Annotated in this window: 57 protein-coding genes (1 of these 57 running past the window's edge); 3 read left to right on the forward strand and 54 right to left on the reverse strand. The window is 30.0% G+C overall.

Going from position 1 to position 57,671, the window contains the following annotated elements:
• Window positions 1–56 precede the first annotated feature (56 nt).
• The 34 genes from ABF633_RS10745 to ABF633_RS10910 form a co-directional block, all read right to left on the reverse strand.
• Window positions 57–929, reverse strand: coding sequence for a decaprenyl-phosphate phosphoribosyltransferase (locus ABF633_RS10745; protein WP_415523709.1), 873 nt, complete (start codon window positions 927–929; stop codon window positions 57–59).
• Window positions 930–1,127: 198 nt separating this feature from the next.
• Complete coding sequence (locus tag ABF633_RS10750) at window positions 1,128–1,388, reverse strand: stage V sporulation protein S (RefSeq protein WP_003442288.1); 261 nt, start codon at window positions 1,386–1,388, stop codon at window positions 1,128–1,130.
• A gap of 170 nt (window positions 1,389–1,558) precedes the next feature.
• A complete protein-coding gene (gene rny, locus ABF633_RS10755) occupies window positions 1,559–3,103 on the reverse strand; it encodes a ribonuclease Y (protein WP_415523710.1) in 1,545 nt (514 codons plus the stop codon).
• A 294-nt stretch (window positions 3,104–3,397) separates the two neighbouring features.
• Window positions 3,398–4,462 carry a recombinase RecA gene (recA, locus tag ABF633_RS10760; RefSeq protein WP_415523712.1) on the reverse strand — a complete coding sequence of 355 codons (1,065 nt, stop codon included), beginning with the start codon at window positions 4,460–4,462 and terminating at the stop codon, window positions 3,398–3,400.
• Between the two features lie 163 nt (window positions 4,463–4,625).
• Window positions 4,626–5,210, reverse strand: coding sequence for a CDP-diacylglycerol--glycerol-3-phosphate 3-phosphatidyltransferase (gene pgsA, locus ABF633_RS10765; RefSeq protein ID WP_415523713.1), 585 nt, complete (start codon window positions 5,208–5,210; stop codon window positions 4,626–4,628).
• The gene (gene rimO, locus ABF633_RS10770; RefSeq protein WP_415523714.1) at window positions 5,197–6,537 is read right to left on the reverse strand and encodes a 30S ribosomal protein S12 methylthiotransferase RimO; all 1,341 of its coding nucleotides are present in this window, start codon (window positions 6,535–6,537) and stop codon (window positions 5,197–5,199) included. Before rimO ends, pgsA begins: the two co-directional genes overlap by 14 nt.
• Window positions 6,538–6,635: 98 nt before the next feature.
• Window positions 6,636–8,873 carry a DNA translocase FtsK gene (locus tag ABF633_RS10775; RefSeq protein ID WP_415523715.1) on the reverse strand — a complete coding sequence of 746 codons (2,238 nt, stop codon included), beginning with the start codon at window positions 8,871–8,873 and terminating at the stop codon, window positions 6,636–6,638.
• A 101-nt stretch (window positions 8,874–8,974) separates the two neighbouring features.
• Window positions 8,975–9,670 (reverse strand): ClpP family protease, encoded by a 696-nt coding sequence (locus ABF633_RS10780; RefSeq protein ID WP_415523716.1) that lies wholly within the window; start codon window positions 9,668–9,670, stop codon window positions 8,975–8,977.
• Window positions 9,671–9,739: 69 nt separating this feature from the next.
• The gene (locus ABF633_RS10785) at window positions 9,740–10,024 is read right to left on the reverse strand and encodes a YlmC/YmxH family sporulation protein (RefSeq protein ID WP_415523717.1); all 285 of its coding nucleotides are present in this window, start codon (window positions 10,022–10,024) and stop codon (window positions 9,740–9,742) included.
• A 278-nt stretch (window positions 10,025–10,302) separates the two neighbouring features.
• Window positions 10,303–12,417: a polyribonucleotide nucleotidyltransferase gene (locus tag ABF633_RS10790; RefSeq protein ID WP_415523718.1), complete on the reverse strand. Its 2,115-nt coding sequence runs from the start codon at window positions 12,415–12,417 to the stop codon at window positions 10,303–10,305.
• A gap of 271 nt (window positions 12,418–12,688) precedes the next feature.
• Window positions 12,689–12,952 carry a 30S ribosomal protein S15 gene (rpsO, locus tag ABF633_RS10795; RefSeq protein ID WP_415523719.1) on the reverse strand — a complete coding sequence of 88 codons (264 nt, stop codon included), beginning with the start codon at window positions 12,950–12,952 and terminating at the stop codon, window positions 12,689–12,691.
• Between the two features lie 119 nt (window positions 12,953–13,071).
• Window positions 13,072–14,004 carry a bifunctional riboflavin kinase/FAD synthetase gene (locus ABF633_RS10800; RefSeq protein WP_415523720.1) on the reverse strand — a complete coding sequence of 311 codons (933 nt, stop codon included), beginning with the start codon at window positions 14,002–14,004 and terminating at the stop codon, window positions 13,072–13,074.
• A 12-nt stretch (window positions 14,005–14,016) separates the two neighbouring features.
• On the reverse strand, window positions 14,017–14,886 hold the full coding sequence (truB, locus tag ABF633_RS10805) for a tRNA pseudouridine(55) synthase TruB (protein ID WP_415523721.1): 870 nt from the start codon (window positions 14,884–14,886) through the stop codon (window positions 14,017–14,019).
• Complete coding sequence (locus ABF633_RS10810) at window positions 14,886–15,848, reverse strand: DHH family phosphoesterase (protein WP_415523722.1); 963 nt, start codon at window positions 15,846–15,848, stop codon at window positions 14,886–14,888. Before ABF633_RS10810 ends, truB begins: the two co-directional genes overlap by 1 nt.
• Entirely contained in the window at window positions 15,838–16,200 is a 363-nt protein-coding gene (gene rbfA / locus ABF633_RS10815) for a 30S ribosome-binding factor RbfA (RefSeq protein ID WP_415523723.1), read from the reverse strand. Before rbfA ends, ABF633_RS10810 begins: the two co-directional genes overlap by 11 nt.
• 18 nt (window positions 16,201–16,218) lie before the next feature.
• Window positions 16,219–18,309, reverse strand: coding sequence for a translation initiation factor IF-2 (infB, locus tag ABF633_RS10820; RefSeq protein WP_415523724.1), 2,091 nt, complete (start codon window positions 18,307–18,309; stop codon window positions 16,219–16,221).
• Between the two features lie 15 nt (window positions 18,310–18,324).
• Complete coding sequence (locus tag ABF633_RS10825; RefSeq protein ID WP_415523726.1) at window positions 18,325–18,636, reverse strand: ribosomal L7Ae/L30e/S12e/Gadd45 family protein; 312 nt, start codon at window positions 18,634–18,636, stop codon at window positions 18,325–18,327.
• Complete coding sequence (gene rnpM, locus ABF633_RS10830; protein ID WP_415523727.1) at window positions 18,623–18,895, reverse strand: RNase P modulator RnpM; 273 nt, start codon at window positions 18,893–18,895, stop codon at window positions 18,623–18,625. The genes ABF633_RS10825 and rnpM overlap by 14 nt, the downstream gene beginning before the upstream one ends.
• 11 nt (window positions 18,896–18,906) lie before the next feature.
• Complete coding sequence (gene nusA, locus ABF633_RS10835) at window positions 18,907–19,977, reverse strand: transcription termination factor NusA (RefSeq protein ID WP_415523728.1); 1,071 nt, start codon at window positions 19,975–19,977, stop codon at window positions 18,907–18,909.
• A 6-nt stretch (window positions 19,978–19,983) separates the two neighbouring features.
• Entirely contained in the window at window positions 19,984–20,454 is a 471-nt protein-coding gene (rimP, locus tag ABF633_RS10840) for a ribosome maturation factor RimP (RefSeq protein WP_415523729.1), read from the reverse strand.
• Between the two features lie 280 nt (window positions 20,455–20,734).
• Window positions 20,735–21,787 carry a flavodoxin-dependent (E)-4-hydroxy-3-methylbut-2-enyl-diphosphate synthase gene (gene ispG, locus ABF633_RS10845; RefSeq protein ID WP_415523730.1) on the reverse strand — a complete coding sequence of 351 codons (1,053 nt, stop codon included), beginning with the start codon at window positions 21,785–21,787 and terminating at the stop codon, window positions 20,735–20,737.
• Between the two features lie 12 nt (window positions 21,788–21,799).
• Window positions 21,800–22,810: a M50 family metallopeptidase gene (locus ABF633_RS10850; RefSeq protein ID WP_415523731.1), complete on the reverse strand. Its 1,011-nt coding sequence runs from the start codon at window positions 22,808–22,810 to the stop codon at window positions 21,800–21,802.
• An 11-nt stretch (window positions 22,811–22,821) separates the two neighbouring features.
• Window positions 22,822–23,979, reverse strand: coding sequence for a 1-deoxy-D-xylulose-5-phosphate reductoisomerase (locus tag ABF633_RS10855; protein ID WP_415523732.1), 1,158 nt, complete (start codon window positions 23,977–23,979; stop codon window positions 22,822–22,824).
• A gap of 16 nt (window positions 23,980–23,995) precedes the next feature.
• Entirely contained in the window at window positions 23,996–24,970 is a 975-nt protein-coding gene (locus ABF633_RS10860) for an AI-2E family transporter (RefSeq protein ID WP_415523733.1), read from the reverse strand.
• A gap of 335 nt (window positions 24,971–25,305) precedes the next feature.
• Window positions 25,306–26,145: a phosphatidate cytidylyltransferase gene (locus tag ABF633_RS10865; RefSeq protein ID WP_415523734.1), complete on the reverse strand. Its 840-nt coding sequence runs from the start codon at window positions 26,143–26,145 to the stop codon at window positions 25,306–25,308.
• 11 nt (window positions 26,146–26,156) lie between these two features.
• On the reverse strand, window positions 26,157–26,945 hold the full coding sequence (locus tag ABF633_RS10870) for an isoprenyl transferase (RefSeq protein WP_415523736.1): 789 nt from the start codon (window positions 26,943–26,945) through the stop codon (window positions 26,157–26,159).
• A gap of 121 nt (window positions 26,946–27,066) precedes the next feature.
• Window positions 27,067–27,624 (reverse strand): ribosome recycling factor, encoded by a 558-nt coding sequence (gene frr, locus ABF633_RS10875; RefSeq protein WP_415523738.1) that lies wholly within the window; start codon window positions 27,622–27,624, stop codon window positions 27,067–27,069.
• 16 nt (window positions 27,625–27,640) lie between these two features.
• Complete coding sequence (gene pyrH, locus ABF633_RS10880; protein WP_415523739.1) at window positions 27,641–28,351, reverse strand: UMP kinase; 711 nt, start codon at window positions 28,349–28,351, stop codon at window positions 27,641–27,643.
• 236 nt (window positions 28,352–28,587) lie between these two features.
• The gene (gene tsf, locus ABF633_RS10885) at window positions 28,588–29,511 is read right to left on the reverse strand and encodes a translation elongation factor Ts (RefSeq protein ID WP_415523740.1); all 924 of its coding nucleotides are present in this window, start codon (window positions 29,509–29,511) and stop codon (window positions 28,588–28,590) included.
• Between the two features lie 76 nt (window positions 29,512–29,587).
• Entirely contained in the window at window positions 29,588–30,289 is a 702-nt protein-coding gene (gene rpsB, locus ABF633_RS10890) for a 30S ribosomal protein S2 (RefSeq protein ID WP_415523741.1), read from the reverse strand.
• 172 nt (window positions 30,290–30,461) lie between these two features.
• Entirely contained in the window at window positions 30,462–31,238 is a 777-nt protein-coding gene (codY, locus tag ABF633_RS10895; RefSeq protein ID WP_415523742.1) for a GTP-sensing pleiotropic transcriptional regulator CodY, read from the reverse strand.
• Between the two features lie 245 nt (window positions 31,239–31,483).
• Entirely contained in the window at window positions 31,484–33,568 is a 2,085-nt protein-coding gene (gene topA / locus ABF633_RS10900) for a type I DNA topoisomerase (protein WP_415523743.1), read from the reverse strand.
• Between the two features lie 54 nt (window positions 33,569–33,622).
• Window positions 33,623–34,693: a DNA-processing protein DprA gene (gene dprA / locus ABF633_RS10905; protein ID WP_415523744.1), complete on the reverse strand. Its 1,071-nt coding sequence runs from the start codon at window positions 34,691–34,693 to the stop codon at window positions 33,623–33,625.
• A gap of 213 nt (window positions 34,694–34,906) precedes the next feature.
• Entirely contained in the window at window positions 34,907–35,275 is a 369-nt protein-coding gene (locus tag ABF633_RS10910) for a YraN family protein (protein ID WP_415523745.1), read from the reverse strand.
• 190 nt (window positions 35,276–35,465) lie between these two features.
• On the opposite strand from ABF633_RS10910, the gene ABF633_RS10915 reads away from it, so the two are divergent.
• Window positions 35,466–36,980, forward strand: coding sequence for a YifB family Mg chelatase-like AAA ATPase (locus ABF633_RS10915; RefSeq protein ID WP_415523746.1), 1,515 nt, complete (start codon window positions 35,466–35,468; stop codon window positions 36,978–36,980).
• A gap of 42 nt (window positions 36,981–37,022) precedes the next feature.
• Here the strand turns inward: ABF633_RS10915 and ABF633_RS10920 are convergent, their stop codons facing one another.
• The 20 genes from ABF633_RS10920 to pta all read right to left on the reverse strand — a co-directional run bounded on the left by ABF633_RS10920 (window position 37,023) and on the right by pta (window position 55,434).
• Complete coding sequence (locus ABF633_RS10920; RefSeq protein ID WP_415523747.1) at window positions 37,023–37,787, reverse strand: ribonuclease HII; 765 nt, start codon at window positions 37,785–37,787, stop codon at window positions 37,023–37,025.
• 23 nt (window positions 37,788–37,810) lie between these two features.
• Window positions 37,811–38,665, reverse strand: coding sequence for a ribosome biogenesis GTPase YlqF (gene ylqF / locus ABF633_RS10925; protein WP_415523748.1), 855 nt, complete (start codon window positions 38,663–38,665; stop codon window positions 37,811–37,813).
• A 9-nt stretch (window positions 38,666–38,674) separates the two neighbouring features.
• Complete coding sequence (lepB, locus tag ABF633_RS10930) at window positions 38,675–39,205, reverse strand: signal peptidase I (RefSeq protein ID WP_415523749.1); 531 nt, start codon at window positions 39,203–39,205, stop codon at window positions 38,675–38,677.
• Window positions 39,206–39,354: 149 nt separating this feature from the next.
• A complete protein-coding gene (rplS, locus tag ABF633_RS10935; RefSeq protein WP_415523751.1) occupies window positions 39,355–39,699 on the reverse strand; it encodes a 50S ribosomal protein L19 in 345 nt (114 codons plus the stop codon).
• Between the two features lie 121 nt (window positions 39,700–39,820).
• Window positions 39,821–40,537 (reverse strand): tRNA (guanosine(37)-N1)-methyltransferase TrmD, encoded by a 717-nt coding sequence (gene trmD, locus ABF633_RS10940; protein WP_415523752.1) that lies wholly within the window; start codon window positions 40,535–40,537, stop codon window positions 39,821–39,823.
• On the reverse strand, window positions 40,528–41,019 hold the full coding sequence (gene rimM, locus ABF633_RS10945; RefSeq protein ID WP_415523753.1) for a ribosome maturation factor RimM: 492 nt from the start codon (window positions 41,017–41,019) through the stop codon (window positions 40,528–40,530). The genes trmD and rimM overlap by 10 nt, the downstream gene beginning before the upstream one ends.
• A gap of 52 nt (window positions 41,020–41,071) precedes the next feature.
• On the reverse strand, window positions 41,072–41,299 hold the full coding sequence (locus ABF633_RS10950; RefSeq protein ID WP_415523754.1) for a KH domain-containing protein: 228 nt from the start codon (window positions 41,297–41,299) through the stop codon (window positions 41,072–41,074).
• Window positions 41,300–41,317: 18 nt separating this feature from the next.
• Window positions 41,318–41,563 (reverse strand): 30S ribosomal protein S16, encoded by a 246-nt coding sequence (gene rpsP / locus ABF633_RS10955; protein ID WP_415523755.1) that lies wholly within the window; start codon window positions 41,561–41,563, stop codon window positions 41,318–41,320.
• Window positions 41,564–41,595: 32 nt separating this feature from the next.
• Complete coding sequence (ffh, locus tag ABF633_RS10960; RefSeq protein ID WP_415523756.1) at window positions 41,596–42,945, reverse strand: signal recognition particle protein; 1,350 nt, start codon at window positions 42,943–42,945, stop codon at window positions 41,596–41,598.
• A 30-nt stretch (window positions 42,946–42,975) separates the two neighbouring features.
• Window positions 42,976–43,320, reverse strand: coding sequence for a putative DNA-binding protein (locus ABF633_RS10965; RefSeq protein ID WP_415523757.1), 345 nt, complete (start codon window positions 43,318–43,320; stop codon window positions 42,976–42,978).
• 82 nt (window positions 43,321–43,402) lie between these two features.
• The gene (ftsY, locus tag ABF633_RS10970; RefSeq protein WP_415523758.1) at window positions 43,403–44,314 is read right to left on the reverse strand and encodes a signal recognition particle-docking protein FtsY; all 912 of its coding nucleotides are present in this window, start codon (window positions 44,312–44,314) and stop codon (window positions 43,403–43,405) included.
• A 42-nt stretch (window positions 44,315–44,356) separates the two neighbouring features.
• Window positions 44,357–47,914: a chromosome segregation protein SMC gene (gene smc, locus ABF633_RS10975; RefSeq protein ID WP_415523759.1), complete on the reverse strand. Its 3,558-nt coding sequence runs from the start codon at window positions 47,912–47,914 to the stop codon at window positions 44,357–44,359.
• A gap of 468 nt (window positions 47,915–48,382) precedes the next feature.
• Complete coding sequence (locus ABF633_RS10980) at window positions 48,383–49,471, reverse strand: elongator complex protein 3 (RefSeq protein ID WP_415523761.1); 1,089 nt, start codon at window positions 49,469–49,471, stop codon at window positions 48,383–48,385.
• Window positions 49,464–50,159 carry a ribonuclease III gene (rnc, locus tag ABF633_RS10985; RefSeq protein ID WP_415523773.1) on the reverse strand — a complete coding sequence of 232 codons (696 nt, stop codon included), beginning with the start codon at window positions 50,157–50,159 and terminating at the stop codon, window positions 49,464–49,466. The genes ABF633_RS10980 and rnc overlap by 8 nt, the downstream gene beginning before the upstream one ends.
• Window positions 50,160–50,281: 122 nt before the next feature.
• Entirely contained in the window at window positions 50,282–50,512 is a 231-nt protein-coding gene (acpP, locus tag ABF633_RS10990) for an acyl carrier protein (RefSeq protein ID WP_415523762.1), read from the reverse strand.
• Between the two features lie 337 nt (window positions 50,513–50,849).
• Window positions 50,850–51,875, reverse strand: coding sequence for a phosphate acyltransferase PlsX (plsX, locus tag ABF633_RS10995; protein WP_415523763.1), 1,026 nt, complete (start codon window positions 51,873–51,875; stop codon window positions 50,850–50,852).
• A 233-nt stretch (window positions 51,876–52,108) separates the two neighbouring features.
• Window positions 52,109–52,291, reverse strand: a complete 183-nt coding sequence (rpmF, locus tag ABF633_RS11000; protein WP_003442137.1) for a 50S ribosomal protein L32 — start codon at window positions 52,289–52,291, stop codon at window positions 52,109–52,111.
• Between the two features lie 13 nt (window positions 52,292–52,304).
• Window positions 52,305–52,805 carry a YceD family protein gene (locus ABF633_RS11005; RefSeq protein ID WP_415523765.1) on the reverse strand — a complete coding sequence of 167 codons (501 nt, stop codon included), beginning with the start codon at window positions 52,803–52,805 and terminating at the stop codon, window positions 52,305–52,307.
• A gap of 326 nt (window positions 52,806–53,131) precedes the next feature.
• Complete coding sequence (locus tag ABF633_RS11010) at window positions 53,132–54,331, reverse strand: acetate kinase (protein WP_415523766.1); 1,200 nt, start codon at window positions 54,329–54,331, stop codon at window positions 53,132–53,134.
• 101 nt (window positions 54,332–54,432) lie between these two features.
• Window positions 54,433–55,434 (reverse strand): phosphate acetyltransferase, encoded by a 1,002-nt coding sequence (gene pta / locus ABF633_RS11015; protein ID WP_415523767.1) that lies wholly within the window; start codon window positions 55,432–55,434, stop codon window positions 54,433–54,435.
• A 312-nt stretch (window positions 55,435–55,746) separates the two neighbouring features.
• Here pta and ABF633_RS11020 point away from each other — a divergent pair, with 312 nt between their 5' ends.
• Both ABF633_RS11020 and ylbJ read left to right on the forward strand, forming a co-directional pair.
• Complete coding sequence (locus tag ABF633_RS11020) at window positions 55,747–56,979, forward strand: nucleotidyltransferase (RefSeq protein ID WP_415523774.1); 1,233 nt, start codon at window positions 55,747–55,749, stop codon at window positions 56,977–56,979.
• A gap of 77 nt (window positions 56,980–57,056) precedes the next feature.
• Window positions 57,057–57,671: the 5' portion of a sporulation integral membrane protein YlbJ gene (gene ylbJ, locus ABF633_RS11025; protein WP_415523768.1), read on the forward strand. It continues 540 nt past the right edge of the window; the window shows 615 of its 1,155 coding nt (coding positions 1–615); the start codon lies at window positions 57,057–57,059; the stop codon falls past the right edge of the window.

The raw sequence follows: 57,671 nt of genomic DNA on the forward strand, positions 1-57,671 counted from the left end.
GAATCGCTTTCGCTGTGTGCGATGGGAGTATTACGGATGGTAGTCATCGGATAAACTTATAATTTAAAATATATAATTGATATAACGGTAATTCCCCACAATATTACATTAAGCAGAAATGGTATATCCTTTTGAAAAACATCTTCTGGCTTTCCTCCTATATTGCGTTTCATCATCAAATATTGATATCTAAATATTCCATAGAGTACAAATGGAATTGTAAGCATCATTGTTCTACTTTGTATAGAACTGAAGGTATAAAGACAATAGGCAATGAGAATACTTGGAGTTACTATAGTGAGCATATTTTCTATGAGATCCACTGAATATTCATCTAATATCTTTCGATGATCACCGCTTTTATCTTTTAATGTTATAATTTCACTTTTCCTTTTGTTAAGTGCCATAAACAAGGAAATCAAAATTGTACATAAAATCATCCATGGAGATAACTGTACATTAGTTGCAACACTGCCGCTTTCAACTCTAAGTACAAATCCAAAAGTTATTATCATAACATCTATTATAACTATATTTTTTAATTTAAAAGAATATAATATATTAATGATAAAATAAAGTGAAAATACGATTAATAATTTTGAATCTATTTTATAGCATATAGTAAAGACCAAAATAAGCAGAATAATCTCTACTATTAGTGCCTGTAATTTCGTCACTTTTCCACTGGCAATAGGCCTATTTTTCTTTTCAGGATGTTGTTTATCTTTATTTACATCCACCAAATCGTTTAATATATATACACAGGAAGATACTAAACAAAACATTGCAAAAACAAAAATATTTATTATAAATATATGTGTATTGATAAATTTGCCAGAAAATATCATTGCTGCAAAGACAAAAAAGTTCTTTATCCATTGTTTAGGTCGCATAAGTTTGAATATCTGCTGAAAATTTAAGTTAATCATTGGTTACCTCCAAGAATTATTAGGCATATAAAAATGAATAAGCAGAAAATACGCCAGCATATTGGCTAGTTATTTTTTGAAGCTGCCTCAAATACATGCAATTTATAATTTAACATATTTAATAAATAAATAAAAGGACTTGAAGAATAATACCAAGCCCTTTTGTTAAAATATTCAATAAAAAAACTTAAACTTCCCCTATCTAGGTTGCACAATAAGCTTTATGGCTGTTCTTTCTTCACCATCTATTTCAATATCCGTGAAGGCTGGTATACATACTAAATCTATTCCACTGGGAGCTACGAAACCTCTTGCAATAGCTATGGCTTTGATAGCTTGATTTATTGCACCAGCTCCGATAGCTTGTATTTCTGCAGCTCCTCTTTCTCTTAGTACCCCTGCTAGAGCGCCTGCTACTGAATTTGGACTTGATTTTGCTGAAACTTTTAATACTTCCATAATAACCCTCCTAAAGTTCAATTAAAAATAGTAATTTTAGATATTCAAACCTATAGGTATATTATTCTACATGGTATAAAAAATTCCTTTAATTTTTACAAAAATTAAAGGAATTTTTATTACAGCCAAAATTTTCCTCTATAAATATAGAGGAAAATAATAATATATATTTATTTTGCATATTCTACTGCTCGAGTTTCTCTTATTACATTAATTTTAATTTGACCAGGATACTCTAATTCACTTTCTATTCTCTTAACAATATTCCTTGCCATTTCTGATGCTCCTGCATCATCAACACTTTCTGGTTTAACCATTATTCTAATTTCTCTTCCAGCCTGAATGGCATATGACTTTTCTACACCTTCGTATGAGTTTGAAATTTCTTCTAACTTCTCCAAACGTTTTATATATGCTTCTAAAGTTTCTCGTCTTGCACCAGGCCTTGCAGCAGATATAGCATCTGCTGCTTGAACAAGTATAGCTTCAAGTGATTGAGGATCTATATCACCATGGTGAGCCCCAATTGCATTTACTATAACAGAAGATTCATGATGCTTCTTTGCTATTTCAGAGCCAATTAAAGCGTGAGGCCCTTCTATTTCATGATCTACTGCTTTTCCTATGTCATGTAGTAAACCTGCTCTTTTTGCAAGGGTTGGATCTATACCAAGTTCAGATGCCATAAATCCAGCTAAGTACGATACTTCTACAGAATGCTTTAAAACATTCTGGCCATAACTTGTTCTGTACTTTAATCTTCCTAAAAGTCTTATAAGTTCTGCATGTAAACCGTGAACACCAGTTTCGAAAGTGGCTTGCTCGCCTTCTTCTTTTATATTGCTCTCTACTTCTTTTTTAGCTTTTTCAACCATTTCTTCAATCCTAGCAGGATGAATTCTACCATCCAATATTAATTTTTCTAAGGCTATCCTTGCAACTTCTCTTCTTATAGGATCAAAGCCAGAAAGTATGACTGCTTCTGGTGTATCATCGATTATTAAATCAATTCCTGTAAGGGTTTCCAAGGCCCTAATATTTCGACCTTCTCTTCCAATTATTCGACCTTTCATCTCATCATTAGGTAAAGACACAACATAAACTGTTGACTCTGCTACATGATCTGCAGCACATCTCTGTATTGCACAAGTTATAATTTCTCTAGCCTTTTTATCGGCTTCTTCTTTAGCTCTTGTTTCCATTTCCTTAATCATAACTGCTGATTCATGTTTTATTTCTTTACGAACTTCTTCAAGTAACAATTCCTTTGCTTCTTCAGAACTTAGATTTGAAAGTCTCTCAATTTCTTTCCTTTGGTTTTGATATAATTCTTCAATGCTCTTTTCCTTTTCTTCCATTGCACTTTCACGTGCGTTTAAATTATCTTCTTTTTTCTCAATTAGTTCACTCTTTTTATCTAGAGCTTCTTCTCTTTGAATATTTCTTCTTTCTAATCTCTGGATTTCAGATCTTCGCTCTCGTGATTCTTTTTCAAAATCAACTCTGAGCTTGTGAACTTCATCCTTTGCTTCTAAAATGGACTCTTTTTTCATCGATTCAGCTTCTCTGCTAGCCTCATCCCTTATATTTTTTGCATCTTCTTCAGCTTTAGATATTTTAGCCCAAGAATATTTTTTTCTAATATAAAGTTCAATTATAACCACCAGAATTACCAGTACAACGACAATTATCATCCAATAATTAATAAGTCCCATTGCCGTAAAACACCTCCTTTGCTTATATAGCTTCATAAAATTGTAAGAATGAAAGCTTTGAAAAGGTGTCATATTTATTCAATTGGCAATCATTTGAATATGCTAAACCAGTATTTGTATTTAAATTAATTGTATATTAATTTAAGATTGCTGTCAAGTTTATAAAATTCAACTATGTTAATTTTAAATAAAATTAAATTATTGCTTAAAATTAGCACTATAAAAATTATTTTAATAATTTTTATAGTGCTTTTATTATATTTAATATGAATAAAAATTATACACTTTATAGTGTTAAGCTTTAGATAATTTTTTATCCTTTTCCAGCTTTTCATCTGTATCATCATCAGTAACAGACTTTGATTTTTTTATAGGCAGCTCATTTTTTTCTCTTATTTTAGTTTCTATTTCAATTTCTATATCTGGATTTTCTTTTAAATACTGTTTAGCATTTTCTCTACCTTGACCAAGTCTTACCTCTCCATAGGAGAACCAAGCACCACTTTTTTGAATTATTTCTTCTTTAACTCCAACATCAACGATATTTCCTTCTTTTGAAATTCCCTCATTATACATTATATCAAATTCAGCCTGCTTAAATGGAGGCGCTATTTTATTTTTTATTACTTTTACTCTAGTTCTATTACCAATTATTTCATCACCCTGCTTTATAGAATCTATTCTTCTAATGTCCATTCTCACTGAAGCATAGAATTTTAAAGCTCTTCCACCGGGAGTTGTCTCTGGATTTCCAAACATAATTCCAACTTTTTCTCTTAATTGATTTATAAATACAACTACACATTTTGATTTGTTTATAGCTCCTGCAAGCTTTCTAAGGGCTTGAGACATAAGTCTTGCCTGAAGACCAACATGTGAATCTCCCATTTCACCTTCTATTTCAGCTTTAGGAACTAAAGCTGCAACAGAATCTACTACTATTACATCTATTGCATTAGACCTTACAAGGGCTTCAGCTATTTCTAGAGCTTGCTCTCCAGTATCTGGCTGTGAAACTATTAAATTTTCCGTATCCACACCAAGTCTTCTTGCATAAGCAGGATCTAAAGCATGTTCAGCATCAATAAAAGCAGCAGTACCTTCTGATCTTTGAGCTTCTGCTATAATATGAAGGGCTACTGTAGTTTTACCAGAGGATTCAGGGCCATATATTTCTATAATTCTACCTCTTGGTACTCCGCCTATTCCCAATGCTATATCTAAAGATAAACAACCCGTTGATATTGAATCTACATCCAACACACTATGTTCTCCAAGTTTCATAATAGAGCCTTTACCAAATTGTTTTTCAATTTGTCCTAAGGCAGCTTCTAGTGCTTTAAATTTTTCATTATCCATATAAATCCCCTAAGGGGTTCACCAACCTTTCATTCGCATCGAACATTTGTTCTGATTCAATTATATAATAAATTTTACACAAGGTCAATACTATAAATAAAGTTCCTGTAAAAAACAGGAACTTTATTTATAGTAAAATTATGGACACAATCAATTTTTTTATTCATTTATCTGATCTTATAATTTCTCGATTTTTTACAAAATAGTCTATACCAGAAATTATAGTAATTATAACAGCTAAAAACATAGTTATATTAGTTAGGTGCTCAAATAATGATACCAAATCCACAGGGAAATAATTATGTAGAAAACTAATATGGCGTATATTTAAATTTATCAGCGCACATACAATAGCAACAATTTGTATAACAGTTTTTATTTTTCCCCACCAACTAGCAGCTAATACAACGCCTTCTGCAGCAGCAATTGATCTAAGTCCAGTAACTGCAAACTCCCTTGCAATTATTATAATAGCAATAAAGCTGCTTAGTATATGAAATTCTACTAGAGATACTAAAGCAGCAGATACTAAGAGCTTATCTGCTAAAGGATCCATTAATTTTCCAAAACGTGTTATTTGATTTCTGCTTCGAGCTATATAGCCATCTAATTTATCTGTAAGAGCAGCTATAATAAAAATAGTAGTGGCAATACTTCTACCATAAGGAATGCCTCTCACAGCAATAAAAATCAAAAAAACAGGAACTAAGATTATTCTTATTACAGTTAGTTTATTAGCAAGATTCATCACATACAACCCCTATTAAATCATATTCTAGACTGTCTATAATTTTTACGTTAATAAAATTACCTATATTTAATATTTTATCACATTTGAAAAAAATTTCACCATCTATTTCCGGAGCCATTTCATAATTTCTTCCATACCAAAAGTCATTATCATTTTTTCCCTCTATAATGGCCTTATATACTCTACCAATTTTTGCCTTATTTAAATTCTTTGATATTTGCTGTTGAATTAGCATTAATTCTTCCTGTCTCTGTTTCTTTACATCTTCATCTATTTGATTTGCCATATAAAAAGCTTCCGTTTCTTCTTCTCTTGAGTACATGAAAACTCCTAATTTATCAAATTTAATGTATTTAATAAATTCCTTTAATTCCTCAAAGTCTTCCTCTGTTTCCCCTGGAAAGCCTACAATTATTGATGTTCTTAGGCATATATTTTTTATTCTATTTTTTAAATTTAATATTGACTTAGTTATCTCTTCTTTTTTTGTATGTCTTTTCATTTTTGTAAGTACATTATTGCTAATATGCTGTATTGGTATATCTATATATTTACATACTTTGTCGTTGGTAGAAATTTCAGCTACTAATTCATCTGTTATTTCTTCAGGATAGCAATAGAGTATTCTTATCCATTGAATAGATTTAATTTCACCAATTTTTCTAAGAAGTTCAGGAAGCATTTTTCTATTGTAAATATCCAATCCATATCTTGTAGTATCCTGAGCTACAAGTATTATTTCTTTAATACCCTGTGCACCCAGTTCAATACATTCCTCAATAATATCTTCCATAGTTCTGCTTCTATATTTTCCTCTAATTTTAGGAATTATACAATAGGAGCAGGAATTATTACAACCTTCAGATATTCGTACATAAGCACTAAATGATCCAGTAGTTACAATTCTTTTTCCCTCATTTATATTTTCATCACTATAATTACATAAACTTTGTTTTTTTCCACCATCATTAAAAAAATTTCTAATAGCCTGATTAAGTTCATTATAATCATTTACCCCAAGAATTAAATCTAATTCAGGCATTAAATTTAATAATTCATTCCCGTATCTTTGTGTTAAGCATCCAGTAGCTATAAGCATTTTGCAATTATATTTATTTTTATATTCTGCCATTTCTAAAATAGTGTCTATAGATTCTTGCTTTGATGCTTCAATAAAGCCACAAGTATTTACCAAAATTATATCAGCTTTTTTAGGATCATTTACTATTTCATAATTGTCTTTAATATCCCCAAGTATAGTCTCTGAATCAATTCTATTTTTATCGCAGCCTAAGCTTATCAGTCCAAAATTTAATTTATTCACATGAAATCCTCCTACGTAATTATCAACACTACTCATTTTATAGCTAAAAATTTAATTTCACAAGAGAAATTTTTATTACAAATATTACCTGGGAAATATTATAAATTCCCTATTTCCTCTTTAGTTACTAAAATATTCCTAGGCTTACTTCCATCTCTTTTTGATATAATCCCCTTCTCTTCTAGTTGTTCAACAATTCTAGCAGCTCTATTATATCCTATTCTCAGTTTTCTCTGTATTAATGATGTGGAGGCTTGATCTGCTTCCACTACAATTTTTATGGCTTCATTTAATAATTCATCTTCATCTGATGATTTAGAATCTGATGCGTTATTATTTATTTCCTCAATTATTTCTTCTCTATATTCAGATTTTGGATTTTGATTTTTAATAAAGTCTACAACTTTTTCAACTTCTTCCTCAGATATAAAGGCTCCTTGTATTCTTAAGGGTTTAGATTCCCCTACTGGATAGAATAACATATCACCTTTACCTAAAAGTTTTTCAGCTCCAGCTGTATCAAGTATTGTCCTGGAGTCTATTTGACTGGATACCGCAAAAGATATTCTGGAAGGAATATTTGCTTTTATTACTCCTGTAATAACATCTACAGAAGGTCTTTGAGTTGCAATAACTAGATGCATTCCCGCTGCTCTAGCCATTTGAGCTAACCTTCCTATGTAATCTTCTACATCATTTGGACATACCATCATTAAATCTGCAAGCTCATCAATTATTATAACCACCCAGGGCAATTTATTATCTATTCTACCCTTATAAAATAATTCATTATATCCCTCAATATTTCTCACACTATTATCAGCAAATATTTTATATCTTCTTGTCATTTCATTTACAGCCCAGCTTAGGGCACCTGCTGCCTTTTTGGGATTAGTTACTACAGGAATCAAAAGATGTGGTATACCATTATATATACTAAGCTCAACTACTTTTGGATCAATCATAAGTAATTTAACATCATCTGGCAGGTATTTATATAAAATACTTATGATTAGAGTATTAATACATACACTTTTACCTGAGCCAGTAGCACCTGCAATAAGCATGTGAGGCATTTTACTTAAATCTGATACAACACAATTTCCACCTATATCCTTACCAAGACAAAAGGCCAATTTGTATTTTGTATTGATAAAGGCCTCTGATTCTATAACTTCACGTAAACATACAGGGGTTAAGTCCTTATTGGGAACTTCTATTCCTATAGCTGCTTTTCCAGGAATTGGAGCCTCTATTCTCACACCAGCAGAAGCTAAATTTAGAGCTATATCATCAGCTAAATTCACTATTTTACTTACCTTCACTCCTGCGCTTGGCTGAAGCTCGTATCTAGTTACAGACGGTCCTTTTGTAACTTGAATTACTTTTGCATCTACCCCAAAACTATTTAAAGTATCTGTTAATTTTGTTGCACTTGTTAGAAGCTCTTTTTTATCACTTCTCTTTAATTTACTAAGTTCATTTTCCTTTAGAAAATCTATGGTTGGAAGCTCATAATCACCATTAATACTTTGAATTGAATTGTCTTCAATTTCTTTTTCAAGTTCTTCACTTATATCCTTTGCAGGATCTTTTTTATCATTACTATCCTTTATTTCAATTTCAGATTCAGAAATAGACTTATTTTCATTTACAGGAGAGGCATTTTTTAAAAAATCCATAACTTTTATCTTATTTAAAGCACCTTTTACAATATTATCATTATCTTCTTCTACAATATTGTATTCTTCCACTCTATCAGAACTATTTCTTTTATTATTCTTAAGGATGAGAAGAGTTTTTTTTAAAGCATCTCCCAATGATTTTTTTGATATAAGTACAAAAGAAACTATGTAAATGCAGAAGAATAACACATAACATCCTTTACCAAATAATTTTAATATTGGAATATCTATCATATAAGAAATTACTCCACCATGGATTGTGTTATCAGTATTATATATTTTTTTAACACCTTCCAAAACTTGTCCATTAATATAATAATCATTTAAATTTATCATTGTAATAATAAGAAGAGTATTTATTATAAAAAGAATGATTCCAAAAAACTTTTTATTATATCCTATATTTCCTCTTTTAACCATATAACCTATACCGATTATTATTAAGATAAAGGGAAAAACGTAGGAACCTATACCTATTATAGTAAATAATAATTTTCTCATTCCCTGTCCCAATATACCACTTGTATTAGTGAAAAAGAGACTGAATACTATAAATATACCGAAGCATATTAATACAACACCTGCAATATCGCTGTTTAAAGTTGAATTTTCATTTGAAGTATTATTTTTTACATTTCTTCTCCTTGGCAATGAATTCACCTCCAATTGTTTATTCTACATTTATGGCAAATATCCTTTTTATCTAATAAATATTATTTTGAAAATAAATAAATTAACCATAGGAAAAGTGCCTATGGTTGTTGTTTTTGAATCATTTGTTCTAATTTTTCTAATGCTTCTTTTATACCACCAATATCATCTATTAGTCCATAGTCTACTGCCTGATTTCCAATAAGTATAGTCCCCATATCGTTTAATAATTCATCACTCTGGATCATTAATTTTTTAATGGTATCTTTATCTATTTTTGAAGTTCTTGCAATAAATTCAATTATTCTCTGCTGCATCTTATTAAAATATTCAAAGGTTTGAGGCACTCCAATTATAAGACCATTCATTCTTATTGGATGAATAATCATTGTTGCACTTGGAGATATAAAAGAATAATCTGCAGCAGTAGCTAATGGAACGCCAATAGAATGACCTCCTCCAATAACCAATGAAACAGTAGGCTTACTCAAACTTCTAATCATTTCGGCTATAGCAAGACCTGCCTCAACATCGCCACCCACAGTATTTAAGACAATTAATACCCCTTCTATAGTTTTACTTCGCTCTATTGAAACCAATTGAGGTATTACATGTTCATATTTAGTTGTTTTAGTTTGAGGAGAAAGAACTGTATGGCCTTCAACTTGACCTATTATAGGTAATACATATATTCTTTCGTCTTCTTCCGGTAAATCATTAACCCCTAACTCTTTTACATCTTCAAGCTGTTCATTATTCTCTTTTTTTTCATTTTTCTTATCTTTAGTCTTGCTCATAAATATCACTCCCAGTCTATAAATATTTTGTACATATAGACTGAAATGTATACATTATTTAATATAATATTATAATTGAGATTTTTTTAAATCATTATCCTCTACATCTATTATTATAGTCCTAGTTCCTATTTTTTTTACATATTGCCAGGAAACTTCTAAAAAATCACTTTTATTAAAAAAGCTTAAACCAGATCTATTCTCATTTAGGATCAATAATTTCATATTCCCATCATCATCTATTATTATATCATTGTTTGAAAGAGCAGCATATTTTTCACCATCATTTACATTGATAATTTCATATTTTTCAATTTCACTATATAGTTTAATATTATTTAAATCATTATTCAAAATAATCACCTCATAAATATAAAATTTTTATAGAATCTATATCCTATATATAAAAGCTATGATTATTTTAAAGAAGTAATTACAATATAAATTGATTTAAAAAAATAATTTATTAAAAACTTGTATAAACAGAGTTCTTAGTATCAGTATTTTTGATACTTAGAACTCGTTATCCAGGGACATAGCCACTCTTTACTCCAACTTTACGAAAAGCGGTAGGAGTATTAGAGTGGCTAGTCATCGGACAAAAATAAAAAGGCAATGCTGCCCTTCTATTTTCACTGTTCATCTTTAGCTTCTTCAGGTTTAGATTCTGCTATAGCATCTTTTCTTGAAAGATTAATTCTTCCCTGATTATCTATTTCAGTTACTTTTACTAATATTTCATCCCCTGTAGATACTATATCTTCTACCTTATTTACTCTACTTACATCTAGTTTTGAAATATGGACAAGGCCTTCTTTGCCAGGCAATATTTCTACAAAAGCCCCAAAATTAGTTGTTTTAGTGACTTTACCCAAATATATATCTCCAGGCTTTACATCCCTAGTTAAGTCATCTATCATCTTAAGTGCTTTATTGGCACTTTCACCATCATTTGACATAACAAAAACCTTTCCGTCATTATTAATGTCAATTTTCACGCCAGTTTCAGCTATAATCTTATTGATAGTCTTTCCACCAGCACCAATAACATCTCTAATTTTATCAGGATGTATATTTATAGTATAAGCTCTTGGAGCATAAGGAGATAATTCCTTTCTAGCTTCTGGAATACAATCATTTATTTTTTCAAGTATTGTAAGTCTAGCCTTTCTTGCACCAGTTATGGCCTGCTCTATACAGTACTTTGAAAGTCCATGAATCTTTGTGTCTACTTGAATAGATGTTATTCCTTTTTCTGTACCAGCCACTTTAAAATCCATATCACCAAAGAAATCTTCAAGTCCCTGTATATCTGTAATGACCTTTTCTTCTGATAAATCCTCGCTAGTTATAAGCCCCATAGCTATACCAGCTGCCGGTCTTTTTATTGGAACCCCAGCATCTAAAAGAGCTAAAGTGCTTCCGCAAACACTAGCTTGGGAAGTTGATCCATTTGAACTTAAAACTTCTGAAACTAATCTTATAGTATAAGGAAATTCTTCTTCTGAAGGAATAAGAGGTTCTAAGGCTTTTTCTGCCAGAGCTCCATGGCCGATTTCTCTTCTCCCAGGTCCTCTTAAAGGCTTAACTTCGCCTGTGGAATAAGATGGGAAATTATAGTGATGCATATATCTTTTTGATTCCTCTGTTCCAAGACCATCTAATATTTGAACATCCCCAAGTGCACCTATAGTAGCTACAGTCATAACTTGAGTTAGTCCTCTTGTGAATAAACCAGTTCCGTGAGTTCTTGGTAATATACCTACGTCACAGCTGATTTTTCTTATTTCATCAAAACCTCTTCCATCAGGTCTTCTATTTTCATGCAACAGCATATTTCTGACAATTCCCTTTTGTATTGAATATACAACTTCACCTATTTCAGCAGTATTATCTGGATATTTTTCGCTAAACTCCTCTTGGAGCTTTTCATTTATGCCCTTTAACACTTCGCTTCTTTTATCTCTATCAGTGATATACATAGCTTCTTTTAACATATCAAAGGCAAAGTTTTTTATATCCGCTTCCATAGCTTCGTCAGCTTTGTGCAATTTAGGCTCAATTTTTTCTTTTCCAAATTGTTTCATTGCTTCTTCCTGAAAACCTACAATTTCCTGGCAGGCATTAAATGCAAAATCTATAGCATTAATCATAACATCTTCAGGTATTTCATCTCCGCCTGCCTCAATCATCATGACTCTTTCTTTTGTTGCACATACAGTTAAATTTAATATACTCTCTTTTCTCTGCTGATCAGTTGGATTTAATATAAATTCATTCTCAATCATACCTACTGATACAGTAGCAACAGGTGTTGTAAAAGGAATACTTGATAAACATAGTGCCATTGATGCACCGTTCATAGCCAATATATCTGGCACATTATCTTGCTCAACAGATACTACTGTACACACAATTTGAACATCATTTCTATAACCTTTAGGGAAAAGTGGTCTTAATGGTCTGTCTATTGCCCTAGCATGTAATATAGCTTTTTCTGACGGTCTTCCTTCTCTTTTTATAAAACCTCCAGGTATTTTTCCTACAGAGTACAATCTTTCCTCATATTCAACACTTAATGGAAAGAAATCTATACCATCTCTAGGGGATTCTGAAGCATTGACATTTACTAAAATAACAGTTTCTCCATAACTCATAAAAATGGCACAATCTGAGAGCATACCTATTTTACCAAACTCCACCTTCATTTTTCTGCCTGCAATGGTAGCTTCAAGTACGTGATTCATACATCTACCTCCTTTAATAAATAGCAATGTATTATATTATATATTATTGTAATAATCAAAATTTTATATGTACCAAAACACTGGAAAATAAACAATACATGAGAAGTACACCCTGAATATCTTGTATCATGTATGAAAGCTTATGTAATAATGCCATGAAAGCATTCTACAAACACAGTATAACACAAAATAAACCAATACTGACCACTATTATTTTCTTAAAATGCTCATAGCACTAAAATAATAGAGCGGTTTAAACCGCTCTATTAGATTATTTTCTCAATCCAAGTTTTTTAATAATAGAACGATATCTTTCAATATCTTTCTTAGTTAAGTAATTTAGAAGACCTCTTCTTTGACCTACCATCATCAGAAGACCTCTTCTTGAATGGAAATCTTTTTTATGAATTTTCAAATGCTCATTTAAGTGATTTATCTTTTCAGTTAGTAGAGCTATTTGAACTTCTGGAGAACCAGTATCCCCTTCATGTCTGCTATGTTCTTTAATAATAGATTCTTTTGTCAATTTATCCATTTTGACACCTCCAAAATATTATCCCCTTATTCCAAGAATATCGTCGGTCAATCAATAATCTTAGAAAAAGGTTACTACACTAAATTATATCAAATTGAAATTAAATTGTAAATGTATTTTTACAATTTAATTTCAAAATTTCTCAATTTTGCAAATTTTTTATCTTTTTCTAGCTGTTTTTTAAGTTCTTCTAGTGAATTAAATTTTTCTTCATCTCTTATTCTATTTATAAAATATACTTTTATATTTTTATTATATATATCAGCATTAAAATCTAATATATAAGTCTCTATAGTTAATTCATTTATACCAACAGTTGGATTTGTACCTATATTAGTTATACCTTTATACATTTTTCCTTCATATTTAACTAAAGTATAATAAACTCCTCTTTTGGGAATGGCAAAGTCTTTGTTGTATTCTAAATTTGCTGTAGGAAAACCAATAGTTCTTCCCAATTGTTTACCATATATTACTTTTCCTTTAAGCATATATGGCTTTAATAACATATTATTTGCATCCTCTATTTTACCATGGCTAATGGTATCTCGTATTCTAGTACTGCTAATTACAGCTTCATTATATTCAATGGGGTTTATTATATACAATTTAAAATTATACTTTTCACTTAATTTCTGAAGCAATTTAATATCTCCAAGATTTCTATGACCAAATTTGTAATTAAAACCAACTACAAGCCCTATAGGATTATAGCATTTAATCATATTAACTATAAAATCCTCAGGAGACATTTTCATCATTTCCTCATTGAATGAAGCAAAATTGACTATATCTATACCTAATTCTTCTAAAATTTCAGCTTTAGTATTATTATCCATTATAAGTTTTGGAACTTTATTTCTATCAATTACAGTTAAGGGATGGTTTTCAAAAGTATTTACCATACTTTTAACATTATTGCTTAACTTAGATAGTTCCAATACTTTATTAATCAATGTCATATGTCCTTTGTGAAGGCCATCAAAGCTACCTAATGCTATAAAAGTATTATATTTTAATTTTGTTTTGAAATTATCCTGTAAAACAATCATAATAAATTACTCCTAAGTTAATAATTTAACCATTTTAAATCCAACTTCATTTTTCATACCTATGCCAATAAATTTTTTATTTTTTAGATAGATTCTGCACAATTCTTTATCTGGAATATTACTTATTAATAAAGAATTTTTAATTGTAACACCATTTATAAGTAGTTTCTCTAAATCCTCATTAAAATATATTTCTTTATACCTTTGCAAAGCGGTATCCATGGAAATCAAATGATTCTCTAAATTGTCTTCAGTTAAATCCTCTATACTAATAGAATTTTCCTTTGTAAAAGAACCTGTAGCTGTTCTTTCCAAACTCCACATTAAGGCACCACATTCAAGCTTTAGACCTATATCATTACAGAGACTTCTAATATATGTTCCCTTAGAACATTTAACTTTAAAGTGTACATAGGGTATTTTAATTTCTGTAATATCTATATCATATATAGTTATTTTCCTACTATCACGTTCTATTTCAATACCTTTTCTTGCTAAGTCATATAATCTTTTTCCACCAACTTTTAATGCTGAATACATAGGTGGGACTTGATCTATAACACCTATAAAGGAATGTATAACATTAAGTATCTTCTCTTCTGATACATTCACATCATTAACTTTAGTTACTGTACCTTCTTTATCATAAGTATCACTAGTAAACCCAAGCTTTAAAATTGTATCATATACTTTAAAGTCATCCATTATATAATCAACAAGTTTTGTCGCCTTTCCAAGGCAAATAGGTAAAACACCTGTAGCTAAAGGATCCAATGTACCTGTATGTCCAACCTTTTTCATTTTACTTAATTTACGTACCATTCTTACCACATCAAAAGAAGTTATACCAGTAGTTTTATATATATTAAGTATACCATCCATTATATCAACTCTTTTTCTAGTTCTTTTACAATCACTTTTTCCACTTCTTCAATATTACTATCTATTATTTTTAGGCCTGCAGCTCTTATATGTCCACCACCGCCAAATTTTTCGGCTACTTTTCTTACATCAATGTAATTCTTTGATCTTAGACTAACTTTAACTCCATCTTCTGTTTCCTTCAGGAGAACAGCAGCTTCCACACTATCAATCCTTAATCCAATAGAGATAACTTCAGCACTATCACATTCTTCAATTCCCACTTTACTAAACATATTCTTAGTAAGTTTCATTACACAAATACTTTTAGTATTATCAAGATATAAGCTATCAATTACCATACCCTGAAGTTTTATTATTTCAAATTTTTTGTTATCAAATATTTTTCGATGTACAGAACTAAAATCCAATCCAGTATTTATTAAATTACCAGCAATTAAATGTGTATTATAGGTAGTATTTGAATGTCTAAAGGAGCCTGTATCTGTTAATATTGACGTATATATACATTCAGCAATTTTAGTATCTATATTTATGTTCATTTTTGTAAGCAATTCATAAATTATTTCTCCAACAGAAGCTGCTTTGGTATCTACATAATTCAAATCTCCATAATGTTCATTTGATAGATGGTGATCTATATTTATTACTGTAAATTTTTTATTATTAAAATCTATATCACAATTCAGTCTAGCTACATTTCCACAATCAAGTGCCACTAAACAGTCTACATTAGAGGGTACATTTTTAACACTGCCATCTATTTCACTACTGAAGTTTAAAAAAGAAAAAGTCTCAGGTATAGTCTCCTTACTAACTATAGATATATCCTTGTTTATTGATCTAAGTCCGTTAAGCAAAGCCAAGGAACTCCCTAAAGAATCACCATCTGGAGATTGATGAAAAGTAACAAAAATTTTGTTACTTTTCATCAGTACATTAATAATTTCATCAATTATCATTTTTACTGGTCTCCTTTAGCTTTTCAAGAATAGAATCTATATGCATTCCCTGTTCAATAGAATTATCAAGTTCAATAATTATTTCTGGTGTCAATCTTAAACTGACTTTATGACCAACTTCTCTTCTTATAAAACCTGCACTTTTTTTGAGAATATTTAAACTTTCAGTCTTTACCTTGTCATCCCCAAGTATACTTACAAACACCTTTGCATATCTTAAATCCTTAGTAACTTCCACTTTAGTAACGCTTATAAGTGTATTAAGCCTTGGATCTTTTATTTCATTTTGAATAATACTGCTGACAGCCTTTTTTACTTCTTCATTAATTCTTCCGCCTCTGTATTTAACCATAGAACTCTCCCCTTTGTCTTATAATTCTTTAGGCTTTATTTCTTCCATAGCGAATACCTCAAGAATATCTCCTTCTTTTATGTCATTAAATTTATCTATTGTAAGACCACATTCATAACCTGCAGCAACTTCCTTAGCATCATCTTTAAATCTCTTAAGAGATCCAAGCTCTCCTTCAAGGATTACTATACCTTCTCTTATGATTCTAATGTTGCTGTTTCTTGTAATTTTTCCATCAAGTACGTAACATCCTGCAACAGTTCCTATACTGGATATTTTATATACTTGCCTAATTTCCACTTTACCTACTATAACTTCTTTAAATTCTGGCTCAAGCATACCTATCATTGCTGCTTTAATATCATCAAGAGCATTATATATTATTCTGTAAGTTTTTATGTCTACATCTTCTTTTTCAGCAGCATTAGTTGCATTAGTATCAGGTCTTACATTAAAGCCTATTATTATGGCATTTGAAGCACTAGCAAGAGTTACATCTGTTTCTGTTATAGCCCCAACAGCTCCATGAATAACCCTTACTTTTACAGATTCTGTAGAAAGTTTTTCAAGGGATTGTTTTAAGGCTTCAATTGATCCCTGCACATCAGCCTTAATAATGATATTAAGCTCCTTAACCTTTCCCTCTTGTATTTGACTATATAAATCTTCTAAGGACACTTTATGATTTGAGTTTAAAGAAGCAGTTCTAAGTTTTTCTTTTCTCTTTTCTGACATAGTTCTTGCAGTCTTTTCATCTCTGATTACATTGAATTTATCTCCAGCAGATGGTACCTCTGAAAGACCAAGTATTTCAACTGGTATTGAAGGACCTGCTTTTTTTATCTTTTTACCATTGTCGTCAAACATAGCCCTTATTCTTCCATAAGTTGAACCAACTAAAATGGAATCTCCTACATGTAGAGTACCATTTTGCACTAAAAGAGAAGCTACTGGACCTCTTCCTTTATCTAATTTAGATTCAATTACAGCACCTTTAGCTTTTCGGCTTGGATCTGCTTTTAATTCTTGAATTTCTGCTGTTAATACTATCATCTCAAGTAAATTATCTATACCTTCTTTAGTTCTTGCTGAAACTGGAACACATATTACATCTCCACCCCAATCTTCAGCAACAAGACCATGTTCAGTAAGTTCCTGTTTCACTTTATCAGGATTAGCACCTGGTTTATCAATTTTATTTATAGCCACAATTATTGGTACATTTGCAGCTTTGCAGTGATTTATAGCTTCTTTAGTTTGAGGCATTATACCATCATCAGCAGCAACTACAAGTATAACTATGTCTGTAATTTGGGCACCTCTGGCTCTCATGGCAGTAAAAGCTTCATGACCAGGTGTATCTAAAAAAGTTATACTTTCACCATTTATGTTAACAACATAGGCACCAATGTGTTGAGTAATTCCACCAGCTTCTGTCTCTGTTACTTTAGCTTTTCTTATAGCATCTAATAAGGAAGTTTTACCATGATCAACATGACCCATTACGGTAACAACTGGTGGTCTTTTTTCTAATAATAGATCATTATCTGCTTCACTATCTATTTCGGCAAATTCATTATCATCCTTATCTTCTTTAAGCATGGCAATAACATTAAATTTTTCACATAATTTTTCAGCTGTTTCAAAATCTATTTCCTGATTTATAGCTGCCATAACTCCCATAAACATTAATTGTTTAATAACTTCTGACGTTGGACTTCCTATCTTCTCTGAGAGTTCTTTTACAGTTATTGTCTTATCTATCTCAATAATAATCTCATCTTCTGCTGTTTCTTCATTAGTAATTTTGTCTGATTCATATTCTGACTTCTTATTTTTATTCTTTTTGTGTTTTACTTCCTTTATGCTGTCATTTAAAATCTCTTCATATTCTTCCACTATATTATCTTTTTTTTCTATAGCACTCTCAGCAAAATCTCGTTTATCATTATCAGCGAAAAATTCTTTTATAAGTTCAGCATCTTCATCATCTATTGTACTCATATGATTCTTAACTTCTATGCTAAACTCCTCTAAAAGTAAATTTATTAAATCCTTACTAGAAATATCTAACTCTTTTGCCAATTCATGAACTCTTATTTTTGACAAATCAGTCACCCCCGATTATATTTTTTTCTGCCACAACTCTAAAAGTTTTTTACTCATATTTTTATCAGTAATACAAAGTATATTAATTTCCGGCCTTCCTAAAGCATCACCTAGTTCTTCCTTAGTAAAATATTCAATAATTTCCGTATGAAATCTACTGGCGTATGTATTAAATTTGTCCTTTGTATTTAAAGATGTATCTACTGAAATTATTACAAGTTCTGAGTTTCCAGCCTTTATTGTTTCCTCGCATTTGTTGTAACCTTCTCTTAGCCTTCCAGACTTTTTCACAAGACCTAAAAATTTCAAAAATTTATCCTTCTCCATTTATAATCTCATCCTTTAGTTTTGAATAGATTTCATCACTAATATCTGTTTCAAGACTTTTTGAAAGCCTCTTTGCCCTTACTGACTTTTCGAAACACTCTATATTCTTACAGATATAAGCGCCCCTGCCAGCCTTTTTACCTGTAAAATCTATTGAAACCTCTCCTTCTTTAGTTCTAACAATTCTTAGCAGTTCTTTTTTAGGTTTCATTTCCATACATCCAGTACACATTCTTTTAGGTATTTTTTTTATAACCATAATAAACACCTCTATTCTTCAATAGATTTATTCAGACTTTCAACTTGTGCTTTATTTTTAATGTCTATTTTCCAACCTGTAAGTTTAGCTGCAAGTCTTACATTTTGCCCCTCTTTGCCTATTGCTAATGAAAGCTGCCCTTCATCCACAATAACTTTAGCATTTTTATTATCTTCATCAATAGAAACATCAATTACCTTTGCTGGACTTAAAGCATTTGCTATGTATTCTTCTGGAAGTTTGCTCCACTTAATAATATCGATTTTTTCATTTCTAAGCTCATCAACAATATTTTGAACTCTGATTCCTTTAGTTCCAACACAGGCTCCCATAGGATCTACATTTTCATCATTGGAATAAACTGCTATTTTAGTTCTTGAGCCAGCCTCTCTTGATATTGACTTTATTTCAACTATACCCTCATAGATTTCAGGGACTTCTAATTCAAACAATCTTTTTACAAGCCCTGGATGAGTTCTTGAAACAACTACCTGAGCGCCTTTGGTTGTATTTTTTACTTCAACAATATATAATTTTATCCTTGTATTGTATACATAATCCTCTCCAGGTATTTGTTCATTTGGACTCAATACAGCCTCAATTTTACCAAGATCAACAAGTACATTACCCTTATCTTTTCTTATTACAGTTCCTGTAATAATATCAAATTCTTTTTCGGAGAACTCATTATATATTATACTTCTTTCAGCTTCTTTGATTCTCTGCACAACAACTTGCTTTGCAGATTGAGCTGCTACCCTTCCAAAAGTTTTTGGTGTAACTTCTATATCAACCAAATCTCCTATTTGATATCTAGGATTTTTAAGCTTTGCTTCTTCTAAAGATATCTCGTTTATGTCGTCAAAAACTTCCTCCACAACAGTTTTTTGAGAATAAACATGAATATCTCCCTTTTCCCTATCCATAGTAACTTTTACATTGTGTGCATTTTCTGCTATTTTAGCATAATTCTTTTTGTATGCTGCTACTAATGCATCTTCAATTGTAGAAAATAATAGATCCTCACTTATACCTTTCTCTTTGACAATTTCCCTTAATGCACTGATAAATTCTTCATTCATTTCTATTTAAACCTCCTCAAGCTCCCCTTTTAAAATAATTTTATCAATAATATCTCTAGGTATTGACAAATCAATGTTTTTATAATCAATTATAATGTTATTTGAATTAAATTTAATAAGTTTTCCTTCAAATTTTCTTTTTCCTTCATACAATTTATTTAAATTCAGACTAATAGTTGAATTTAAATATTTATTTAAATGTTCATCTGTAAAAATAGTTCTAAATATACCTGGAGAAGATACTTCTAAATAATAGCTATCTAGTATGGGATCTTCTTCATCTAAAATTTCGCTTATTCTTCTACTTACTTTCTCACAATCATTTAAACCAATTCCATTTTTATTATCTATATATACTCTAAGATAATTTTCTCCATCTTCTTTTACAAACTCCAAATGATAAAATTCATAACCTAATTCCATAACTACAGGTTTAAACAAATTTATTAAATTATTGATTAAGTCCTCATTTTCCAATTAAATTCCCTCCTTACCAATATCTTTTGCATTTTTCCTATAATATATTTATCCCATAAACAGCTGATGTGCTATTTCATTTTTTTATGTATATATAACAACGATAAAATTTAGCCCTATTAATGAAAAACGCAACTATAGTTGCGCTTACAAATAGAAAGAGCGGGCTTTTATCCCACTCTTTTGCAAAAATTATAAGTAAAAGATTACCTCCAATCATTCTATCACAACAAATTCTTAATTTCAATAAAAAAATTAATATTAGAATTTTGAATATGACTTAATCTAACTTATCAATTTCCTTTATAAGTTCCTCTACAAGATATTCTTCCTTAACCTTTTTTATAATTTTACCTTTTTTAAATATAAGTCCCTCTCCTTTGCCACCTGCTATACCAATATCAGCTTCTCTTGCTTCCCCAGGACCATTTACAACGCATCCCATAACGGCTACCTTAATATCTTTCTCACAATTCTGAAGTTTATCTTCTACCTCTTGTGCAATTTTTATAAGATCTATTTGAGTTCTACCACAAGTTGGACAGGAAATGAATTGTATTCCCTTTGAAAGGTATCCAATAGATTTTAATATTTCCTTTCCCACCCTAATTTCTTCTACAGGATCTCCAGTTAGAGAGACTCTTATAGTATCTCCAATGCCTTCACATAAAAGAGTACCTATACCTATACTGGACTTTATAGTTCCTCTCCAAATAGTACCTGCCTCTGTTACCCCTACGTGTAGTGGATATTTTACTTTTTCTGATATTTTTCTGTAACTATCAATCATCATCATTACATTAGAGGATTTTATGGATATTACAATATCATCAAAATTTAAATTTTCAAGTATATTAACATGATTTAAAGCACTTTCCACCAGTGCATCTGCACATACTTTTTTATATTTACTTAATAAGTCTTTTTCAAGAGAACCAGAATTAACCCCTATTCTAATGGGAATGCTTCTTTCTTTTGCAGCTTTAGCCACCATTTCAATTTTATCTACACTACCAATATTACCAGGATTTATTCTAAGAGCAGAAACACCATTTTCTATTGATTTTAGGGCTAATCTATAATCAAAATGTATATCGGCTACTAGTGGTATGTGTATCTTATTAACTATGGATTTTATAGCTTCACTTGCTGCTTCATCTGGAACGGCACATCTTATTATGTCACACCCAGTAGCTTCTAGTTTTAAAATTTGATTTACCGTGTCTTCTATATTTCTAGTATCTGTATTTGTCATAGACTGAACTGTTATTTTATTATTACCGCCTATATATATATTACCAACTTTAACACTCTTAGTATCTACTCTTTTCATTTGTATCAACTCCTAAAAATTAACAGGGAAAACTATATCCTTTATGATTATAAGCACCATAAATGCCATTAATATAGTAAATCCAATTGTATTAATAAAACTTACTTTATTCTCATCTACTGCTTTACCTGTTACTATTTCATATAGGCATACTAAAACATAGCTGCCATCTAAAGCTGGAAAAGGTACTAAATTAAGTATTCCCAATTGTGAACTAAGGAATGCTATTATGGTTAAAAGTGGTATAAGTCCAGCTATAGCCGCTTGACGGGTTATCTTTATTATTGTAACAGGACCTCCTACATCATTTATAGAAGCTCCACCTGTAAATAATATTTTAAAACTAAGGAATACTTGCTTTATCATGGATACAGTCTCCCTAAAGCCATAGCCAATGGATTGCAAAATTGTTGGAGATGTAATTGCAGTAGGATACACTCCTACTATACGGGTTTTGGTTTCTTTATCTACTATGGATTGCAGTGTATATTTCTTTAACGTACCGCCTTGTTTTACTGTTAAATTTATAGGTTTATCCTTTGCAAGGCCTACCCCTACGGCAAAATCCTCCCAAGTTAATATTCTAGAACCATTTATACTTATCAATTGATCTCCTGACTTAATTCCTGCTGTCTCAGCTGGACTACTTGGAACAGTTTTATCTACAATAGGTAAATGAAAGCCTCCTAAAGAACCTATTAAAGAATATAGGATAATAGCCAATATAAGATTCATAACCGGTCCAGCAATTACTATGCTGAGTCTTTGAAGTGGAGATTTATTATTAAATGCTCCTGGCGCATCACTTTTTTCTTGATCTCCAAGCATTTTTACATATCCACCAAAAGGTAATATCCTTATAGAATATTGAGTTTCTTTTCCTTTAATGCCAAATAGCTTTGGTCCCATACCAATAGCAAATTCTTCCACAACTACACCATTGAGTTTTGCCAATGTGAAGTGGCCAAGTTCATGTATTAAAATTAACACACCAAAGGCAATTATTGCAGCTATAAAATACAAAAATATCCCTCCTAAACATTGTATTTTTTATTTACATAACTTCTTACTCTTATATCCGTATCTAAAATAATATCTATATCTATATCTCTCCTGTATTGAAACTTTTCCAGTGAGTCCTCTACAATATCTTCAATTCCAAGAAAATTAATTTTATTCTTTAAAAACAATTCTACGGCCACCTCATTAGCGGCATTTAAAATTGTAGGTAAATTACCTCCCTTTTTTCCAACTTCATAAGCAAGTTTTAAACAACCAAAAGTATCCATATCAGGCTTTTCAAAACTTAATTTGTCTAAACTGTAGAAATCCAATTTATCTATTATCCTTTTACCTCTCTTAGGGTAATTCAAAGCATATTGTATTGGAAGTCTCATATCAGCAGCAGCCATTTGAGAAAGTACAGTTCCATCGCAGTATTGAACCATTGAATGAATTATACTCTGCGGATGCACTACTACCTCAATATCTTCATATGGAACATTGAATAACCAATGCGCTTCAATTACTTCCAGTCCCTTGTTCATTAAAGTAGCTGAATCAATAGAAATTTTATTTCCCATATTCCACTTTGGATGTTTAAGGGCATCCTCTGGAACTATTTTAGTAAGTTCATCTCTTCTTTTTCCCCTAAATGGTCCTCCAGAAGCTGTAAGTAATATCTTGCTTATGTCACTACTATTATTACCCTTAATGCATTGAAATATTGCACCATGTTCTGAATCAACGGGTAATATATCCACCTTATGTTCAATAGCCTGATTTATAACTATACTTCCACCAACTACCAAGGTTTCCTTATTTGCTAAAGCGATAGTCTTACCTGCTTTTATAGCTTCAACAGTTGGTACAAGACCTATCATTCCAACTACAGAAGTTACAACTATATCCACTTCTTTTAAAGTTGCCGCAGAAATCAATCCCTTAAGCCCTGTTAAAACTTCAATATCTTTATTGTGTTCAATACAATATTCCCTTACCTTTTCAGCTGCAACATTATCCATTAATGCTACTAATTTAGGACTAAATTCATTTATTATTTCTATTATTTTAGAATAATTTTTATTTGCTGTCACAGCTAATAATTTAAAGCTATCCCCATCATTTTTCAGAACGTCTAAAGTTTGAATTCCTACAGAGCCTGTAGCTCCTAATATTGAAATATATTTCAAAAAAAATCTCTCCCCACTATGACAAAATGATTTCTCTTACAGTCAAAACATATATTGGTGCCATAATTAAACCTACTATTCCAAATACCGTTCCACCTATATATATTGAAAGAAGTAATAGCAATGGATGTATTTGCAGTTTTGTGCTCATAAACTTAGTTTCCATTATTTGTCGATTAAATTGTAGTAAAATATATAGAAATATTAATCCTAGTGCTATTATGTATTGTTTTAAGTAAATTTTATAAATTATTAATGGAAGAAATATTAAAATAGTTCCAACATAAGGCAATATATCTAAGGCACCACATAATATTCCTAAAAAAATAGCACTATCAATTTCTAAAATAACAAAGCCAAAAATTGTTTGAATAGAAGTAAGCAATACCAGTATAGCTTCAATAGAAATCATTTTTTTAATATCTTGTATTTTTTTATTTATAAGTATTAATTTTTCTGCTGTTATTAACTTTTCAGTACTTCTTACTATAGCATATTTATCCACTAAAATAAAGTAAACAGATATAGTACTAACGAAATAGGATAAAATGCTATCAGTAGTGTATATTGCCCCTTTTTGAATAACCACACTATAAAAATTATGAAATAATGATAGCTTAGCGTTTTCTATTACGTCCTGAATTTTAAAATATTTAATTACCTCAATTTTGCTGTCTAGATCATCCAGAGTGAAATTGTTAAAAACATTAATAAATAAATACCTAATCTTTTCAAATACAAAATTACCACTATAAATTATCAGTATAAAAAACAAAAGATTTATTAATATAATTGTTATAATTGCATTTAATCTCTTATTAAACACTTTATATTTACACATAAAATTATAAACAGGTGTTGAAAATATTAATAAGGCTATAATGCTTAAAAATGGTTTAAAATAATTTTTTATTAGTACTGTGACAATTATAAATATTAGCAAAAGTAGTAGGCAGTTAATCAATTTTTTATATTTTTCGTACAATTTCACATCTCCACATTATTGCTAGACCTATAGAAATAAGAAAACATGTCCCAGTATTTTACATCACATTGAAAAATAGTTTTCACAAAAATATTTATACTATCGACAAATGCAGCTCAATCAATATGACATAAAATAAAACTACTGCAGAATATTTAACTTATTTAAATCGGTCTTATATATTATATAATATTATACTTAAATGAATACATATATAACTAAAATCTTCTAAAATTATTAACAAAAAGAGATAAAGAATAAATCTCTATCTCATAATATGTAATTAATTATTATATATGCAGCAACAAAATATTAATTGAATGCATAATTTAGGCTATGATTTATATTTTCAGAATAAAACTTACATAATAATATACTACAGCAGCAGAAAACAATATACTATCGAATCTATCCAATATGCCGCCATGACCTGGTATCAATTGACTATAATCTTTAACACCTACATATCTTTTAATAGAGGAAGCTGTTAAATCACCAAACTGTGAAAATATTCCACATAGTAATCCAATAAAGGCATAATTGTATATATTAATATTTATTAGATTCATTCCAGCCGCATATCTATTTATGAATATGCCAAATATAGTACAGGATAAAATGCTTCCTAGCAAACCAGTTATTGAGCCTTCTACTGTTTTCTTAGGACTCACCTTAGGACATAATTTATTTTTCCCTAAATATCTTCCACCATAATAGGCAGTGGTATCACAGATCCAGGAAGATAATGGTACCAACCATACTAAGTATTTTCCAACAGGTATATTATCACCATTAAAATTAAAAGTCTTAATATTTATAAGCACTATAAAACTAAAGAATATAGCAATATATATAAAACCCAGCATAGTTATAGAAATATCTATAAAATTGTATTTTGTATTAAACACAGGTATACAAAACATAATAATCAGACTTAAGGTTAATAGTAACATTATGTATTTAAACTCCAAATTATTATTCACAAGAATATAATATATAATACATAGTAAATATCCTAATATATTTATAGTATTAATATTTTTTTCTTTTACTATTTTATAAAATTCCCCCATAGCCAGCAGTGATAAAATGAGCATTAAAATTTTCAAATAAATTCCGCCTAAAAATAAAAATACTATAAGTGGTGTTAAAATTAATGCTCCTAAATATCTTTTATTCATAAATTACACCTCTACTTTATTCCACCAAATCTTCTATTCCTAAGCTGATAATCTTTTATTGCTTCATGAAGATTCTCTTTGCTGAAATCAGGCCATTTTACATCAGTATACCAAAACTCTGAATAGGCACACTGCCAAAGTAAAAAATTACTTAATCTCTGTTCGCCGCTGGTTCTTATTATAAGATCTGGATCTGGAATGTTTTTTGTATATAAGTACTGATTAAACATCTCTACATTTATATTATTAATATCTTCCTTAGAAATAATTCCTTCAACATAATCATTGAATATGTTTTTTACTGCATACAGTATGTCATCTCTACCCCCATAATTTAAAGCCAGATTTAAAAGCATTCCAGTATTATTTTTTGTCTTTTCCATTGACTTTTCTAATACCTCTATACAAATATCTGGTAACCTTGATATATCACCAATAGTTTTTACTATTACATTATTTTTATGAAGTTCATTTAATTGTTTCTTCAGATATTCAGCCAAAAGTTTCATTAATGTATTTACTTCTTCAGCAGGTCTATTCCAATTCTCTGTGGAAAAAGCATACAAGGTTAAATATTTAACTCCAATATCACTGGTTTCTTTTATAATCTTATTAAGGTTTTCAACTGCAACCGTATGTCCAATACTTCTTGGAAGATTCTTTTCTTTAGCCCATCTTCCATTGCCATCCATAATTATGGCAATATGTTTCGGAATCTTATCATAGTTTAATTCATACTGTTTTATTGAACTATTTTTAGTATAATTATCCCCTTTTTTAAGCCCTAAAAATTTCCACATAAAATGATTTCATCCCCTTAAATTTTATATTATCAATAAATCTAAATAAGATAAATTGTACATAAAAATATGCTGCTTTAGAAATAAAACCTGCGAAGTCGCAGGTTCATAATTATAAATATTATATAGACATTAAATCTTTTTCTTTATTCTCTATAATTTTATCTATATCTTTAATATATACATCAGTTTTCTTTTGTATATCATCTTCACATTTTTTTGCTTCGTCTTCAGTTATAGTATTATCTTTCTTTAAAGCTTTAATTTTATCATTAGCATCTCTTCTTACAGCTCTAACAGCAACTTTTCCATCTTCCCCAGCCTTTTTTACAGACTTTACAATATTCTTTCTTGTTTCTTCTGTAAGTTCTGGTATCACAAGTCTAATTACTGATCCATCATTTGATGGATTTAATCCTAAGTTTGATACAAGTATTGCTTTTTCAATACCCTTTATTGAAGACTTATCATAAGGTTGAATAAGTAAAATTCTAGGCTCTGGAGCAGATACGTTTGCAAGTTGACTTAAAGCAGTTGAACTTCCATAATATTCAACTTCTATTCTGTCAAGCATAGCAGGATTTGCTCTACCAGCTTTCATGGAAGCAAGTTCCTTTTTTAAGACAGAAATAGTTTTATTCATCTTTTCTTCAGCAGTATTAATAATATCTTTTAGCATATAAATTTCTCCTTTATTATTTAGTTACTAAAGTACCAATTTTTTCACCAGAAATTGCTCTTTTTATATTCCCTGGAGTATCTAATCCAAAGACTAAAATTGGAATATTATTATCCATACACAAAGAAGTTGCAGTAGAATCCATAACCTGCAGTCCCTTTTCTAATACATCCATATAAGTAACATTATCAAATTTAACAGCATCACTATATTTTTTAGGATCCTTATCATAAACTCCATCAACTTTTTTAGCTAATAATATGAGATCAGCTTCTATTTCAGCCGCTCTTAAAGCAGCTGTAGTATCTGTAGAAAAATATGGGTTTCCTGTACCTGCACCAAAAATAACCACTCTACCCTTTTCTAGATGTCTCATAGCTCTTCTTCTTATAAATGGCTCAGCAATTTGTTTCATTTCTATAGCAGTCTGAACTCTTGTATATACACCAATACTTTCTAATGAATCCTGCAGTGCCATAGCATTTATACAAGTTGCAAGCATCCCCATATAGTCTGCAGTGGTTCTATCCATACCTTCGCCCTGTCTTCCACGCCATATATTTCCACCGCCAACTACAGCACCAACTTCTATACCCATTTCCACAATTTCTTTAATTTCTTCAGCGATTCTCTTTGCTACTTTAAAATCTATGCCGTATCCATTTTCTCCTGCTAAGGCTTCACCAGATAGTTTTAACATTATCCTTTTATATTTTATAGATTCCATTCTATGCTATACCTCCAACTTGCTATTGCTAGTATTAAACTTTTATTTATCTGATGACTAACCGCTGTAAAACTTTCTCTTAATAATAACAACGGAAGGTTATTAGATAACTCCTTCTAAGTCTCAATAGTGTTAAAAACTCTATGTAGATCCTAGAAAGTGTACTTATCAATTACTCTTATTTTATGATAAAGCTAATTCCTTTAAAAAAAGAGAACACGCAGTGTTCTCTTTTTTTATTTACCCTGCTGCATTTGTCTTTGAACTTCTTCAGCAAAATTTTCCTCTATTTTCTCAATACCTTCGCCTCTTTCAAATCTTGTAAAAGCTGATATAGTTATAGGAGCACCAACTTCTTTAGATTTTGCTGCAAGAAGCTTTGAAATTGTTAAATCTGAATCTTTAACCCAAACTTGGTCAACAAGACAAACTTCTTTAAGATATTTTTTTATTCTACCTTCCACCATTTTATCAACGATTTTTTCAGGTTTTCCTTCATTTAGAGCCTGAGTTCTGTAAATCTCTCTCTCACTATTCAAAGTTTTAGTATCTACTTGATCCTCATTTAGGAAAAGTGGATTAGCTGCTGCAATTTGCATACATATATCCTTTGACAAATCTGAAAGTACTTCACTCTCTTTTTCGCAAGAAAGTTCAACTAATACTCCAATTCTTCCACCACCATGGATATAGCTTTGAACTACACCATTTGCTGCATTATATTTAACAAATCTTCTTACATTCATATTTTCGCCTAGCTTAGCTATTAATGCTGTAAGAGTATCTTTAAGTGTTGCAGAATTATCCACTATATATTTTTCATTTAATAATTCTTCTACATTAGCTGCTTCTGTTGTTGCTGCCATTTTAGCAACATTATTTGCTAATACTGCAAATTCTTCATTAGCTGAAACAAAGTCAGTTTCACAATTTACTTCAACTATTGCACCTGATTTTTTATCTTCACTTAAATATGTAACTATTAATCCTTCAGCAGCAACTCTTCCTGCCTTCTTAGCAGCTGCAGCTAATCCTTTTTCTCTTAATATCTCAATAGCTTTATCGATATCACCATTTGCTTCTGTTAAGGCTTTTTTACAAGCCATCATTGCAGCACCTGTTCTATCTCTTAATTCTTTAACTAAACTTGCAGAAATCATTTTTATTCCTCCGATCATTTTCATTCATTATAAGTAAATGAAGAAGTAAACTTCTTCATTTATAGAAATATAAAAACTATTCAGCTAATTGTTCTCCCTGTCTTCCTTCTATAACAGCATCAGCAATCTTAGCTGTTATTAATTTAACTGCTCTAATAGCATCATCATTACCAGGTATTACATAATCAACTTCATCTGGGTCACAGTTTGTATCAACTATAGCTACAACTGGTATTCCTAAAATTTTAGCTTCTGAAATAGCATTCTTTTCTTTTCTTGGATCTACTATAAATAAAGCTCCTATTTTATCTTGGACCATACTTCTAATACCGCCAAGATTTTTAACTAGCTTCTCTTCTTCATTTTTTAAATTAATAACTTCTTTCTTTGGTAAAACTTCAAAGACTCCATCTTCTTCCATTTTCTGAATCTCTTCGAGTCTATTTATTCTTGTTTTAATTGTCTTAAAGTTAGTTAACATACCACCTAACCATCTGTTATTTACAAAATGCATGCCACATCTTACAGATTCTTCTTGAATTGCTTCCTGAGCTTGTTTTTTTGTACCTACAAACAATACATCTTTTCCTTCTTCAGAAACACTTTTTATAAAATTGTAAGACTCATCAACTTTTTTCACTGTTTTTTGAAGATCAATGATATATATACCATTTCTTTCTGTGAAAATATATGGGGCCATTTTAGGGTTCCATCTTCTTGTTTGATGTCCAAAGTGAACACCAGCTTCTAATAATTGTTTCATTGATATAACTGCCATAATTCTACCTCCTAGTTTTTACCTCCATCACCTTCATGTTTGTAAGTTACCCAAGGGCACTAGCTTGCAAATTAGGTGATGTGTGTATTTTTTCCTTTTGTAGTATAACACATAGTATTCTTATATTCAACATTTTTTATAAAAATAAATGGGATGATTAAAATCATCCCATTTATTTTATTTTTTTCAATTCATCTAATAATTTATCATTCAATATTTTAATATGTGTACCTTTCATGCCTAGAGATCTTGATTCAATAACGCCAGCACTTTCAAATTTTCTTAAAGCATTGACAATGACACTTCTAGTTATTCCAACCTTGTCCGCAATTTTAGAAGCAACCAATAGACCTTCAGTGCCCTCTAATTCATTAAAAATATGTTCTACTGCTTCTAGTTCAGAATAAGATAGAGTTCCAATTGCTAATTGAACTACAGCTTTTTTTCTAGCTTCATATTCAATTTCATCATGCTTAGACCTCAATATCTCAAGTCCCACTATAGTAGCACTATATTCAGCTAAAACTGTATCATCATCATCAAATTGATTGTCAAACTTAGCGAGAACTAATGTACCTAACCTTTCTCTATTTCCGATAATAGGTACAATGGTTGTGATTTTATTATTTAAGCCGCAGAGATCATTTTCGTTAAAAGTACATTTACCATCAATAGGTATATTAGCTTCAGTTTCATGAATATTCATAAGCTTATTATTATATAAATCAGCAAATTTCATATTGTCAATAACATCATTTTTCAATACTTCGCATTGAAAACCACTTGATAAATTATATCCTAATATTTTTCCCTTTCTACTTATTATATATACGTTAGATGTTAATACTTCACTTAGAATTTCACATATATCATTAAATACAACTGGTTCAGTACCTGATTTTTGCAATATCTTGTTAAGCATTCTTGTTTTATTTAATAGTGTAGACATGTGGTATTCCCCCTACTTTCAACTATGTTTATATGAATATCAATTTTATATTCATATAATTAATGTTGGGAAATCTGTATAAAATTTCAGAATAATTTTTAATATTCCGAATTGTTAAACAACCCCTCTTGTTATAATATCATAGTGTTTTTTATTTTTCAACTGAAAGTTTATTATATTCGACAACACTTAACATGGTATTACTACACAATTTTATTTAATGAAATTTTCTTAATGGAATTCCATTAAGTTGTTTCATTAAATTTTTTATTTTTACATTCTTGATTTGAGCATTCTAGATAGTTTCCCTTTGTCTTGTTATATTTTTTAACCATATAGGAACCACATTTACTACATTTCTCATTAGTAGGTTCAAACCAACTGACAAAGTCACAATCAGGATAATTACTGCAGCCAAAAAATTTTCTTCCCTTTTTGCTTTTTCTTACTAGTATTTTTCCACCACACTTTGGACAGGCCACATCAAGTTCTTGTACTATTGGTTTTGTATTCTTACATTCAGGATACCCGGGACACGCTAGAAAATCTCCAAAGCGTCCATGTTTGATGACCATAAACTTTCCACACTTGTCACATTTAATATCTGTAACTTCATCTTCAATGGTAATTTTTGCCACTTCTTTTTCTGCAATATCTATTGAAACTTCCAAAGGCTTATAAAATTTATCTACTACATTATTCCAATTTTCTTTACCTTCCTCTATATTGTCCAATTTATGTTCCATTTCAGCAGTAAACTCAATATCAACAATCTCTTTAAAATATTCACTGACAATATTATTCACTATATTTCCAAGTTCCGTTGGATTTAATGTCTTCTTCTCTCTTTCAATGTATTTTCTGTCAAGAAGTGTGGAAATAATTGGAGCATAGGTACTTGGTCTTCCAATACCATTTTCTTCAAGAGTTTTTACTAAAGAGGCCTCAGAAAATTTTGCTGGGGGTTGAGTAAAATGTTGATTCCCTTTGATTTCTTTTTTATATAATATATCATTTTCATTTAATGTTGGAATCTTAATATCATCATCTTCTTCATCAAAAGTATAATTGTAAACCTTCATAAATCCAGAAAATTTAATACTTGAACCTGTAGCTCTAAAGGAATATATTCCGTTTTTTATGATTAAAGTAACTGTATCCATAATGCAGGATGCCATTTGACTTGCCATAAATCTGTTCCAAATTAAGCTGTATAATTTAAATTGGTCATCTTTAAGACTTGATCTAGCTTCTTCTGGAGTAATATTTATATATGTAGGTCTTATTGCTTCATGGGCATCTTGTATATTCTTTTTCCCTTTAAAATTCCTAGTAGTTTTAGGCACAAATTCCTCTCCAAAAGTTGATTTGATATATTCTTTAGCATTATTCTGCGCCTCTTCAGATATCCTCACAGAATCTGTTCTCATGTAAGTAATTAAACCCACAGTTCCATGACCCTTTATTTCAATTCCTTCGTATAAAATTTGAGCTATGGACATAGTTCTTTTAGTTGAGAAATTTAATCTTTTATATGCATCTTGCTGTAATGTACTTGTAGTAAATGGTGCCAGCGGATTTTTATTTTTAGTAGATTTTTTAATATTATCAACTATAAATTTTTCTTTTTCCAATTCCTTAATAATAGTATCTGCTTCTTCTTTAGTACCTATAGCAACTTTTTTATTATTTGCGGAATGAAGCTTTACCAAGAAGGGTTTATATTTTTCGTTTTTACTCAACAAACACTCTATAGACCAGTATTCTTCAGGTTTAAAATCATTTATGGCCTTTTCACGGTCACAGATTATTTTTAATGCCACTGATTGAACTCTACCAGCACTTAACCCCCACTTTACCTTTCTCCAAAGTATAGGGCTAATCTTATAACCCACCAATCGATCTAGTACTCTACGTGCTTGCTGTGCATCCACAAGATTTAAGTCTACCATTCTCGGTTTTTTTATTGCAGACTTTATAGCATTTTTAGTGATTTCATTAAAAACTATTCTACATTTTTTATCTTCATCTATCTTTAAAACCTTTGCTAAATGCCATGATATGGCTTCTCCCTCTCTATCAGGGTCGGTAGCCAGAAATATTTTATCACTCTTTTTTGCCCTCTTTCTAAGTTTATCTAAAAGTTCACCTTTTCCTCTTATAGTTATATACCTAGGATTGTAATTGTCCTCTACATCAACACCTAAAGTACTTTTAGGCAGATCTCTAACATGCCCCATTGATGCCTCTACAACAAAATTATTTCCTAAATATTTACCTATAGTTTTTGCCTTAGCTGGTGATTCTACAATAACTAAATTTTGTCCCATCTTATCCCCTCCAAAATTCTGTCTTTGTATAATTTAAAGTTATTATTCTATGATTTAAATTTTATTATTAAATTTAACATAATAATTACCACTTAAACACATAATTTCATCTTTTAGTTGCATTTCAAATAATAACTCATAAATTTGTGATATGTCAATATTAGTTAGTTTTATGATATCATCTATATGTACTGGCACATCATTAATTACATTATAAATTTTTTTTTCTAAATTATTCATGTTTTTTTGGTTAGTATTAATCTTTCTACTATAATTTATAGATAACAAATTAAATATATCCTCTACAGAAGTTAATGGAAATGCTCCATCCTTAATTAATTTATTAGTCCCTAAACTATTTTTAGAAAAAATTGAACCTGGTACCGCTATTACATCTTTACCTTGATCTAAAGCAGCACTAGCAGTAATTAAAGATCCACTTTTTAAATTTGCCTCGATTACTATTGTAATTTTACTAAGTCCACTAATAATACGGTTTCTAATAGGAAAATTATAACTAAGTGGCTGCGTACCGGGTACAAATTGAGAAATTATACAACCGCCTTTTCTTAATATGCTATCATATAATTTTTTATTTGACTTTGGGTATATAATATCTATTCCACAGCCAAGTACAGCACAAGTAAATATATTATTTTCGACAGAATATAAATGGGCATAATAATCTATTCCCATAGCTAAACCACTAATTACATTTATATTATGACCTGTAAGTTCTTTTACTATTACTTTAGTTACATTTATTCCATAGGTTGAACATATCCTAGATCCTACTATGGAAATATTTATGGAACTGTTTAATTTTCTTATATCTCCTTTGTAAAAAAGTGCAAAAGGCGAATCATCGTATTGCTTTAATATTTCCGGATAATCATCTTCTATAAATGTAACCATTTTTATGTCATTTTGGAAAATTAAATTTTTAACAAGCTCAATTTTACCTTTTTCCCACTTGGGTTCTATGATAAATTTGTTTAAACTAGAATTATATTCATTTACAGTATGATACCATATTTCTTCAGTAGTTTTAAATCTTTTTATTAAATTTATTTTTCTTTTATTGCTAATATTAAGTAAAATAAACCATAAATCATAGTCATTCATATAAAACTCCTTTGCATTTTAATTTTTATATAATTGTTTTTGTATTGCAAAATGTATGTTTTTATAGCTTTTACTTTACATTTTTTTAATTAACATAATTTAAAATATGTTAATTATACTCTATTGATAAAAGGCTTAAAAACTTATACCTACAAAAATATTTGTGAAGCATTTTTAGTAGAAAAGACTATCTAACGTTAATAAATTATATACCTAAATTTGAAAGGCATTTTCTATTAATCTCACTGAAAAATTATTATCTTTCCTATTTAACAACACTTCTACCACATCAAATCTACAATCTAAATTTAAAATAGAATTTTTCATTATGTAAAATTCAGCAATCCTATATATTCTAAATTGTTTTTTCTTATTAACAGATTCACCCGGTGAACCATAGCTAGTTTCATACCTAGTTTTTACTTCAGTAAAACATAAAAATTTTTCATGCTTTGCAATTATATCTATTTCTCCTATTTTACATCTATAATTTCTATTTAATATTCTATAATTCATACTTTGCAAATATTTTGCTGCTACATCCTCACCATAAGTTCCTATTTCCCTATTATATTGATGCATATGTATCTCCTTATATATAAGATGAATCTTTTTTAATTTTTATTTACGATAAGGCATATGAAAATAATGCCTAAATGCTGATAATAAAATTTATAGCCAAATAATTTAAATATTATACTTAAAATAGAAAAATTTATCCATGCTTATATTTATAAAAAACTGTCAATACTTAAATCTAAGAGGTGATTAAATGGCATTACAAATAAATGCAGCCACATTTACCGGTATAGAAGGTATTACAGTTAATGTTGAAGTTGACATATCAAAAGGACTACCTGCTTTTAATATAGTAGGGCTTGCTGATATATCCGTAAAGGAATCTAAAGAAAGAGTAAGATCTGCTATAATAAATTCAGGCTTTAATTTCCCAATAAATAGGATAACAATAAATTTAGCACCTGCAGACTTAAAAAAAGAAGGAGCTTTATTTGATTTACCTATAGCTATTGGAATTTTAGCAGCAACCAATCAGATAAATATAGATTCCATAGATAAATATATTATAATAGGAGAACTATCTTTAAATGGTTCCTTAAAAAAAATTAAAGGTGCACTACCCATTGCAATAAAAGGAGTTAGAGAAGGGCTTAATAAGATTGTAATTCCAACTGATAATGCTAAAGAATGTTGTATGGTTAAAAACTGTTCCGTCTTTCCATTTAGTAATTTATGCCAAGTAGTAGACTATTTTAAATACAAAGATTTATTGCCTTTTAAATACGAAGAAATTCCTACACCTGATGATTTCACATTAGATTTTAATGATATAATAGGTCAGGAAAGTTCTAAAAGAGCTATTGAAGTAGCTGCTTCAGGTGGACATAACATGATACTTTTTGGTCCGCCCGGTTCAGGAAAGACAATGTTAGCTAAAAGACTTCCAAGTATTCTTCCTCCCCTAAATTATGATGAATCCCTGGAAGTAACTCAAATATACAGCGTATCAGGAAAACTTGAAGATAATAATTTAATACTTAAAAGACCCTTTAGAAACCCGCATCACACAAGTTCCCAAATAGCTTTAGTAGGAGGTGGCGCAAAGCTTATTCCTGGTGAAATTTCACTAGCTCATAATGGTGTACTATTTTTAGATGAGATTTTAGAATTTAAAAAATCAGTTTTAGAGGTGCTAAGGCAGCCTTTAGAAGATAGAATTATAAAACTCTCGAAAGCTACAGGAAATGTGACCTATCCCTGTAACTTCATGTTAATCGGTTCTCTGAATCCATGTCCTTGTGGCAATTATGCTTCAAATAAAGAGTGTACCTGTACAGCATATGAGAGAAAAAGATATCTGGGAAAGCTTTCAAATCCTCTGCTTGATCGCATAGATCTTTTTTCCTTTGTAAATACATTAAATTATGAAGAAATAAATAAGGGAAAAAAATCAGAATCCTCTGAGGACATACGAAAAAGAGTTATCAGAGCTAGAGAAATACAAATCCATAGATTAAAAAAAGATAAACTATATTGCAACGCTCAAATGGAAGAAAGACACATAAAGAAATATTGTGAACTTACTACAGAAGCAAATAAAATTGTTAAAAATATTTTTGATAAATTCCAATTGAGTACAAGAGCCTATAGTCGAATATTAAAGGTCTCAAGAACTATTGCAGATATGCGTGAAAATACCAAAATAGATCATCTAGATATTATAGAGGCAATGCAATATAGAAAATTTATAAATGAAAAAATTATTTGATGATGACAATAACTCTGTTTACAGATTTATTATTAGTTTTATTCATAATATATTTCTCAAGAAACTCATTCTATGAATAGGTGTTACTCCATACTGTTTTAATGCTTCTATATGTACCTTACTGCCATATCCCACATTATCCTCAAAATGATATTGTGGGTATATTTTTGCGTACTTCTTCATTAAATTATCTCTATATACCTTTGCTATAATAGAAGCACAGGCTATACTGGCACTTTTACAATCACCTTTTACAGCATATGTATTGGGTATATTAAGCTTTTTTATGGCATATCCATCTGATATAACAAAATCCGGAGTGATTTTAAATCCTTCCACTGCCGATTTTAAAACCTGCTGATTACAAACGCCAACCCCTTTTAGATCTATTTCTCTATTATCAATTATTGTAATATTGAAATCTATTACCTTTTTTTTTATTATTTCAGAAAGCTCTTCTCTCTTTTTTACTGATAACTTTTTAGAATCATTTATTTCCAATATCATATCTTTATCAAATTTATTTAAATCTATAATAACAGCAGCAGCTACAATAGGACCTGCAAGAGGACCTCTTCCAACCTCATCTACTCCTGCTAGGTAACCTGTATTAATAAGGTTTCTATCAAAATCATACATATTCCCTACTCTAACTATTTCTTGCTCTTGTTTATGCTTTAAATTTAATAATCTTCTTACTAATCCCTGTACATTTTTTCTGCTGTCATCTTTTAATTGTTCAGCTACATTTTTGTATTCATCTGCATTTAAATTATATATATACTCTTTTATTTTTATAAAACTCATATTAGAAAAATCCATATTTATTTTTATTCTTTAGGACGTTCTAGTGAAATAGGTCCTAATTTTCCTCCTCTAAATTCATCTAGTAACATAATAGATACTCTATTATAATCAACATTACCCTTAGATATAATAGCACCTCTTTTTCTTGCTATATTCTCCATATTTTCCAAAGGAGTTTCCTCTAAAGAATCTAATTTGTATCTTTTTAGCAATCTATCAGGATAATAGCTTTGCAATCTTTCAACTAAACTCAGTGCAAGCTCTTCCACGTCCATAATTTCATCTTTTATGGCTCCTGTAAAAGCCAGATTTAATCCAACCGTTTTTTCTTCAAATTTAGGCCATAATACTCCTGGAGTATCCATGAGCTCAATTCCTATTTTAGTTTTTATCCATTGTTTACTTTTAGTTACTCCTGGTTTATCTCCAATTTTAGCTGCAGTGTTTTTAGCCATTTTATTTATAAAGGAAGACTTACCTACATTAGGTATACCCACCACCATAACCCTTATAATTACATTCATAATACCCTTTTGTTTAAGTCTGTCTATCTTTTCCTTAAGAAGTTTATCAAGTTCTCCTCTTATGCTGTTTAAACCTAAGCCATTTAGACTGTTCACCGCTAAAGCTCTTACATTATCCTTAGATAATGCATTAATCCACGCCTTAGTGACTTTTTCTTCACTTAAGTCACATTTATTAAGCAATATTATTCTAGGCTTATCCTTACAAATAGTATTAATTTCAGGATTTGCACTGGACTTTACTATTCGGGAATCCCTTATTTCAATAACCGCATCTACTAACTTTAAATTTTCTTTTATTTCCCTTCTGGTCTTAGCCATATGACCAGGAAACCAATTTATTTCATTTACCATAATTAACTATCATACCTTTCCAAACTTATCAATGGGATAAATTCTCATAACTACTTTCCCAATTATCAATTTTTTATTTACAAATCCTATATCTTTAAATCTACTATCTAAACTATCATATCTATTATCTCCCATAACAAAAACCGTATCCTTTGGAACTACAGTTTCTGGGAAATTATGAATTCTATCATTATTCTTTGCAGCATTATTGTGAGTATTATAAACTGCATAAGGCTCAATAAGAAGCTTGCCATTGACATAAACTCTATCGTCCACAATTTTTATTTTGTCATTTTCTACAGCTATAACTCTCTTTATATATTTTTCATTAGTATCTCCAGCATATCTAAAGACTATTATATCCTGTCTTTTGGGAGAATTAAAATAATATGTAATTTTTTCAACTATAACTTTATCATTGGTAAAAAAAGTATTAAGCATAGAAGGTCCATTTATACTTACTATTTGCAATATAAAAACCATAATTAATATAGCTGAAATTAAAGCTATAGAAAAAGTTTTTATTATTTTCTTTATCATATTTTTTCACCACCAATATAACAACAAAGTATCTAACGCCTGGCTTTTTATTATTAATGGAATTACTCCACTAGGTTAAATTTAATATATTTTAATTCATTGATAAAAATTATGTTTATAATAAATAAAAAAGGGCCTAAGCCCCATTTTTACTTTAATTCTTTAACTTTTGCAGCTTTTCCTACTCTATCTCTTAAGTAGTATAGCTTAGCTCTTCTTACTTTACCTTTTCTAACAATTTTAATTTTGTCTATTATAGGAGCATTTATTGGAAAAGTTCTTTCAACACCAACACCATAAGCCACTCTTCTTACAGTGAAAGTCTCTCTTAATCCACCATTTTGCTTCTTAATAACTGTACCTTCGAAGGCCTGGATTCTTTCCTTTTCACCTTCTTTGATTTTTACATCAATTTTAATAGTATCTCCTACATTGAATTCTGGTAAATCTGTTCTGATTTGTTCAGCTTCTATAGCTTTTATTATATCTAACATATGTGCATTCCCTCCTAAAATTTATTTGACGTTCATAATCAGCATTCTTGCAACCAGAGGAGCGCCCGTACTAGCACAAATTATATTATAATGGAAATAAAATAATTTTTCAAGAAAAATATTATTTAGTGTACAAAAGTTTTTTATCTTCTTCAGATAATTTAATACTTTTAAATAAATCTGGTCTCTTTTCTTTAGTTATGAGAAGGGATTGTTTTCTTCTCCATTTTCTTATATTTTCATGATGACCAGAAAGCAAAATTTTAGGTACAGATTCTCCCCTAAAGGATTCAGGCCTAGTATATTGCGGATATTCTAGTACACCATCATAGAATGACTCCTCCATAAAGCTTTCATTGCTAGCCAAAACTCCCGGTATCATCCTACTTATACTGTCTATTATAGGTATACAAGCCATTTCTCCTCCAGTTAATACAAAATCACCTAAAGATATTTCCATATCGATATATCTATATACCCTTTCATCTATACCTTCATAATGACCACAGAGAAATATTAATTCTTTCTCCTTAGACAATTCCTTAGCAAGATTTTGATTAAAAGTTTTCCCACGTGGTCCTAGGAATATAACTTTACCTTTATTATTATTCTTTACACTTTCGATACAATGTACTATAGGCTGTGCAGTCATAACCATACCAGCACCACCACCATAAGGATACTCATCAGTTTTATTGTGTTTATCAAGAGTATAATCACGAATATTATGAGTTTCTATGTTTATTATTTTTTTATTTTGAGCTCTTCCAATCATACTATAATTAAAAATATGAAACATCTCGGGAAACAAAGTTAATATATCAATATTTAACTCCATGTTTTCACCGGCTTTATAACTATTAGATTATTATCCATATCCATTTTAGTTACAATAGACTTAAGAGCAGGAACCATTACATCCTCGCCCTTTCCCTTTACCCAATATACCTCATTGCTTCCAGTGAATATCACATCGAAAACTATACCAATATCATTATTATCCTCATCTACAACCTGACTTCCTATTATATCAGCTACAAAATATCTTCCCTTTTCAAGAGTTACTGCGTCTTCTCTGGGTACCTTTAAATATTTATTTTTGTATTTTATTGCTGTCTCTGGGCTTTCAATTCCTTCTAGCTTCATAATAATTTTATCTGGTTGTATCTTGCACCACAATACATTTCGCTCTATGTCATCTATGTAAACTTTTTTTAATTTTCTAAATCTCTTCGTACTATCACTTAAAGGATATACCTTAATCTCACCTTTTACCCCATGTGTATTTATAATCTGACCCACCGTCAGAAATTCTTTCATATAAGATTCCCACCTTTATCTATGAAAATAAAGAGTTAGGTAATCCTAACTCTTATACTATTTCCACAACAACTTTTATATTCTCTTTGACAGCTGCTGCTTTTACAACAGTTCTTATAGCCTTAGCTATTCTTCCCTGTTTACCAATAACCTTGCCCATGTCTTCCTGAGCAACTTTCAACTGAAGTATTAAAGATGTTTCACCTTTAACTTCAGTTATTTCTACCATATCTGGGTTATCAACTAATGATTTTACAATTATGTACAATAGTTGCTTCATATTAAACTCCCCCAGTTACTATTTAGTTATTCCACTTTTATTAAAAAGTCTTTTAACTGTATTAGATGGTTGTGCACCATTCTTTATCCATTCAGCTACTTTATCAGAATCTACCTTTACAGTTATTGGTTCTGTAATTGGATTATAGTATCCTATTTCTTCGATAAATTTTCCATCTCTTGGACTTCTTGAATCTGCAACAACAATTCTATAAAATGGAGCTTTTTTAGCACCCATTCTCTTTAGTCTTATCTTAACTGCCATTTAAATCACCTCCTTCAAAGAATAATATTAATCTAAAACGGAAATTTTCCGAGTAAACCTTTTTTTGTCATTTTATCCATGTTCTTAAATTGCTTCATTTGCTTTTTCATCATTTCCATCATTTTCAAAAGCTTATTAATATCCTGTACAGAAGTACCTGATCCCAAGGCTATTCTCCTTTTTCTTGAGGCAGAAGAACTTATTAATTGTGGATCTCTTCTTTCTTTTAGTGTCATTGAATAAATTATAGATTCAGTTTTTTTAGTTTCATCTTCAACTTTACTTAAATCTGCACCTTGAAACATCTTGTTATTCATACCCGGAACCATTTCTAATATTTTACCAAGTGGCCCAAGTTTTTTCATCTGCTTCATCATAGTTAAATAATCTTCAAAGTTCAGTCCTTGATTCATCATTTTTTCGCCAAGTTCTTTAGCATCTTTTTCATTAATAGCGCTTTGAGCTTTTTCAATTAAGGTTAATACATCACCCATACCAAGGATTCTAGAAGCCATTCTCTCTGGATAGAACACTTCTAAGTCGTTCATCTTTTCGCCAAGGCCAACATATTTTATTGGCTTTCCTGTCATTGATCTTATAGAAAGTGCAGCTCCGCCTCTTGTATCTCCATCAAGTTTTGTAAGAATAACTCCAGTAATGTCAAGAGTATTATTAAAACTATCAGCTACATTTACTGCATCCTGTCCAGTCATAGAATCCACTACCAGCAATATTTCACTTGGATTAATACTAGTTTTAATATTCTTTAATTCGTCCATTAATGTCTCATCTACGTGAAGTCTACCAGCAGTATCGATAATAACCACATTACAATCATTATTTTTTGCATGTTCAATAGCGGCCTTTGAAATATCTACAGGGTTTACTTTATCTCCCATGGAAAACACAGGGATATCAATAGACTTACCTACTACAGTCAATTGTTTAATTGCCGCTGGTCTATATATATCACAAGCTACCAAAAGTGGTTTCTTGTTTTTCTTCTTTAAAGAAAGTGCAAGTTTACCGCACATAGTTGTTTTACCAGCGCCCTGCAGTCCCACAAGCATAATTACAGTTATTCCAGTATCACTGTAATTTATTTTACTTTCTGTTTTACCCATTAATGCAGTTAATTCCTCATTAACTATTTTTATTACCATCTGCCCTGGAGTTAAACTCTCCATCACTTCATTTCCAAGACATTTTTCACTAACCTTTTTTATAAAATCCTTAACTATTTTAAAATTTACATCTGCCTCTAAAAGGGCTCTTTTTACCTCTCTCATGGCTTCTTTTATATCATTTTCAGAAAGTTTACCCTTTCCCTTTAACTTTTTAATCGTTTCTTGAAGTTTAGAAGTTAATCCTTCAAAAGCCATATTATACCCTCCTATACCTTCTTGTTATAATTATATATTCTTAATGATCGATTTTATATCTTCTATAACTTTTATTTTTTTATCTATAATAATTTCATTTTTTAAGCTATCCAGTTTTGTTTCCATATCTTTTTTCAATTCCTGAATAATCTTATCTTTTTCTAAAAGTTTTAATTTACTGTCATAATCCAGCAAAAGTTTTTGACATCTTTTTAATATATCATAAATTGCCTGCCTGCTAGTATGATTAATTTCAGATATTTCAGCTAGAGATAGATCTTCATTAAAATAAAAATTCATAATGTCTTTCTGTTTGCTAGTTAAAAGTTCACCATATAAATCTAAAAGCATAGATATTTGAACTCTTTCTTCCATAACAATCACCAACTTACGAATAATATAATATCAAAAACCAAAGTAGGTGTCAAGTATTTTTACTTAACACCTAAAACTATAGTTAAAATAAGGCTTCTACAAATTCATTTGAATCAAATTCCTGAAGATCATCTATTCCCTCTCCTATACCTATAAGCTGCACAGGTATATTTAGAATATGTTTAATTGATATAATAATGCCGCCTTTAGCAGTACCATCTAATTTAGTAAGTATTATACCATCAATCTTACACACCTCTGTAAATTGCTTTGCCTGTATAACTGCATTTTGTCCTGTGGTAGCATCCAAAACCAGGAAGGTCTTTCGGCTGCTATTATCAAACTCTCTTTCTATAACTCTATTTATTTTACCAAGTTCATCCATTAAATTCTTTTTATTGTGAAGTCTTCCCGCAGTATCACAGATAAGTATATCAGCCTTCCTAGCCTTAGCTGCCTGTATAGCATCATATACTACTGCCGCTGGATCAGAGCCTTCCTGATGCTTTATTAATTCAACACCAGCTCTATTACTCCAAACTTCAAGTTGATCTATGGCAGCTGCTCTAAAAGTATCCGCTGCGGCCATAATCACCTTATATTTTTGTTTTTTTAGCTTTGCAGATATTTTACCTATAGAAGTAGTTTTTCCAACACCATTCACACCTATAATTAAAATGGTTTCCGGGGTAGAATCTGGATCTATAGAGCCCTTTGATGTTTCTAATATATCCAGTATTACTCTTTTTAGGCATCCTTTAACTTCTGAAGGTTCCTTTATTTTTTCTTGTCTTATCTTTTCTTTTAATTTATCTATTATGTATACAGAAGTTTCCACTCCGATATCTGAAGTTATAAGTATTTCCTCCAGTTCATCATACATATCCTCATCTATAGATACAGTACCTGTTAGTATTTCAGTTACTCTATCAGTAAAATTGTTCTTAGTCTTAGAAAGACCATTCTTTAATTTATCAAAAAATCCACTAAACATCGTTTCCTCCTTAAATTATCAATGAATATTAAAATTACGTTATTAAACAGCCAGGTCAACAGACACCACCTTTGACACTCCTTTTTCCTCCATAGTAACACCATACAAAACATTACTGGCCTCCATGGTACCTTTTCTATGAGTAATAACTATAAACTGTATTTTTTCTGAGAACTTTCTTAAAAACTCAGCATATCTAGCCACATTTGCATCATCTAGGGCTGCCTCAATCTCATCTAATATGCAAAAGGGAGTAGGCTTCATTTTTAAAATTGCAAAAAGTAGAGCAATGGCAGAAAGACCTTTTTCCCCACCAGACATTAAATTTATATTTTGAAGTTTTTTACCTGGAGGTTCTACATTAATTTCTATATTTGAAGACAATACATCTTCTCCCGAAAGTATAAGATCAGCATTTCCTCCCTTAAAAAGTTCTCTAAAGGTTTCTGTAAAATTTTTTCTAATTTTTTCAAAATTTTCACTAAATACTGTTTTCATTCTATCTGTCATTTCATTTATAACATTTATTATTTCCTCTTTAGATTTTACTAAGTCTTCTCTTTGACTTGACATAAAATTATACTTTTCTTTAACAGATTTATATTCTTCAATGGATCCTACATTTACAATTCCCAAAGCCGATATATTATTTTTCAATTCCTGAATGTTGTTTTTATATACTATTATATCATTGATTTCTCTTTTATACTCTAGTGCCTCTGCATAGGTAAGCTTAAATTCATCATTTAATCTTTCAATTAAAGCTTCGTTTTCAGTCTCTATTCTAGTTAAATTCAGTTGTATTTTATGTTTTTCCTCATCCTTTTTATCGGCTATTATATTTAACTGATCAAATTTTTCATTGTAACTTTGTAATTTCTGATTTATTTTTAATTTTTCAATTTCATCTTCTTGAAAAAAATTATCTGCAGCTGCTAAAAATTCTTTTATTTCCTCTAAAGCTTTGCCATTTGACTTTAATTCATTTTCAAGTTTAATACTATCTATTTTAAAATTATTTATCTGAGTTTTTAAATCCATACTTTTATTTTCAGCGTACTTTATCTCTTCAGCTAACCTATCTACTTCTCTTTTTTTATTTACAATATTCTCCTCTAATTTTGCCTCTTTTACTCTTATAGAAGTCAAATTATCCTTTGCAGCTAGAATTTTCTCATTTCCCATTTTTAATTTTTCTTCTAATTTTTCTTCCATATCTGAAAGCTGTATTTTCTTATGCTCCAAATTATTAATTTCTTTTTCTTTAATCAATAATTCCTTAGAAGCCTCTTCTTTTTTATCACTAAGCATGCTGATTTCATTAATAGAAATCCTATGATTTTTATTTAATTTTTCACTTTCTATATCAATTGCATTGATTTTACCCTGAATTTTAGTAATCTCTATATTTTCAAAATGAATATAATCTTTCAAATTTAAATTCGTATCATCTAAAGAATTTATATTAGTTTTATTTTCTTTATTTTTTATAGATAACTTATGAAGTTTTTCTTTCATTTTATCAATTTTTAAATTTAATTCCTCTATTTCTCTCTTCCTGCCAATTATATTGAAACCCTTATTATAAATACTTCCTCCTGTAAGAGCTCCTCCAGGGTTTACAATTTCACCAGCAAGAGTTACAACTCTAAAACTAAAATTAGACTTTTTTGATATTTCTAAAGCACTATCCATGTGTTCTGCGATAACTGTTCTCCCAAGAACATGTTCAACTGCCGCTGAAAGTTTTTTATCATACTCTACCAATTCACTTGCAATACCAATGTATCCAGAAGCATTTTTTATATTACTATCTACAACTAAATTTTTATTGTGCAAAATATTCAATGGCAAAAATGTGGCTCTGCCTAGATTGTTATTTTTCAAGTAATTTATAAGCTTTTTCGCCAAAATTTCATCCTCAGTAATTATGTTTGAAATGGCTCCTCCTAAAGCAATTTCTATAGCTGTTTCAAATTTTTTATCTACTTTTATAACTTCTCCAAATACAAAACATTTTTTATTTTCTTGATGAATATATCCTTTTCTTATATGAGACATAAGATTTTTTACTGATTTATTATATCCTTCATATTGTACATTTAAGCTGTTAAGCATATTTCTATTTGCTTCTGATTTATTAATTTCAGTATTTAAAGCATTAAATTCTTTTTCATCCTCATTTAAAATTTTACTAATTCTAGTTATTTCTCTTTTATTTTCTCCTATACTAATCTCATAGTCTTCTATCTTTTTCTTTATTTTAACTATTTCCTTTTCAAGTGCAGCTTTTGTATTTTCATTAATCTTAATGGAATTTAAATAACCCTCACAGGCAGTTTTAATTTGATCCATATTTAAATTATGATTTTCCATGTCTTTTTTTATTAAAATTATAAAGTTCCTTAAATCAGATATACTGCCTAAAGTGTCAAATTCCTCACTTTTATATTTCTTTAAAAGTTTTTCATCTCCATCTATTTCCTTCTGTGCATTTTCTAATATTTCTACTAGACTGGTTGCATTTTCATTATGTTCTTTCACCTTATTTTTCAGCAAAATATATTCTTCCGTATACTTTTTATTTTCAGATGTGGATGTATTAATTTTTTCTGCCAGTTCCTCTAATTCTGTTGTGTACTTAATTTTTAATTGTTTTAAATTTTGTATTTTTTCCTTTATTAAATTATTCTCTGAAATTATATTTTGATATTGAGACTTTCTTTCATAATATTCTTTTCTCCGAGCTTCATGCAAATTTTGAATTTCAAGTAAATCCTCATTGTATTTTTTTAAATTGATCTTTGTACTATCTCTTTCCAAATTTAATTTGTTGATTTCATAATCTAAATTTTTAGCATTCTTCAAAATATCATCAATTTTTATCTTAAATTTTTCTGCTGAATTAACTAATAAATTTATCTCTTTTTCATTGAGTTCCTGAGATAATCTAACAAAAGTCTTCGCTTTTTCACTTTCCTTTTCTAAGGGTTGAAGCCTTTCTTCATAAGTCCCTAGTATATCATTTATTCTTACTAGATTTTCCTCCGTACTTTCAAGCTTCCTTTCCGCTTCTTCCTTTCTAGTTTTAAATTTAACAATACCCGCTGCCTCTTCTAGTAGCCCACGTCTCTCTTCAGATTTTCCGCTAAGTACTGCTTCTATCTTACCCTGTCCAATTATTGAATACCCTTCTTTTCCTATACCAGTATCCATAAACATTTCCTGCACATCTTTAAGTCTACATTTAGTGTTATTAATATAGTATTCACTTTCACCAGAACGATATAGTCTTCTACCTATAGTTACCTCATCATAATCCACAGGAATCATATTGTCTGAATTATCTAAAGTAAGTGTAACTTGAGCAAGCCCTACAGATTTTCTAAATTGAGTCCCTGAAAATATTACATCTTCCATTTTCCCCCCTCTTAGAGTCTTTATGCTTTGCTCACCTAAAACCCATCTAATTGCGTCAGAAATATTACTCTTACCACTTCCATTGGGCCCTACTACTGCTGTCACACCTTTTTGAAAATCCAATTCTATTTTATCTGCAAATGATTTAAACCCTCGTATTTCAATGGCTTTTAAGAACATTATTTCACTCTCCTAATATCAATGATCAAATGAAGCTTAGAAATCGTTATCCATGGACGTAGCAGCCGTTATCTCCCACTTTGATAGAAAAGCAGAGAACCAAAATCTTCGATTTTGTGTGAATCGCTTTCACTGTGTGCGTTGGGAGTATTACGGATGGTAGTCATCGGATAAAAGTTAAAATTGTAGTCAAAATAAAAATTAAAGCTATAAAAATAATCGCCGTTCTCAAAAATTTTTGCCTAGTTGATTTTTTCATTTCATCCTCCCAACCCATACACTAAAAACATATTTATTTTCAGTGTATATTATAAAAATAAATATTTCAATTACATAGATTAGAATTAATATAATACATTTTCAATAAACTCTAATATATTTTTAATCTTATACTTAGCTACAACATTGTTACAAGTGAAATTAGCCACTGTAAATTATTTAATCAATTACTTTATTAATTGAAATTTATCAATGAATCTTACTCAGTGGGAGTTTGTATTTACAGAGAAAATAATTATACACGGATACTTTCTCAATCTTTCCACGAAATCTTACAATCATATTTTCTAAAATTATATTATTATTTTGAATTACTATAAATTCACAATGTGGAAAATTAGCTTTCATGAGGTTAAAATAGTTTTTTTTATTGGCATATAATTTTGATATATCCCTATTATTTATTTCAATAAAGATTTCACCTTTATAGTCTTTAGGAATTATAGAACTTATCATATCACTATATATGCTTCCTTGAACTAATTCTCTGAACGCTGGATGAAATGGTCCTGCAACTAATTTCCTTCCCAAATTTATTTCATCTGTAGGTTGAAGTCCTATCCTTATGACATTTATATTATTTATCTTAAACATACCATATATTATTTCACATATTTCTATGGCCTTATCTAAAGTATAGGGCTCATAAATTTTGTCCAAATACATTTTTTCCATAGGAGTATCTTTTATTACTAAGGCTGGATAAATTCTGCATATATCTGGTTTTAATTTCATTACTTCCTCAGCAGTGTAAATATCTTTCTTGAAATCGTCTCCTGGAAGACCTGGCATTATTTGATGTCCTAGAGTAAATCCATAGGCTCTGATAAGTTTTGAAGCATCATATACATCCTCTGCAGTATGACCCCTTCCTGCTAATTTAAGTACCTTATTGTCCATAGATTGTACTCCCAATTCTATTATATCCACATCATAATATTTAAGATTATCAAGTATAGATTCATCTATATAATCCGGCCTTGTAGATAATCTTATAAAGTCTACCTTTCCTTTATCTTTATAATCTCTAGCCACAGATAGAAGTTCTCTTTGCTTCTTCATATCTATAGCAGTAAAAGTTCCTCCAAAAAAAGAAATTTCTATAATTGAATTTTTTCTATCAATAGTTTTTAAATATTCCTCAACTGTTTCCGTAACAAATTTGTCATCAACCAAATTAGTATTGCCAGTTATAGAATTTTGATTACAGAACACACAATTATGTGGACATCCTTCATGGGGTACAAAAATTGGAATTATATAATGTCTTTTATCCATATATTTCTCCTATAGCCTTTAATGCAGTTTGTGCGGCATCCTGTTCAGCTTCTTTTTTACTAAACCCTGTACCTTCTCCCTTTAATACTCCATTAAAAATAACGGAGATATAAAATTTTCTTCTATGAGGAGGGCCTTCAAATTTCAGTAGATGGTATTTTATATCCACATCGCCATCTTTTTGCAGTACTTCTTGAAGCTTAGTTTTATAGTCTAAAATTATTTTGTTTTTCATAGCCATCTCAATAGTTTTATAGAAATTTGTCAATACAAATTCCTTTGCAAATTCAAAACCTTTATCCAAATATATAGCTGCAATAATTGCCTCAACACAATCTGCCAGTATAGATACTCTTGTCCTTCCTCCAGTAATTTCCTCTCCCTTACTCATAAATATATATTCTCCAAGCTGCCAGCCTTTTGCAATCTTAAACAGCGAATTTTCACAGACAATTAAAGCTCTCTTTTTAGAAAGTTCTCCTTCTGTTTTATCCTTGTAATTTAAAAATAAATATTCAGAAATAATAATCTGCAGTACAGAATCTCCTAAAAATTCCAATCTTTCATTGTATTCTATATTTTTTTGGTTTGCATAAGAACTATGGGTAATGGCAGTCCTCAATAATTTTTTATCTTTAAATTTAACTTTTAGTAATTGTTCTAGTTTTTCAATATCTTCCATAAGCATTGACAATTAAGACATCTCCTTAAAAGTCCATTCTTCAATTCATATAAATATATAAATTCAAGAATAAACTTTTTCAAAATTTTATATAAATTTAAAGCCCCGTATTAAACGGGACTTGCCTTCTATTCCTCGGTATGTGCTTTTATGTATTCTACCACATCTCCGACAGTTGCTACTTTTTCAGCATCTTCATCAGGAAATTCTATATCAAATTCCTCTTCCAAAGCCATTATCAATTCAACTATATCAAGTGAATCAGCACCTAAATCATCGACAAATGAAGATTCTAACGTTATTTCACTGGCATCTAAACCTAACTGTTCAGCTATAATATCTTTAACCTTTTCAAACATATAAATTCACCTCCTAAACTCTATATAGATAATATTACATATAAACCTAACCGTCAATATTAATATGAGAATTTTTAAGATAATTATATCTTTACTACTTTTATCCGATGACTACCATCCGTAATACTTCCATCGAACTGTGTGAAAGCGATTCACAGAAAATCCAAGATTTTTGTTCTCTGCTTTTCTATCAAAGTGGGAGATAACGGCTGCTACGTCCCTGGATAACGATTTCTAAGTTTCAGATGGGAAAAAAACTCCATCTGAAACAAAGAACTCTGTTTATGATTATACAGCAATAAAACATAAAGATTCAAGTAAAATTAAGTTATTTTTACTAAATTATTTCAGATTTAGATTTACTAATTAACTCGTTTATTTTTCCAAGTTCACTAGATATTTTATCTATAAATTCACCTTCATAACAAATTTTAGCTTGTTTTATAGCATTTTTAAAAGCCTTTACATTAGAACTACCATGTGCCTTTATAACTACACCCTTCGTACCTAAAAAGGGAGAACCACCGTATTCTGTGTAATCAAATTTCTTTTTAAAACTTTTAAATACAGGCTTTAAAAGAATACCACCTATTTTAGATCTTGTAGATGACATTATTTCTGCTTTCAGTATATTAAAGATATTAGAAGCTACTCCTTCATACATTTTTAATACAGTATTTCCAACAAATCCATCACAGACTAATATATTCGTGTCACCATTGGAAATATCTCTTGGTTCTACATTTCCTATGAAATTAAAGTCTGCTTCCTTTAAAAGCTTATAAACTTTTTTTGTAAGGTCATTTCCTTTTTCTTCTTCTACACCTATATTTATAAGTCCAATACTGGGGTTATTTACTTTCAAAATATTTTCAAAGTATATTTTTCCCATAAAAGCAAACTGTAATAGGTATTGAGGTTTACAATCCACATTAGCCCCAGCATCTACCACCATAAAAGTTGAATTCTTACCAGGCATAATTGGTGCCAGTGCAATTCTATCTATACCTTTTATTCTTCCAATTATAAAAGTAGCTCCTGCCATAAGTGCACCTGTACTACCTGCTGAGATAATACTTTGTGCTTTTCCCTCTTTAACTAAATTTAAGGCCTTATAAAGACTAGAATCTTTTTTCTTTTTAATAGCCATTACTGGATGTTCATTTGGAGTTATAACCTCGCTGGCATTCACTATGTCTATTTTATTTTTATCATAATTATATTTTTCCAATTCTCTTTTTATAATCTGCTCATTACCTGTTATAATTATATTTACCCCAAACTCATTGACAGCTTCTGTACAGGCTTCTACTACAGCATTAGGTGCATTATCTCCACCCATTCCATCTATTGCTATAATCATTATTCATCACACTTCCCTTTTATGAATAAATTTTATAAATACTCTTATATATAGATTTAATCACAATAGTTAATAGTTTACCATAGATATATAAAAAATTATCTTATTCGTTTATTGGACAGCAAATTTATATTTATCCGGTAACTAGTTGATGTATTGTTCAATTACCCGAAATAAAAATAATAAATTTGTTATTACATAAAAGAAAAGAAAGTCTTTCGACTTTCTTTTCTCTATTTTGCTACTGCAACAACTTCTTTATCTTTGTAATGTCCACAGTTTTTGCAAACTCTGTGTGCAAGTTTCATCTCGTGACAATTTGGACACTCAACTATGCCTGGTGCACTTAATTTAAAAGTTTGTGCTCTTCTTGAATCTCTTCTACCTTTTGAAAACTTTCTTGCTGGATTTCCCACAATAAACACCTCCTTAGTTGTTTGAAAACAAATCTTTAAGTTCAGCTAGTCTTGGATCTATATCTAGATTTTCACAATTACAAGTGCTATTATTCAGATTTGTACCACAAACTTGACATAAACCCTTACAATTTTCTTTACACAACCTTTGTATAGGAAGTGACATTATAATATTGTTTTCAACAATTTCTATCAAATCTAATTTATCATTATCTATAAAGATGAGTTCATCATCCTTATTTTCAGGATCATTAGTTAGCCTTTCCTGTAATTCAAGCTGTAATTTATAGCTAAAATTTTCGAGACATCTAGAACATGTAAGCTGAATTTCCCCACAGATAAGTCCATCAAGAGAAATTATATCACCTGTTCTCACCAAAGTTGCCTTAACTCTTATTGGAGCCAATACCTGATAGGTCTCGTAATCATCACTGAATTCTTTTAAATCCAATACTACGTCAATATCTTGTTTAGTTGCTTTTTTATAAATTAAATCAGAAATATTTATCATCATATAGTTAGCTCTGAAAAATTATCAATAACTCTTCTCATACATATAAAATATGTATATAATGTGTAAAACACATAGCTTGAGCTAAAGCTACTATTCCCTCCTCAATATACAGATAGCTAATTACTAATTAATCCTACTATGTAGAATAACATAATTCATTATATAAATCCACATAAAAAATGTCAAGATTTAATTTAATTATATCATAATAAATAGCAGCTGCAATGCTCCATCTTATAAAGCTAGAGATTAACAGCCGCCATTTACTAAATGATCGTTTCATAGATTTTCAACATAAATAAAATTTTTCAATTAATTTAAAAACCTTATTTAGTTACAATATCTTTTGTATCTCTAGCAATCATAAGTTCCTCATTAGTAGGAATAACTAAAACTTTTACCTTTGAGTCTGCAGCACTTATATCCGCCTCATCGCCTATAGTTTCATTATTCTTTTTCTTATCAATTTTAATACCTAAGAAATCCATGTTCTCACATATTCCTTCTCTATTTTCAGGTGAATTTTCGCCAATACCGCCAGTAAATACTACAGCATCAACCCCATTCATAGCTGCTGCATAAGAACCTATGAATTGTTTTACTTTATAGTGGAAAACATTTAAAGCCAGCATTGCTCTTTCGTCATTTTCCTTTAGACCAGCTTTCTTTATATCTCTCATATCACTACTTTTACCGTAAATTCCATAAATACCAGATTCTTTATTTAATAAATTATTTACTTCCTCACCTGTTAAATTCAATTCTTTTACTAAAAATGTTACTATTGCAGGGTCAATATCACCACTTCTTGTTCCCATTGCCACTCCTGCAAGTGGAGTAAATCCCATACTTGTATCTACAGATTTTCCGCCTTCCACAGCAGCTAAACTTGCTCCATTTCCAAGATGACATGTAATTATCTTAAGATCCTTTATATCCTTGTTTAAAAATTCAGCTGTAGCTTTTGAAACATATTTATGTGATGTTCCATGAAAACCATATTTTCTGATGCCATATTTAGTATATAGGTCATATGGCAGAGGATACATATATGCATAGTTTGGTAATGTTTGATGGAAAGCAGTATCAAACACAGCTACCATTGGAGTATTTGGCATTAAATCTTTACATGCATTTATACCAATGATATTAGGAGTATTATGTAATGGTGCCAGTTTTATGCACTCTTTAATTGATTCCATTACATTTTCATCAATAAGTACAGAGTTTGCATATTTTTCACCGCCATGAACAACTCTGTGTCCTACAGCTGATATTTCAGACATATCCTTTATTACTCCGTGTTCATTGTCTACTAATGCATCTAACACTAATTTTATTGCCTCTTTATGATCATTCATTGGCTGCTCAATTATATATTTTTCACCATTTACCTTCTGTGTAAGTATAGAACCCTCTATAGCTATTCTTTCAACTAATCCCTTTGCCAATACTTTTTCACCCTGCATATCTATCAATTGATATTTTAAAGATGAACTTCCACAGTTGATTACTAAAACTTTCATAAATTTACCTTCCTTTCATTAGACATATTGAAAGAAATAGCCTTTCAAGAATCTATACATCTTGACCTGCTATTTTCTTTCAAATGCCTTCTCTTAATTTATTAAATCCCCTTTTGAGCTTGAACTGCAGTCATTGCCACAACGTTAACTATATCATCTGCACTACAACCTCTTGATAAATCATTTATAGGTTTTGCAAAGCCCTGACATATAGGTCCTATGGCTTTAGCCTTCGCAAATCTCTGCACTAATTTATATCCAATGTTACCTGTTTGTAAATCTGGGAATACTAAAACATTAGCTTTACCTGCCACAGGACTTCCTGGAGCTTTTAATTGAGCCACCTCTTCTTCAATAGCAGCATCTAATTGAAGCTCACCATCAATATCCAAATCAGTTCTCATTTCCTTTGCTATTGCAGTTGCTTTTTGTACTTTTTCCACAAGTTCTCCCTTTGCACTTCCCATAGTAGAGAAGGAAAGCATAGCAACCTTTGGATCAAGATTACATAATTTTTTAGCTGTTTCAGCAGTTGTTATTGCAATAGCTGCAAGTTCTTCTGCAGATGGATTTGGATTTACTGCACAATCTGCAAATAAAAGTAATCCACTTTCTCCATATTTACAATCTGGTACCATCATAACAAAAAATCCTGATACAATTTTTACTCCTGGAGCAGTCTTTACAATCTGTAAGCCTGGTCTTAAAAGATCTCCAGTAGTATGAATTGCACCAGAAACCATACCATCAACGTATCCCATTTTAATAGCCATAGTTGCAAAATATAAAGGGTCTCTTACCATCTTTTCAGCTTTTTCTAAAGTCATGCCCTTCTTTTTTCTAAGTTCATAGAATTCTTTTGCATATCCCTCTGTTAAATCTGAAGTGTTAGGATCTACTATCTCAGCTCCGCTAACATCTATCCCTAATTGCTTTGAACTTTCTGCTATTTTTTCCTTATTTCCAACTAAGACAATGTTTGCTAGTCCATTTTTTAATATTTTATCACATGCCTGTAAATTTCTTTTTTCTTCACCTTCAGCCAAGATAATCCTTTTTTTGTCACCTTTCGCCATTTCCCATATTGATTCCATTAATTCCATTTTTCTTTCTCCCTTCCTTATAAGAGTATATATTTAATTCCTTAAGTTAAATATATATCTGTAGCATATAATATTAATATACATCTTTTGATAGAAGAATTTCAACAAAAAAAACAAAAAAGCTTATATTCAATATATTGAAAAATTTCTAACAATTTTAATTATTACATAAAATATTAGTAAATATATTAATAAAATTATACCTAAATGCATTAAGTTTTGACAAGTTTATGTAAATTTTTTTTATTTCCATGCTATGTATTTATCAAGTATAATAGTTATTATATGATAATAACTAATGAAGGTGATTTTTTGAAAGTTTCGGCAATAATAGCAGAATACAATCCGCTGCACAATGGTCATATTTTCCACATAAATAAGACAAAAGAAATAACAAATTGTGATGGACTCATAGGAGTACTTAGCGGGAATTTTGTCCAACGTGGTCAACCTGCCCTGTTAGATAAATGGACTCGTGCAAAATTAGCAGTTTTAAACGGTATAGATTTAGTAATAGAATTGCCTGCTGTATACAGCATTTCTTCAGCAGAATTCTTTTCTTACGGAGCAATAAGTTTACTAAATAGTTTAAATATAGTAGATTTGTTATGCTTTGGGAGTGAATCTGGAGATTTAAAATTAATTTACTATCTATCAAATATACTACAAAATCCACCTAGTGAATACTCCTGCTTATTAAAAAAATATGTTTCTCTAGGGCTGCCTTATTTTACTGCCAGAAGTAAGGCATTACTAAAATTTATATCTAAGGACCTAGATATAAATTTCACAAAATCTATAGAAACTATGATTTCTAGTTCTAACAATATTTTAGCAATTGAATATTGTAAAAGTTTAATAAAATTAAATAGTTCTATTAAAGCTGTTACCATAAAAAGAGAGGGTGACAACTATAACTCAAAAAAAATAACTTCTAAATTTCCTAGTGCAACTGCCATAAGAGAGAAAATAGAAAACAAAAGTGATTTAAGTATTTTAACTGATTTTTTACCAAAATCAGTTTATCAGGAATTATCATCTCTGTTATATAACAATTATGATTTTACCTTTTTGAAAAATACATTTGAATTTTTAAAGTATAAATGTATTACCGGCCCCAATAATTTAGATAAGATTCCCGATGCCAATGAAGGACTTAATAATAAAATTTATAAATCAATTATTAATTCCAAAGACTTTGATGAACTGATGACTAATATAAAGAGTAAAAGATATTCTTACACAAGATTAAGCAGAATTTTATGTCAATATTTTATTGGCTTTGAAAATCACCAAACAGAATCCCTAAGGAAATCTCCCTGCCCCTATGCAAGAGTGCTGGCTTTTAATACTAAAGGAATGGAAATTTTAAAACAAATTAAAAATAATTCAACTATTCCTGTATACCTAAAGCTTCCCAAATATAATGTTAGCTGTGAATGCTTAAAATTGGATATACTTTCAACTAATGCCTACAGTATTATAAATAAAAGTATAAAACCTTCCTCAGATTATTTAAATAGTCCTATAATAATCAGAGAATAAATAGATATTGAAAATAGTAATTAATTATCTCCTTTTTAAATATAAATAAATTAGATTACTTATAAGGAGATTTTTACTTGAGTATTGTTTTTTATATAATTATTATATTAGTATTTTTTACAACCTTTATTTTAATACGCAGCTATACAAAAAATGAAATCATTAGTATAGTTACTACTATACTATGCTCTTTCATTATATTTTCTATTATAATAAATCCAGCAAATTGCATTAATAATGCAATTAATGGGGCCAAGCTCTTTGCTTACAAGGTATTTCCAACCATGTTTCCATTTACAATGCTCTTAAATATAATTATAGCCTATGATGGTATTTATATTTATTCAAAGGTTTTTGGTAAATTTCTATGTAAACCACTAAGACTTCCAGACAAATGCAGCATTGTACTTATAATAAGTTTCTTATGCGGATATCCTATGGGCTCTCAGTACTGCTGTGAACTCCTAGAAAAAAAGGACATCGATTTTAATATAGCTTCAAGACTTATCAATATAGCTACAAACTGCAGTCCTCTATTTTTAGTTGGAACTATAGGTGAAAGCATGCTGGGTTCCTCTCACTATGGTTATATTTTATTAATTTCAAGCTATATTTCTTGTTTTATTATGGGCCTACTGATACCTGGTAATACTGCTTTTAAAGAGACTAAAACTATTCATAAACATGTTTTT

Origin of the sequence: Clostridium sp. (genome assembly GCF_047718555.1) — a bacterium.
Taxonomy (GTDB): Bacteria; Bacillota; Clostridia; order Clostridiales; family Clostridiaceae; genus Clostridium_I.

Bases quoted from the DNA above. Each gene is read 5' to 3' on its own strand.
- ABF633_RS10825 (WP_415523726.1), bottom strand. From the start codon at position 18,636: ATGGAGAAGGATAAATTTTTGAAATTTTTAGGTCTTGTGAAAAAGTCT.
- trmD (WP_415523752.1), bottom strand. From the start codon at position 40,537: ATGGAGTTAAATATTGATATATTAACTTTGTTTCCCGAGATGTTTCAT.
- ftsY (WP_415523758.1), bottom strand. From the start codon at position 44,314: ATGTTTAGTGGATTTTTTGATAAATTAAAGAATGGTCTTTCTAAGACT.
- pta (WP_415523767.1), bottom strand. From the start codon at position 55,434: ATGGAATTAATGGAATCAATATGGGAAATGGCGAAAGGTGACAAAAAA.
- ABF633_RS10865 (WP_415523734.1), bottom strand. From the start codon at position 26,145: ATGAATAAAAGATATTTAGGAGCATTAATTTTAACACCACTTATAGTA.
- ABF633_RS10870 (WP_415523736.1), bottom strand. From the start codon at position 26,945: ATGTGGAAATTTTTAGGGCTTAAAAAAGGGGATAATTATACTAAAAAT.
- rpsB (WP_415523741.1), bottom strand. From the start codon at position 30,289: ATGGCAGTTATATCAATGAAACAATTATTAGAAGCTGGTGTTCACTTT.
- ffh (WP_415523756.1), bottom strand. From the start codon at position 42,945: ATGGCTTTTGAAGGATTAACTTCTAAACTTCAAGAAACGATTAAAAAG.
- rimM (WP_415523753.1), bottom strand. From the start codon at position 41,019: ATGAAAGAATTTCTGACGGTGGGTCAGATTATAAATACACATGGGGTA.
- rpsP (WP_415523755.1), bottom strand. From the start codon at position 41,563: ATGGCAGTTAAGATAAGACTAAAGAGAATGGGTGCTAAAAAAGCTCCA.
- ABF633_RS10790 (WP_415523718.1), bottom strand. From the start codon at position 12,417: ATGAATCACGTACTTGAAGCTACCATTGCAGGCAGAAAAATGAAGGTG.
- rny (WP_415523710.1), bottom strand. From the start codon at position 3,103: ATGGGACTTATTAATTATTGGATGATAATTGTCGTTGTACTGGTAATT.
- ABF633_RS10750 (WP_003442288.1), bottom strand. From the start codon at position 1,388: ATGGAAGTATTAAAAGTTTCAGCAAAATCAAGTCCAAATTCAGTAGCA.
- tsf (WP_415523740.1), bottom strand. From the start codon at position 29,511: ATGATTTCTGCAAGTTTAGTTAAAGAATTAAGAGATAGAACAGGTGCT.
- pyrH (WP_415523739.1), bottom strand. From the start codon at position 28,351: ATGGAATCTATAAAATATAAAAGGATAATGTTAAAACTATCTGGTGAA.
- truB (WP_415523721.1), bottom strand. From the start codon at position 14,886: ATGGATGGTATACTTAATATATATAAAACTACTGGTATAACTTCTTTT.
- ylqF (WP_415523748.1), bottom strand. From the start codon at position 38,665: ATGGTAAATGAAATAAATTGGTTTCCTGGTCATATGGCTAAGACCAGA.
- ABF633_RS10915 (WP_415523746.1), top strand. From the start codon at position 35,466: ATGGCATTACAAATAAATGCAGCCACATTTACCGGTATAGAAGGTATT.
- lepB (WP_415523749.1), bottom strand. From the start codon at position 39,205: ATGATAAAGAAAATAATAAAAACTTTTTCTATAGCTTTAATTTCAGCT.
- ABF633_RS11010 (WP_415523766.1), bottom strand. From the start codon at position 54,331: ATGAAAGTTTTAGTAATCAACTGTGGAAGTTCATCTTTAAAATATCAA.
- recA (WP_415523712.1), bottom strand. From the start codon at position 4,462: ATGGATAATGAAAAATTTAAAGCACTAGAAGCTGCCTTAGGACAAATT.
- nusA (WP_415523728.1), bottom strand. From the start codon at position 19,977: ATGAATGAAGAATTTATCAGTGCATTAAGGGAAATTGTCAAAGAGAAA.
- ABF633_RS11005 (WP_415523765.1), bottom strand. From the start codon at position 52,805: ATGATGATAAATATTTCTGATTTAATTTATAAAAAAGCAACTAAACAA.
- frr (WP_415523738.1), bottom strand. From the start codon at position 27,624: ATGCTAAAAGATATTATTAATACTGCTGAAGAAAAGATGAATAAAACT.
- dprA (WP_415523744.1), bottom strand. From the start codon at position 34,693: ATGAATGACTATGATTTATGGTTTATTTTACTTAATATTAGCAATAAA.
- ABF633_RS10780 (WP_415523716.1), bottom strand. From the start codon at position 9,670: ATGAGCAAGACTAAAGATAAGAAAAATGAAAAAAAAGAGAATAATGAA.
- topA (WP_415523743.1), bottom strand. From the start codon at position 33,568: ATGGGACAAAATTTAGTTATTGTAGAATCACCAGCTAAGGCAAAAACT.
- codY (WP_415523742.1), bottom strand. From the start codon at position 31,238: ATGTCTACACTATTAAATAAAACAAGAATGCTTAACAAGATATTGCAA.
- plsX (WP_415523763.1), bottom strand. From the start codon at position 51,875: ATGATTATAGCAATAGATGGAATGGGTGGAGATAATGCACCTAATGCT.
- pgsA (WP_415523713.1), bottom strand. From the start codon at position 5,210: ATGAATCTTGCTAATAAACTAACTGTAATAAGAATAATCTTAGTTCCT.
- rbfA (WP_415523723.1), bottom strand. From the start codon at position 16,200: ATGGTTAAATACAGAGGCGGAAGAATTAATGAAGAAGTAAAAAAGGCT.
- rnc (WP_415523773.1), bottom strand. From the start codon at position 50,159: ATGCTTATGGAAGATATTGAAAAACTAGAACAATTACTAAAAGTTAAA.
- ABF633_RS10745 (WP_415523709.1), bottom strand. From the start codon at position 929: ATGATTAACTTAAATTTTCAGCAGATATTCAAACTTATGCGACCTAAA.
- ABF633_RS10950 (WP_415523754.1), bottom strand. From the start codon at position 41,299: ATGAAGCAACTATTGTACATAATTGTAAAATCATTAGTTGATAACCCA.
- ABF633_RS10800 (WP_415523720.1), bottom strand. From the start codon at position 14,004: ATGATTGTTTTACAGGATAATTTCAAAACAAAATTAAAATATAATACT.
- ABF633_RS10910 (WP_415523745.1), bottom strand. From the start codon at position 35,275: ATGCATCAATATAATAGGGAAATAGGAACTTATGGTGAGGATGTAGCA.
- rplS (WP_415523751.1), bottom strand. From the start codon at position 39,699: ATGTTAGATATAATAAAAGCTATAGAAGCTGAACAAATCAGAACAGAT.
- smc (WP_415523759.1), bottom strand. From the start codon at position 47,914: ATGTTCTTAAAAGCCATTGAAATACGAGGGTTTAAATCATTTGCAGAT.
- ispG (WP_415523730.1), bottom strand. From the start codon at position 21,787: ATGAAAAGAGTAGATACTAAGAGTGTTAAAGTTGGTAATATATATATA.
- ABF633_RS10810 (WP_415523722.1), bottom strand. From the start codon at position 15,848: ATGATAATTGATGAAATTATTAATGTACTGATGAAAAGTAACAAAATT.
- rnpM (WP_415523727.1), bottom strand. From the start codon at position 18,895: ATGGTTATAAAAAAAATACCTAAAAGAATGTGTACTGGATGTATGGAA.
- ABF633_RS10920 (WP_415523747.1), bottom strand. From the start codon at position 37,787: ATGAGTTTTATAAAAATAAAAGAGTATATATATAATTTAAATGCAGAT.
- rpsO (WP_415523719.1), bottom strand. From the start codon at position 12,952: ATGGATAAATTGACAAAAGAATCTATTATTAAAGAACATAGCAGACAT.
- ABF633_RS10965 (WP_415523757.1), bottom strand. From the start codon at position 43,320: ATGGAAGAAAGAGTTCAAATATCTATGCTTTTAGATTTATATGGTGAA.
- acpP (WP_415523762.1), bottom strand. From the start codon at position 50,512: ATGTTTGAAAAGGTTAAAGATATTATAGCTGAACAGTTAGGTTTAGAT.
- ABF633_RS10980 (WP_415523761.1), bottom strand. From the start codon at position 49,471: ATGGATAAAAGACATTATATAATTCCAATTTTTGTACCCCATGAAGGA.